Source organism: Williamsia sp. CHRR-6 (assembly GCF_018474015.1).
Classification (GTDB): Bacteria; Actinomycetota; Actinomycetes; order Mycobacteriales; family Mycobacteriaceae; genus Williamsia_A.
Map to the genome: position 1 here is coordinate 115,343 of NZ_JAHCSG010000006.1, position 57,671 is coordinate 173,013.

At 67.3% G+C, this 57,671-nt stretch carries 57 protein-coding genes (2 of these 57 running past the window's edge); 47 read left to right on the forward strand and 10 right to left on the reverse strand.

What is annotated here, in order from left to right:
- Window positions 1–45 carry the final stretch of a GTPase ObgE gene (gene obgE / locus KIK15_RS16270; protein WP_214245773.1) on the forward strand. 1,512 nt of this gene lie to the left of the window's left edge, so 45 of the gene's 1,557 nt are visible here — the last part of the coding sequence; its start codon lies beyond the left edge, outside the window; its stop codon occupies window positions 43–45.
- 19 nt (window positions 46–64) lie between these two features.
- Entirely contained in the window at window positions 65–1,177 is a 1,113-nt protein-coding gene (gene proB, locus KIK15_RS16275; protein ID WP_214245863.1) for a glutamate 5-kinase, read from the forward strand.
- On the opposite strand, the gene KIK15_RS16280 is transcribed toward proB, so the two are convergent.
- From KIK15_RS16280 to KIK15_RS16295, 4 genes are all read right to left on the reverse strand, one after another.
- Entirely contained in the window at window positions 1,130–2,059 is a 930-nt protein-coding gene (locus tag KIK15_RS16280; protein ID WP_214245774.1) for a Sir2 family NAD-dependent protein deacetylase, read from the reverse strand. The genes proB and KIK15_RS16280 overlap by 48 nt on opposite strands.
- A gap of 14 nt (window positions 2,060–2,073) precedes the next feature.
- Window positions 2,074–3,207 carry a TDT family transporter gene (locus KIK15_RS16285; RefSeq protein WP_214245775.1) on the reverse strand — a complete coding sequence of 378 codons (1,134 nt, stop codon included), beginning with the start codon at window positions 3,205–3,207 and terminating at the stop codon, window positions 2,074–2,076.
- Between the two features lie 115 nt (window positions 3,208–3,322).
- Complete coding sequence (locus KIK15_RS16290; protein WP_214245776.1) at window positions 3,323–4,261, reverse strand: LysR family transcriptional regulator; 939 nt, start codon at window positions 4,259–4,261, stop codon at window positions 3,323–3,325.
- 114 nt (window positions 4,262–4,375) lie between these two features.
- On the reverse strand, window positions 4,376–4,570 hold the full coding sequence (locus KIK15_RS16295) for a DUF2892 domain-containing protein (protein WP_214245777.1): 195 nt from the start codon (window positions 4,568–4,570) through the stop codon (window positions 4,376–4,378).
- Window positions 4,571–4,753: 183 nt separating this feature from the next.
- Here KIK15_RS16295 and KIK15_RS16300 point away from each other — a divergent pair, with 183 nt between their 5' ends.
- From KIK15_RS16300 to mutM, 10 genes are all read left to right on the forward strand, one after another.
- The gene (locus KIK15_RS16300) at window positions 4,754–5,365 is read left to right on the forward strand and encodes a DsbA family protein (RefSeq protein ID WP_214245778.1); all 612 of its coding nucleotides are present in this window, start codon (window positions 4,754–4,756) and stop codon (window positions 5,363–5,365) included.
- Window positions 5,366–5,532: 167 nt separating this feature from the next.
- Window positions 5,533–7,695 (forward strand): MMPL family transporter, encoded by a 2,163-nt coding sequence (locus KIK15_RS16305; RefSeq protein ID WP_214245779.1) that lies wholly within the window; start codon window positions 5,533–5,535, stop codon window positions 7,693–7,695.
- A gap of 29 nt (window positions 7,696–7,724) precedes the next feature.
- Window positions 7,725–8,135 carry a DUF302 domain-containing protein gene (locus KIK15_RS16310; RefSeq protein ID WP_214245864.1) on the forward strand — a complete coding sequence of 137 codons (411 nt, stop codon included), beginning with the start codon at window positions 7,725–7,727 and terminating at the stop codon, window positions 8,133–8,135.
- 72 nt (window positions 8,136–8,207) lie between these two features.
- Window positions 8,208–8,474, forward strand: a complete 267-nt coding sequence (locus KIK15_RS16315; protein WP_214245780.1) for a metal-sensitive transcriptional regulator — start codon at window positions 8,208–8,210, stop codon at window positions 8,472–8,474.
- Window positions 8,475–8,592: 118 nt separating this feature from the next.
- Window positions 8,593–9,156 (forward strand): 16S rRNA (guanine(966)-N(2))-methyltransferase RsmD, encoded by a 564-nt coding sequence (gene rsmD, locus KIK15_RS16320; RefSeq protein WP_214245781.1) that lies wholly within the window; start codon window positions 8,593–8,595, stop codon window positions 9,154–9,156.
- Window positions 9,157–9,213: 57 nt separating this feature from the next.
- Entirely contained in the window at window positions 9,214–9,690 is a 477-nt protein-coding gene (coaD, locus tag KIK15_RS16325) for a pantetheine-phosphate adenylyltransferase (RefSeq protein ID WP_214245782.1), read from the forward strand.
- Window positions 9,691–9,826: 136 nt separating this feature from the next.
- Complete coding sequence (locus KIK15_RS16330) at window positions 9,827–10,600, forward strand: DivIVA domain-containing protein (protein WP_214245783.1); 774 nt, start codon at window positions 9,827–9,829, stop codon at window positions 10,598–10,600.
- Between the two features lie 76 nt (window positions 10,601–10,676).
- Complete coding sequence (locus KIK15_RS16335; protein WP_307851940.1) at window positions 10,677–11,261, forward strand: DUF177 domain-containing protein; 585 nt, start codon at window positions 10,677–10,679, stop codon at window positions 11,259–11,261.
- Window positions 11,261–12,052 carry a ribonuclease III gene (rnc, locus tag KIK15_RS16340; protein ID WP_214245784.1) on the forward strand — a complete coding sequence of 264 codons (792 nt, stop codon included), beginning with the start codon at window positions 11,261–11,263 and terminating at the stop codon, window positions 12,050–12,052. Before KIK15_RS16335 ends, rnc begins: the two co-directional genes overlap by 1 nt.
- 3 nt (window positions 12,053–12,055) lie before the next feature.
- Window positions 12,056–12,973, forward strand: coding sequence for a bifunctional DNA-formamidopyrimidine glycosylase/DNA-(apurinic or apyrimidinic site) lyase (gene mutM, locus KIK15_RS16345; RefSeq protein WP_214245785.1), 918 nt, complete (start codon window positions 12,056–12,058; stop codon window positions 12,971–12,973).
- On the opposite strand, the gene KIK15_RS16350 is transcribed toward mutM, so the two are convergent.
- Window positions 12,933–13,853 (reverse strand): LysR family transcriptional regulator, encoded by a 921-nt coding sequence (locus KIK15_RS16350; protein ID WP_214245786.1) that lies wholly within the window; start codon window positions 13,851–13,853, stop codon window positions 12,933–12,935. The genes mutM and KIK15_RS16350 overlap by 41 nt on opposite strands.
- Window positions 13,854–13,953: 100 nt before the next feature.
- Between KIK15_RS16350 and gabT the strand changes: the two genes are divergently transcribed.
- Window positions 13,954–15,279 carry a 4-aminobutyrate--2-oxoglutarate transaminase gene (gene gabT, locus KIK15_RS16355; protein ID WP_214245787.1) on the forward strand — a complete coding sequence of 442 codons (1,326 nt, stop codon included), beginning with the start codon at window positions 13,954–13,956 and terminating at the stop codon, window positions 15,277–15,279.
- 14 nt (window positions 15,280–15,293) lie between these two features.
- Here the strand turns inward: gabT and KIK15_RS16360 are convergent, their stop codons facing one another.
- From KIK15_RS16360 to KIK15_RS16375, 4 genes are all read right to left on the reverse strand, one after another.
- Window positions 15,294–16,094 (reverse strand): ABC transporter permease, encoded by an 801-nt coding sequence (locus KIK15_RS16360; RefSeq protein WP_214245788.1) that lies wholly within the window; start codon window positions 16,092–16,094, stop codon window positions 15,294–15,296.
- 145 nt (window positions 16,095–16,239) lie between these two features.
- Window positions 16,240–17,166, reverse strand: coding sequence for an ABC transporter permease (locus tag KIK15_RS16365; protein WP_214245789.1), 927 nt, complete (start codon window positions 17,164–17,166; stop codon window positions 16,240–16,242).
- Between the two features lie 7 nt (window positions 17,167–17,173).
- A complete protein-coding gene (locus KIK15_RS16370) occupies window positions 17,174–18,352 on the reverse strand; it encodes an ABC transporter substrate-binding protein (RefSeq protein ID WP_214245790.1) in 1,179 nt (392 codons plus the stop codon).
- Between the two features lie 100 nt (window positions 18,353–18,452).
- Window positions 18,453–19,520: an ABC transporter ATP-binding protein gene (locus tag KIK15_RS16375; protein WP_214245791.1), complete on the reverse strand. Its 1,068-nt coding sequence runs from the start codon at window positions 19,518–19,520 to the stop codon at window positions 18,453–18,455.
- Window positions 19,521–19,692: 172 nt separating this feature from the next.
- On the opposite strand from KIK15_RS16375, the gene KIK15_RS16380 reads away from it, so the two are divergent.
- From KIK15_RS16380 to KIK15_RS16535, 32 genes are all read left to right on the forward strand, one after another.
- Window positions 19,693–20,436: a FadR/GntR family transcriptional regulator gene (locus KIK15_RS16380; RefSeq protein WP_214245792.1), complete on the forward strand. Its 744-nt coding sequence runs from the start codon at window positions 19,693–19,695 to the stop codon at window positions 20,434–20,436.
- 40 nt (window positions 20,437–20,476) lie between these two features.
- Entirely contained in the window at window positions 20,477–21,187 is a 711-nt protein-coding gene (locus tag KIK15_RS16385; RefSeq protein ID WP_214245793.1) for a cache domain-containing protein, read from the forward strand.
- A gap of 209 nt (window positions 21,188–21,396) precedes the next feature.
- Window positions 21,397–21,495: a K(+)-transporting ATPase subunit F gene (gene kdpF / locus KIK15_RS16390; protein WP_214245794.1), complete on the forward strand. Its 99-nt coding sequence runs from the start codon at window positions 21,397–21,399 to the stop codon at window positions 21,493–21,495.
- 5 nt (window positions 21,496–21,500) lie between these two features.
- Window positions 21,501–23,186 (forward strand): potassium-transporting ATPase subunit KdpA, encoded by a 1,686-nt coding sequence (kdpA, locus tag KIK15_RS16395; protein WP_214245795.1) that lies wholly within the window; start codon window positions 21,501–21,503, stop codon window positions 23,184–23,186.
- Complete coding sequence (gene kdpB, locus KIK15_RS16400; RefSeq protein ID WP_214245796.1) at window positions 23,183–25,276, forward strand: potassium-transporting ATPase subunit KdpB; 2,094 nt, start codon at window positions 23,183–23,185, stop codon at window positions 25,274–25,276. Before kdpA ends, kdpB begins: the two co-directional genes overlap by 4 nt.
- A 6-nt stretch (window positions 25,277–25,282) precedes the next feature.
- Window positions 25,283–25,909 carry a potassium-transporting ATPase subunit C gene (locus KIK15_RS16405; RefSeq protein WP_214245797.1) on the forward strand — a complete coding sequence of 209 codons (627 nt, stop codon included), beginning with the start codon at window positions 25,283–25,285 and terminating at the stop codon, window positions 25,907–25,909.
- 169 nt (window positions 25,910–26,078) lie between these two features.
- Window positions 26,079–28,631 (forward strand): sensor histidine kinase KdpD, encoded by a 2,553-nt coding sequence (locus KIK15_RS16410; RefSeq protein ID WP_250324869.1) that lies wholly within the window; start codon window positions 26,079–26,081, stop codon window positions 28,629–28,631.
- Window positions 28,597–29,316, forward strand: a complete 720-nt coding sequence (locus tag KIK15_RS16415) for a response regulator (RefSeq protein ID WP_214245798.1) — start codon at window positions 28,597–28,599, stop codon at window positions 29,314–29,316. The genes KIK15_RS16410 and KIK15_RS16415 overlap by 35 nt, the downstream gene beginning before the upstream one ends.
- Window positions 29,317–29,369: 53 nt before the next feature.
- Window positions 29,370–29,876, forward strand: a complete 507-nt coding sequence (locus KIK15_RS16420; protein ID WP_214245799.1) for an OsmC family protein — start codon at window positions 29,370–29,372, stop codon at window positions 29,874–29,876.
- A 7-nt stretch (window positions 29,877–29,883) separates the two neighbouring features.
- Window positions 29,884–30,168: an acylphosphatase gene (locus KIK15_RS16425; protein WP_214245800.1), complete on the forward strand. Its 285-nt coding sequence runs from the start codon at window positions 29,884–29,886 to the stop codon at window positions 30,166–30,168.
- A gap of 171 nt (window positions 30,169–30,339) precedes the next feature.
- Window positions 30,340–33,936: a chromosome segregation protein SMC gene (gene smc, locus KIK15_RS16430; protein ID WP_214245801.1), complete on the forward strand. Its 3,597-nt coding sequence runs from the start codon at window positions 30,340–30,342 to the stop codon at window positions 33,934–33,936.
- 58 nt (window positions 33,937–33,994) lie between these two features.
- Window positions 33,995–35,395 carry a signal recognition particle-docking protein FtsY gene (gene ftsY, locus KIK15_RS16435; protein WP_214245802.1) on the forward strand — a complete coding sequence of 467 codons (1,401 nt, stop codon included), beginning with the start codon at window positions 33,995–33,997 and terminating at the stop codon, window positions 35,393–35,395.
- Between the two features lie 245 nt (window positions 35,396–35,640).
- Window positions 35,641–37,020, forward strand: a complete 1,380-nt coding sequence (locus KIK15_RS16440) for an ammonium transporter (protein WP_214245867.1) — start codon at window positions 35,641–35,643, stop codon at window positions 37,018–37,020.
- A 5-nt stretch (window positions 37,021–37,025) separates the two neighbouring features.
- Entirely contained in the window at window positions 37,026–37,364 is a 339-nt protein-coding gene (locus tag KIK15_RS16445) for a P-II family nitrogen regulator (protein WP_214245868.1), read from the forward strand.
- Window positions 37,365–37,380: 16 nt separating this feature from the next.
- Window positions 37,381–39,975 carry a [protein-PII] uridylyltransferase gene (locus KIK15_RS16450; RefSeq protein WP_214245803.1) on the forward strand — a complete coding sequence of 865 codons (2,595 nt, stop codon included), beginning with the start codon at window positions 37,381–37,383 and terminating at the stop codon, window positions 39,973–39,975.
- Window positions 39,976–40,021: 46 nt separating this feature from the next.
- Entirely contained in the window at window positions 40,022–41,572 is a 1,551-nt protein-coding gene (ffh, locus tag KIK15_RS16455; protein WP_214245804.1) for a signal recognition particle protein, read from the forward strand.
- A 135-nt stretch (window positions 41,573–41,707) separates the two neighbouring features.
- Window positions 41,708–42,730: an amidohydrolase family protein gene (locus KIK15_RS16460; protein ID WP_374222872.1), complete on the forward strand. Its 1,023-nt coding sequence runs from the start codon at window positions 41,708–41,710 to the stop codon at window positions 42,728–42,730.
- Window positions 42,731–42,916: 186 nt separating this feature from the next.
- Window positions 42,917–43,399 carry a 30S ribosomal protein S16 gene (gene rpsP / locus KIK15_RS16465; RefSeq protein ID WP_214245806.1) on the forward strand — a complete coding sequence of 161 codons (483 nt, stop codon included), beginning with the start codon at window positions 42,917–42,919 and terminating at the stop codon, window positions 43,397–43,399.
- Window positions 43,396–43,638 carry an RNA-binding protein gene (locus tag KIK15_RS16470; RefSeq protein WP_214245807.1) on the forward strand — a complete coding sequence of 81 codons (243 nt, stop codon included), beginning with the start codon at window positions 43,396–43,398 and terminating at the stop codon, window positions 43,636–43,638. The genes rpsP and KIK15_RS16470 overlap by 4 nt, the downstream gene beginning before the upstream one ends.
- A 13-nt stretch (window positions 43,639–43,651) precedes the next feature.
- Window positions 43,652–44,167 carry a ribosome maturation factor RimM gene (rimM, locus tag KIK15_RS16475; protein ID WP_214245808.1) on the forward strand — a complete coding sequence of 172 codons (516 nt, stop codon included), beginning with the start codon at window positions 43,652–43,654 and terminating at the stop codon, window positions 44,165–44,167.
- A 14-nt stretch (window positions 44,168–44,181) separates the two neighbouring features.
- Window positions 44,182–44,886: a tRNA (guanosine(37)-N1)-methyltransferase TrmD gene (trmD, locus tag KIK15_RS16480; RefSeq protein ID WP_214245869.1), complete on the forward strand. Its 705-nt coding sequence runs from the start codon at window positions 44,182–44,184 to the stop codon at window positions 44,884–44,886.
- A 71-nt stretch (window positions 44,887–44,957) separates the two neighbouring features.
- A complete protein-coding gene (locus tag KIK15_RS16485) occupies window positions 44,958–45,959 on the forward strand; it encodes a hypothetical protein (RefSeq protein WP_214245809.1) in 1,002 nt (333 codons plus the stop codon).
- Between the two features lie 203 nt (window positions 45,960–46,162).
- Window positions 46,163–46,504 carry a 50S ribosomal protein L19 gene (rplS, locus tag KIK15_RS16490; RefSeq protein WP_214245810.1) on the forward strand — a complete coding sequence of 114 codons (342 nt, stop codon included), beginning with the start codon at window positions 46,163–46,165 and terminating at the stop codon, window positions 46,502–46,504.
- Window positions 46,505–46,572: 68 nt separating this feature from the next.
- Window positions 46,573–47,445 carry a signal peptidase I gene (lepB, locus tag KIK15_RS16495; RefSeq protein ID WP_214245811.1) on the forward strand — a complete coding sequence of 291 codons (873 nt, stop codon included), beginning with the start codon at window positions 46,573–46,575 and terminating at the stop codon, window positions 47,443–47,445.
- Between the two features lie 7 nt (window positions 47,446–47,452).
- The gene (locus tag KIK15_RS16500) at window positions 47,453–48,127 is read left to right on the forward strand and encodes a ribonuclease HII (protein WP_214245812.1); all 675 of its coding nucleotides are present in this window, start codon (window positions 47,453–47,455) and stop codon (window positions 48,125–48,127) included.
- A gap of 63 nt (window positions 48,128–48,190) precedes the next feature.
- Entirely contained in the window at window positions 48,191–48,514 is a 324-nt protein-coding gene (locus KIK15_RS16505) for a DUF2469 domain-containing protein (protein WP_214245813.1), read from the forward strand.
- Window positions 48,515–48,636: 122 nt separating this feature from the next.
- The gene (locus tag KIK15_RS16510) at window positions 48,637–49,017 is read left to right on the forward strand and encodes a YraN family protein (protein WP_214245814.1); all 381 of its coding nucleotides are present in this window, start codon (window positions 48,637–48,639) and stop codon (window positions 49,015–49,017) included.
- Window positions 49,017–50,528, forward strand: coding sequence for a YifB family Mg chelatase-like AAA ATPase (locus tag KIK15_RS16515; RefSeq protein ID WP_214245815.1), 1,512 nt, complete (start codon window positions 49,017–49,019; stop codon window positions 50,526–50,528). The genes KIK15_RS16510 and KIK15_RS16515 overlap by 1 nt, the downstream gene beginning before the upstream one ends.
- Before the next feature lie 47 nt (window positions 50,529–50,575).
- Complete coding sequence (gene dprA, locus KIK15_RS16520; RefSeq protein WP_214245816.1) at window positions 50,576–51,742, forward strand: DNA-processing protein DprA; 1,167 nt, start codon at window positions 50,576–50,578, stop codon at window positions 51,740–51,742.
- Window positions 51,743–51,755: 13 nt separating this feature from the next.
- Complete coding sequence (locus KIK15_RS16525) at window positions 51,756–53,042, forward strand: saccharopine dehydrogenase family protein (RefSeq protein ID WP_214245817.1); 1,287 nt, start codon at window positions 51,756–51,758, stop codon at window positions 53,040–53,042.
- Between the two features lie 59 nt (window positions 53,043–53,101).
- Window positions 53,102–53,950, forward strand: coding sequence for a siderophore-interacting protein (locus KIK15_RS16530; RefSeq protein WP_214245818.1), 849 nt, complete (start codon window positions 53,102–53,104; stop codon window positions 53,948–53,950).
- Window positions 53,951–54,062: 112 nt separating this feature from the next.
- On the forward strand, window positions 54,063–54,965 hold the full coding sequence (locus KIK15_RS16535; protein WP_214245819.1) for a tyrosine recombinase XerC: 903 nt from the start codon (window positions 54,063–54,065) through the stop codon (window positions 54,963–54,965).
- Here KIK15_RS16535 and KIK15_RS16540 read toward each other — a convergent pair whose 3' ends face one another.
- Window positions 54,966–55,556, reverse strand: a complete 591-nt coding sequence (locus tag KIK15_RS16540; RefSeq protein WP_250324842.1) for a M23 family metallopeptidase — start codon at window positions 55,554–55,556, stop codon at window positions 54,966–54,968.
- A gap of 317 nt (window positions 55,557–55,873) precedes the next feature.
- Between KIK15_RS16540 and rpsB the strand changes: the two genes are divergently transcribed.
- Entirely contained in the window at window positions 55,874–56,716 is an 843-nt protein-coding gene (rpsB, locus tag KIK15_RS16545) for a 30S ribosomal protein S2 (protein WP_214245820.1), read from the forward strand.
- 197 nt (window positions 56,717–56,913) lie between these two features.
- Window positions 56,914–57,671: the 5' portion of a translation elongation factor Ts gene (gene tsf / locus KIK15_RS16550; RefSeq protein ID WP_214245821.1), read on the forward strand. 67 nt of this gene lie beyond the right edge of the window; the window shows 758 of its 825 coding nt (coding positions 1–758); it begins with the start codon at window positions 56,914–56,916; its stop codon lies beyond the right edge, outside the window.

Below are 57,671 nucleotides of genomic sequence, written 5' to 3' on the forward strand. Positions count from 1 at the left end.
TCGGCGTCGGCGGGGGAGTTCGACGACGAGGACGACCAGGCGTGAGCACGTGGTCGGCGCGGTGATGGTCGACGAGCAACTCGATGTGCGCCGCCAGATCGCTGATGCACGCAGCATCGTGGTCAAGATCGGCTCGTCGGCCCTGACCGACCTCTCCGACGGACTGTCCCTGCCACGACTCGACGCGCTGGCTGATGCGTTGGAGGCGCGGATGGCAGCGGGCACCGACGTCATCGTGGTGTCCAGTGGTGCCATCGGTGCAGGTCTGGCGCCGTTGGGACTAAAACGGCGGCCCACCGACCTGGCCACCAAGCAGGCCGCGGCCAGTGTCGGGCAGCTGGCGCTGGCCCACGCCTGGGGGACCTCGTTCGCGCGACACGGTCGCACCGTCGGACAGGTCCTGTTGACCGCACACGACATTTCCCGCCGCGAACACCACGCCAACGCCCAACGCACCCTCGACCGGTTGCGTGCACTGGGTGCGGTGGCGGTGGTCAACGAGAACGACACCGTGGCCACCGACGAGATCCGCTTCGGGGACAACGATCGACTTGCCGCGCTGGTGGCCCACCTGGCCGGCGCGCAGGCGTTGGTGTTGCTCTCTGATGTCGACGGCCTCTACGACGGCGATCCGCGCAAAGGCGCTGCGCGGATGATCCGAGAGGTGGCTGGTCCTGCCGACCTCGACGGGGTGATCGCCGGCTCCGGTGGTGCGTTGGGCACCGGCGGGATGGCGTCGAAGTTGTCGGCGGCGCGGTTGGCCGCCGATGCAGGGGTGCCGGTGTTGTTGGCCGCAGCATCGCAGGCCGACGCGGCGCTGCGTGACGCTGCGGTGGGTACCGCGTTTGCGGCGCGACCCACGCGGCTGTCAGCCCGTAGGTTCTGGGTGCGTCACGCCGCCGAGACCCGAGGGTCCATCACCGTCGATGCCGGTGCCGCCCAAGCGATCTCGCATCGCAAATCGCTGCTGCCGGCAGGAGTGACCGGCGTGTCGGGTACGTTCTCGGCCGGCGACGTCATCGACATCGTCACCGACGACGGCGCGCCGCAGGCCCGGGGCGTGATCGCCTATGACGCCACCGAGGTGGCCGAGATGGTGGGGCGCTCGACGGCCGACCTTCCCTCAGGCCTACGACGCCCGGTGGTGCACGCCGACGACCTGGTCCCGGTGGCCTGAGGCGTAGCGCTGCACGAGTCCGTCGAGGACCTCCCCGCACCGCCGGTCGACCTTCACCTCGGCGATGTCGTCGGCGCGAGTCGCGCCGCGGTTGATCACGACGAGCGACTTGCCGTGGCGGTGTGCGTGTTTGGCGAATCGCAGACCGGACATGACCGTCAGCGAAGACCCCAGCACCACCAGTGCGTCAGCGGAGTCGACCATCGCATAGGCGCGGTCCACCACGTCACGGGGCACGCTCTCCCCGAAGTAGACGATGGCGGGTTTGAGTGGGCCTGCGCAGGCCGGACAGTCGATCATCACGAAGTCCTCGGTGTCGCTGACCGCCACATCTGCATCCGGCGCCACCTCGATGGCACCCCGGTTGCGGATACGCGTGGTGAACCCCTCGTTGAGGGGTTCGAGGATCTCGGCCAGCCGATGCCGTGAGATCTGCCAGTCGCAACGCAGACAGCAGGCACGTCCGTAGCAGCCGTGCAATTCCAGCACCGGTGCGTTGCCGGCCTTGGTGTGCAGCATGTCCACGTTCTGGGTGATGACACCAGTGACGATCCCCAGACGCTGCAGGTCGGTGATGGCTCGGTGGCCCCGGTTCGGCAGCGCAGCATCCATGTGGCGCCACCCCAGATGGTTTCGCGCCCAATAGTGCCGCCGGTACTCAGGTGAGGCGAGGAACATGTCGATGGTCATCGGGGCGCGAGGTTGCGAGTCCGGACTGCGGTAGTCGGGGATGCCTGACTCGGTGGACATGCCCGCCCCACTGAGAACCACCACTCGGGCGCCGCGCAGCGTGTCGGCGACCCGGTCTACGCATCCGGTGAGATCGGGATCAGGCTCGGTGGGCTCGCCGGGTGCCCATGCGACGTGACTTCGGATTCGCACCCACTCGACGATACTCAGGCGGGGAGAAACACGTTCCGGGAAATCATGCCGCGGACAGTGTGGACGGCCACGGTAGCCCAGGCCGTCACGAGCAGGGCGTAGAGGCCGATGGCTAACGTGTGGATGATCGTTATGCCAGCTGCAGTACCCAGCGCAGTTGCACCGGTTACGCATGTACCAACGGGAAAGGTGAAGCTCCACCAGGTCAGTGAGAAGCTCAGCCCGTGTCGCGCGGCGTGCACGGTCAGCATCACCGCGAGGCCGAACACCATGACACCGAACCCTCCCATCGCGAAGCCATAAACGATGCCGAAGATGTGGAGACCAGTTGCGGTGGCTGCTTGCGCGCCGACGAATACCGTCGCGGCGCGGGTACCGAGCAGGTTCGTTGCGGTGATGGACTGCCCGATCATGCCGAGCATGATCCACACGGTGGGCGCGGCCTGAACGGCGGGCATGCCGCTGTGGACCAGGCGCGAGTAGATCATCGTCATCGTGATCAGCCCGAGGAACAACGTGAGGCCGAACAGCGCGTAGCAGGCGGCGATGAGCGTCAGCCGCGGCTGACCGGCCGCGACGTGATCGAGCAACAGCGCCCCGGTGGATGCCGACACCATCGGAGGCACGACCGGCATCAACCACGCGGGCAACGCCTTCGACATGTCGTGGTCGTGAGCGGTGATCATCCGGTACGGGATCCAAAGACTGGTGGCCAGACCGGTTAGTGTTCCACTGATCCAGAAGACCACGCCGACCCACAGTGCCGCGTTCGGGCCAAGCGTAGCCGGCCCCAGGGTGATCGCTCCGGCACCCACGGTCAGCATTGCCATCGGCGGGGCGCCGTAGAACTGCGACACCACCGGGTGTGTGGCATAGGCGCGAGCGTGGCCGCGGTGCATCACCCAGTGCGCGGCGAATGCGACCGCCAACGCGCTCAGCGCCACCGAAGCGATGAGCCAGACGACCGTTGCAAAAACCCGCAACCCGGTGAGCTGTAGGGGCAGGGTGGCGGTGGCGTTGGCGACAATTCCCGTTCCCATGACCGAAGCAAACCAGTTCGGGGTGATGTGCTCGAGAATGCGTACTTCCGCCTCCGGATGCCCAACCCGAGTGCGTCGCTGCGGTACGAGATCGACTGTGCTTGCCATGCCTCGAGTCTCCGGGCCGTAGATGTGCAGGACCAGAGCGTGAGCGTTTGTGAGGTCACAAATCGGGTTTGTATTCTGCTGCAGACGTCTCACCGGGTGTTGCAGTTCGTCGCTCTCAGTTTCGCAGCGCGGCGACGTGTCCGACGAGATCCCGGATCGCTCCGGCCGGGGGAATCCGTCCACCCATCCACACGGCTCTCAAGTCGCGACGGAGAACGATTCCGTCATGGGGGACGGCCACGAGCCGACCGAGTGTGAGGTCATCAACCACCGAGAGGCGACTCAGAACTGCCGGGCCCGCGTTTGCCAGAACGGCAGAGCGCACGCCCGATGTAGTGGGCATCTCCATCGCGGGCGCCGCCTGCGGGTGGCTGGGACCAAGCGCTGAACGTATTGCGTCGGAAAGGAACTCGCGAGTGCCCGAACCTGATTCGCGCGTGACCAAGGACGTAGCGCTCAACTCCTCGGCTGTCACCGGAACCGTGCGTTTCGCCCAGGGGTGCGCTCGCGCGACCACCACCACGAGTTCGTCGTGGTCGACGATGCGACTGCGTACCGCCTTGGGTGTTCCCGGGCTCTCGACGAAGCCGAGATCTGCATCGCCGTCGCGCACGGCGGCGATCGCCTGTGCACTGTTGGATGCCACCACTGTCACCTTTGGGGGCTCAACCTGGTGCCGGTGCGCCTGCGCTCGGTGTGACATCAACCAGTGGGGTAGCAGCTGTTCGGCGATCGTGAGGCTCGCCGCGATGCGAAGATGCGCGCGGGCGTCCGTGCGGAGCGAGGCCAGCCCCGAGTCGATGCGGTGAGCGGTGTCGAGAAGTCCGTCGGCCCATCCTGCGACGACATGCCCAGCGGGGGTGAGTGTGGAACCGTGGCTCGTTCGGATGACCATCTGGACCCCGGTCAGCGCCTCCATCGACCGGATTCGAGCCGAAACGGCCTGCTGTGTCAGGTTCAGATGACGCGCGGCCGCAGTGAGACTGCCGTGAGCAGCGACGGCGAGGAGAACTTCCAGCGCGTTCAGATCCGGCATGCGCGAACTCAAGACCACGGGGTGCACCCTAGCCGCTGGACCATGACCGCAAGCGGCGGTTAGTCAGGCGCGGCGAAGCCCCGCGCACATCATGTTTGTCGCTCGGCATATTTGTCGCTCGGCGGTCCCGCGTCACGGTGAGGACCGCAATCCTGCCTTCCGCATGAGCAGGCTGGCCGGACACCACCCAACGGCGCTGTAGAAGAGCAGATTGGCGGCGACGAAGAATGTCACGATCGTCCACCACGGCGATACCGTCAGCGCCAGTGCGGCACTGAGGGCCACCATCACGCCTGCCAACGCGGGTACCGCTCGTTCGACAGTCATTCTTGAGCGAACATCTGCGGTGCTGATCACGTGGATTCCTCCCTCAACTCGTCGGCTCGTTGGTCCGGCCGAACGCTGGACAATTTATACCCCCATGGGTATTTTTGCGAAAGTCGATCACTGCTTGCGGAGGATCGGCTCCGTCTGCAAATATACCCATGGGGGTATTTGAGAGGAGGCTGGATGAACGTCGAGTGTTACGTCGATCCGGCGTGTCCGTTCGCGTGGGCCACGTCGCGTTGGCTCACTGGTGTCGCGGGCCGTGACGACGTGACGCTGCGTCTGCGGCAGATGAGCCTGGTGGTTCTGAACGCTGAAGCGATCGCCGCCGGCGACATGAATCCCGTTATGGCGCACCACATGGCGGTCTCACGCGCGGGAGGCCGACTGTTGGCCGCCGCCCCTGCGGACTCCTTCGCCGATCTCTATGCGGCACTGGGGCGTCGGATCCATCGTGATCACGCCGATGTGACCCTAGACGTCGCGCGAGCCGCGCTCGCCGAGTGCGGGCTCGACCCGCCGTTGGCCGATGCCATCGACGACCCTGCGCTCGATGAGGCGGTCGCGGGCGCCCATGCCGTCGCCGTGGCCGCGTACGGCGAGCCGTCGGGCACGCCGCTCGTCGCGATCGACGGCCGCACCTTCTTTGGGCCGGTGATCACCGAGATCCCAACAGGCGACGCTGCCGACGACCTTCTCGACGCAGTGGCAGTGCTGGCCAGGACGCCAGCGTTTGCCCAACTGCAGCGGCCTCGTTCGGGGCCGCCCACTCTCACGACAGGGCAGGAGGGCTGACCCGTGTGCCACGCGGTGAAGTGCAGGACATGCGGAAAGACGACGTGGGCCGGGTGTGGTCGTCACGTCGATTTCGTCAAGCGACGGATACCCGACTCGCAGTGGTGTGACGGCCACGCGAACACCCAGACCGAATCAATCTTCACTCGACTGACAGGACGAAAAAAGTGACAAGCACAGACACATCCGCGCCACCCGACCGGTCCAGCGCATCTGAGCACTCCACTCCGGGTGTTCTTGGTCGCATCGGTGGCTGGGGAACTGATCACCGTCGGATCGTCTTCGGCGTGTGGCTGGCGGCAATCGTGGTCCTCGGCGCGTTCGCGCCGTCGGTGTTCTCATCGCTCGCGGGCGCCGGATGGCAGGCCAACGGCTCGGAGTCCGTTGCTGTGCGTGATCTGGCGCAGAAGCACTTCGGTGGGAACGCCTCCTCGGCGGTCCAGGTCGTCGTCCACTCGAATTCGAAGACGGTCTCGGACCCGTCCATGCAGGCGGTGTTCACCCAGATCGGTCGTGAACTCGGGTCGGACTCGCGATTCGGTGAGATCGTCGCGCCGCAGCCCGGGATGACGATCAGTCGCGACGGCCGCACCGGCATCCTCATCGCCGGCGCCAATGCGTCAACCGACGAGATGGTGAAGGCCGTCGACGATCACAAGTCCAAGCTGACTGCGCTGTCGAAGAACGGCATCGAGGTCTACCCGACCGGGGCATCGGCGCTGTGGGCCGACTTCAACAAGGCCAATCACGATGCGATGATCAAGGCAGAACTGTTCTCGTGGCCGGTCACCCTCGCCATCATGGTTCTTGCGTTCGGTTCGCTGGTGGCCGCGGGTCTGCCGTTGCTGCTGACCATCGCCGGACTGGTCGCATCGGCCGGCGGCTTGGTGCTGCTCAACCAGATCACCCCGATCTCGGTGTGGGCGATGAACTTCGCGATGATGTTCGCCCTCGCACTCGGGATCGACTACGCGCTGTTCGTCGTCTCGCGGTTCCGCGATGCGCTCAAACAGCGTGGCGATCGGCGGCAGGCCGTCGTGGACACCATGGACACCGCAGGTAAGGCCGTCTTCCTCTCGGGCCTCACCGTCCTGGTGAGCCTGTCGGCGGTGTTGCTCGTCCCGGCGCCGGCCGTCCGCACCATGGCGGTCGGGATCATGCTTGCGGTCATCTTCGTGCTGCTTGCGACGCTGACCCTGCTGCCCACCGTGCTCGGCGCCCTCGGGTCAAAGGTGAACGCGGTGTCGCTGCCGTACGCCAAGAAGCAGGAGCACCGCTCGCCGATGTTCCACCGGTGGGGATCGCTGCTGCACAAGCATCCGTGGCCGTTCGCCATCGTCTCCCTGGGGATCCTGGTGCTCTTGGCCCTGCCGGTGTTCGGGCTCAAGGTCGCGATGCCGTCGATCTCGGTGGTCCCGGAGGACGCCCCGGTGCGGCTGGGCTACGCGCTGGTTCAAGAGCAGTTCGGCCCAGGCGCGCCTGGGGCTCTGCAGGTCATCGCGCCGGTCGCTGATGCGCAGGCGGCTGCAGCCGTGGCGTCCTCGAGCCCGGGTATCGCCATGGTCACCCCGCCCCAGCCTGCACGCGATGGCTCGGGTTACGCACTGATGCAGGCGATCCCGACGGTGGACCCGTCGGATGCGCAGATGGAGTCGATTCTCGACACCCTGCGTGATCGGCTCCCGGCCGACGCCCTCGTCGGGGGTGCGCCGGCGGAGAACCTCGATCTGCAGACCGCCCTGAACGACTACTTGCCGATCATCATCGGCGTCATCCTGGTCATGGGCTTCCTGCTATTGCTCGTTGCGTTGCAGGCACCTCTCATCGCGCTGCTGGGCACGGTCGTCAGCTTGCTCTCGACTGGCGCGGCATTCGGTGTCGCGAAGCTGATCTTCCAGGACGGCCATGGGGCGTCGCTACTGGGATTTACGCCGCAGGGATTCCTCAACGGGTGGGGCCCGGTGTTCTTCTTCGCGATGATCTTCGCCATCGCAATGGACTACACCGTGTTCCTGTTGGCCACTGCCAAGGAGCACTATGAAAAATCGGGCGACGCGCACGAGGCTCAGATCGACGGTATGGCTCACTCGGGTCGAGTGATCTTCGCCGCGGCTGCGGTGATGGTGGCGGTGTTCTTCAGCTTCGCTCTCGCCGATCCGCTCCCGCCTAAGGAGATGGGCATCATCCTGGGTGTGGCGGTGCTGCTCGACGCTGTGTTCATTCGGCTGATCTTGCTGCCGGTCCTGCTCCGGATCACCGGTCACGCAGGGTGGTGGTCACCCGCATGGCTGCGACGGGTTCTGCCGACCATCAGCTTTGCCCACAACTGACCCCAGGACACGAGATGAAGGAGACAACGATGGAACTCGGACTGCGCACGACGCTGACCGATATCGACTTCGCCACCGCGCGCGAGAAGGTGACCACCGCTCTGAAGGACCAGGGGTTCGGCGTGCTCACCGAGATCGACGTGCAGGCGACCTTGAAGCAGAAGCTCGGCGAGGACATGGAGCAATTCACGATCCTCGGCGCCTGCAACCCCACGCTGGCGCACAAGGCACTCGGAGTGCAGCCTCAGATCGGGATGCTACTGCCGTGCAATGTGGTGGTTCGCGCTGACACGACCGACGAGTCCGGGCGCACGATGATCGTCGAGGCGATGAACCCCGACCTCATGGTGTCAGTCACCAATGAGTCCGGACTGGTCCCAGTCGCCTCGCAGGCCGCCGAACTCCTCGGCAAGGCGATCGCTGCCCTCAGTGCCGCCTGACCTCACCACCGTCGACCCCGGGGGATCCATGCCCCCGGGGGTACGATTGGGTTGACCTACGGGAGGACTGCCATGACTGGAGATGACGAGACGATCGCCCTGGTGCTGAACCGACTGCGACGCGCGCACGGGCAGTTGGGCGGCGTGATCTCGATGATCGAGAACGGCCGCGACTGCAAGGACGTTGTCACCCAACTCGCTGCGGTGTCACGGGCCTTGGACAAGGCGGGCTTCAAGATCGTGGCGACCGGTCTGCGGGAGTGCATCACCGGTGACCCCGGGGCCAAGGAGCCGATGACCGAGTCCGAGCTCGAGAAGCTGTTCCTCGCACTGGCCTGAATCCTGGTGGTGACCGCCCACTCGCCCATGATGGGTGGGCGGTCGGATGAGGTCTGACTGTCTCGACATCGACCCCCGGGTGTGCCCGGCGGGTGTCGGGTCGCCGACAATGACGTTCATGCGGATCATCGCCGGTACGGCTCGGGGGCGTCCCATCTCGGCGCCGCCGTCGGGGACGCGACCCACCTCCGACCGGGTCCGCGAATCGTTGTTCGGGATACTCGAAGCCCGAATCGACCTCGAGGGTCTGTCCGTGCTCGACCTCTACGCCGGATCCGGTGCGCTCGGGCTCGAGGCGCTGTCGCGAGGTGCGGCCACGGTGGTGTCGGTGGAATCCGATGTCAAAGCTGCAGCGACGATCGCGAGCAACCGGGAAACGGCTGGGTTCGATGCCGCCCGTCTGCACATCCGACGCCGACCGGTGACTGCGGTGCTCTGCGGTCGTGCGTCTGGCGCATTCGATCTCGTCTTCTGCGATCCGCCCTACGACCTCGACGGTGCGGTCATCACCGACCACCTCGTAGCGTTGGCCGCCGGAGATTGGGTGCACTCGGAGACGATGATTGCCGTGGAACGCTCGGCACGGTCGGCGGCCACCGTGTGGCCCGACGCGTTCGCCGAGGTGCTGTCGCGCACCTACGGCGAGACCCGGATCGACATCGCCGTCGCGGTCGATCGGTGACCGGTCGCGACATTCACGCCGAGTCGGCTGGACGGTTCGGCTGCTAGCTTGGCCGGTATGACCGGTGCTGTGTGCCCAGGCTCATTCGACCCGCTGACCCGCGGCCACCTGTTCGTCATCGAACAGTGCGCGCAGCGCTTCTCCGAACTCGTGGTGACCGTGGTGGTCAACCCGGCCAAGCAGGGCATGTTCACCATCGATGAGCGCGTCGAGTTGATCGAGCAGTGCACCGCGCATCTGCCCGGTGTGCGGGTGGACCGGTGGGAGGGACTGCTCGTCGACTACCTCGCCCGCAACGACTACTCCACCATCGTCAAGGGGCTACGCAGTTCGGTGGACTTCGAGTACGAGGTGCCGATGGCCCAGATGAACCGCGACCTGGCCGGGATCGAGACGTTCTTCCTGCTGACCGAACCGCAGTGGGCGCACGTGTCGAGCTCGCTGGTCAAAGAGGTGGCGAAACTCGGCGGTGACGTGGCCCCGTTCTTGCCCGAGCCGGTCTACTCCGCTGTCGCAGCGAAGGTGGGTCGGTGATCCTCGAGCAGGCGTGTTCGACACGCCACGACCGGCTACCACGAAAACCGGGAACCACTGGGCACAATAACCACAGAAACAACACCAATCACTCTAGTTGCGTGCCCTCGGGCATCGGCGAGAAACAGAGGTAGCTGTGTACCGAGTATTCGAAGCTCTCGATGAACTGGTCGCCATCGTCGAGGAGGCGCGGGGAGTCCCGATGACCGCCGGATGTGTGGTGCCGCGCGGCGACGTGTTGGAGCTGCTCGACGACGTCAAGGACGCCATCCCCGGTGAGCTCGACGATGCCCAGGATGTACTCGACCAACGCGACAAGTTGGTCGGCGACGCCCGCGCGCACGCCGACAAGACGATCGGTGAAGCGACCTCGCAGGCCGACTCGATGGTGGCCCATGCGCGCGCTGAGGCCGATCGCATCCTCTCCGAAGCCAAGTCGCACGCCGACCGCATGGTCGCCGAGGCCCAGGCGCACGCCACCGACCTCGTCAACCAGGCGTCCGACGAAGCCCAGCGCACCACCGCCGGTGCCGCGCGCGAGTTCGAGGCCGTGACCGGACGGGCCCGCGCCGAGGCGGCCCGGATGATCGAATCCGGCAACGCCACCTACGAGAAGTCGGTGGCCGAGGGTATCGCCGAGCAACAGCGACTGGTGTCCGAGACCGAGGTCGTGGCGGCAGCCAAGTCCGAGGCCGACCGCATCATCGATGCGGCACATTCCGAATCGGATCGCCTGCGCGGTGAGTGCGATGTCTACGTCGACAACAAGCTCGCCGACTTCGAGGAACTGCTCACCGGCACCATGCGCTCGGTCAGCCGGGGGCGCCAACAGCTGCGCACGGGCGCCGGTCTGCACGACTACGGCGATCGGCCGCGTACCGCGGACTTTCCCACCGGTGTAGCTGTCTGACCGCAGTAGCGTCGTCGGCTCGGCCCGGTTGGTCGTGAACTGGGAAGCGACGATCCCATCACGTATCGTCGGGCGCGTGTCTGATCAGCGCGTTCGCCCCGGTTCGGCCGTGGGCCCCTTCGTACTCGACATCCGGTCGCTAGGCCGTCGTCCCGGAACCATGGCCCAGGTGCACCGCACCGTCACCTGCGTGACCGACATCGGGCTGGACCTGATCTCCATCCCCGCCGCAACCGAGGTCGACCTCGATCTGCGGCTGGAATCGGTCAACGAGGGTGTGTTGGTGACCGGCACCGCCGCGGGGGAGACCGTCGGCCGTTGCGCGCGATGCCTTGAGCCGGTGGCCGGCGCAGTCAACGTGTTCCTCACCGAGCTGTACGCCTACCCCGACAGCATCACCGACCAGACCTCAGACGCCGACGACATCCACCGCATCGACGACGATCTGATCGATCTCGAGCAGGCCGTGATCGATGCCGTGTGTCTGGATCTGCCGTCTGCGCCGCTGTGCCGTGTGGACTGCGCTGGACTGTGCGTGGAGTGCGGCGTTCGGCTCGACACCGCAGAACCCGATCACGGCCACGACGTCATCGATCCCCGGTGGGCCAAGCTGCAGGAACGGTTCGGGGCGGCCGGGCCCGAGGGCGTGGTTGCCGACTGATGGTTGAACGCAGCGACACTGCGAGCGAGGCCGAGGTCGCGTCTGCGATTCCGGAGCTGGTCGCCGATCCGGCCCCGCTGCTCGAGGCGATCGGGGTGCAGATCTCCCCGGAACTGTTGGCGCTGGCCTTGACCCATCGCTCCTACGCCTACGAGAACGGCGGGCTTCCCACCAACGAGCGGCTCGAGTTCTTGGGTGACTCCGTGCTGGGCGTGGTGGTGACCGAAGACCTCTACCGCACCTACCCCGAGCGGCCCGAGGGCGAACTGGCCAAGATCCGGGCCAGCGTGGTGAACATGTACGCCCTTGCCGACCTGGCCCGTGGTCTGGGTGAAGGTGGACTGGGCCGCCACATCCTGTTGGGCCGCGGTGAGGAGCTGACCGGCGGCCGGGACAAGGCGAGCATCCTGGCTGACGGCATGGAGTCGATCCTCGGCGCGGTGTATCTCGACCACGGTTTCGAGACCGCGCGGGAAGTGGTGTCACGCTTGTTCGCTCGCTCGGTTCGGCGCTCAGCGGTGATGGGGGCGGGCCTGGACTGGAAGACCTCGCTGCAGGAGCTGACCGCCGAACGCGGACTCGGGGTTCCCACCTACCAGATCACCTCGACCGGTCCCGATCATTCCAAGGAGTTCACCGCCACCGCCATGGTCGCAGGCGAACCCAAGGGTGTCGGTACGGGTCGGACCAAGAAAGAGGCCGAGCAGAAGGCGGCCGCCACGGCCTGGCAGCAGATCGCCGCCCGCGAGGACCCCGAGTCCGCGTCCGATCCCGACGCCGGGGCGAGCTGAGAGGTGCCCGAGCTCCCCGAGGTCGAGGTGGTGCGGCTCGGCCTGCACAACCACGCCGTCGGCCGCACCTTCGGTTCGGTGTCGGTGCGCCATCCCCGCGCGGTACGCCGACATCTGCCGGGTGCAGCCGATCTGGCGGGTGCGTTGGCGGGCAGTCGGATCGCCGCCGCGCGACGCCGAGGCAAGTACCTGTGGCTTGATCTGACCCGTACGCCAGGCGGTGAGTCTGCCTCTGCCCCTGAGGATGTCGCCTTGGTCATCCATCTGGGGATGAGTGGACAGATGCTGGTGTGCGATCCCGGCGCGCCCGACGAGGTTCATCTGCGGGTGCGAGCAGAACTCGACGATGGGCGCGAGTTACGGTTCGTCGACCAACGCACGTTCGGCGGCTGGTTCCTTGACGACTACGTTGTCGACCCCGCGCAGCAGGCAGCTGAACCTGGTGCAGCCCAGCTGATCCCGAGCACGATCAGCCACATCGGCCCCGATCCGTTCGACCCGCACTTCGACCCCGATCGGGTGGTCGCGGTGTGGCGCAGCCGCCACACCGAGATCAAGCGGGCGCTGCTCGATCAGAACGTGGTGAGCGGTGTCGGCAACATTTACGCCGATGAAGCCCTGTGGCGCAGCAAGATCCACGGCGCTCGGATGACCGACGAGCTGTCTCGGCCCAAGTTGCGTGGTCTCCTCGACGCTGCCAGCGAGGTGATGGCCCAGGCTCTTGAGCAGGGCGGGACCTCATTCGACCGTCTCTACGTGAACGTCAACGGGCAGTCGGGATACTTCGAGCGATCACTCAACGCCTACGGCCGCGAAGGACAGCCGTGCCGTCGGTGTGGGCGGATCATGCGTCGCGAACAGTTCATGAACCGCAGCTCGTTCAGCTGCCCGAAGTGTCAGGTGCGGCCTCGGGGAATCTGACGGCGTCGGCGCCGTAGCGTTCGCCGCAGAACGCACGCAGTCGACACGCCATGTGCCGCAATGCTTCCCCGGCGTGATGGGAGCGATCCCAGGCCGCCACCAGTTGGATCTGCAGTGGACCGTCCTCGGTGTCGATCATCACTGCGTGCAACCCGAACCGTGGGTCATCGGACAATACGGCTACACCTCGGTCGGCCGCGGCCAGCGCCTGGGCGATCTGAGGGTGAGCGCACTCGCGCATCGCACCGGGAGACACCCCGCTGCGCACCAGGGCGTCGTCGAGAATCTGACGTGGCGTGTTCCCCAGGGTGAGAGCCAACACCGTCTGCTCCGCCAGTTCGGTGATGTCGATGCGTCGGCGGCTCGACCAGGCGTGCCCCAGGGGCACGTATGCCCACAGCGGCAGGACCGCGATCGGCTCGCTGGCTGCGGTGTGTGGGGCGGTGTGGGGCAGGATCACCAGATCGGTGTCCTGATCCACCTCGCCACGGGTGGTCAGCGGGTCGGCTTCGGTCACCTGCGGGGTGGGATCGGTGGGGGACAGGGTCGCCACGAACGGTGCGATGACGTCGTTGATGGTGGTGGCGGGGGCGCGGATGGTGATGGTCTCCAGACGTCCAGACGCGGTGGCGTTGGCCGCGGCGCGCGCGATGCGGGCGCGATCGAGGACGTCGAGTGCGTGGGGAAGAAACGCCCGGCCCGCTGCGCTGAGCACCAATCGCCCCGACGTGCGCACGAACAGCTCCACGCCCAACTCGTGTTCGAGCTGGCGGATCTGGCGCGACAGTGCGGGTTGAGTCATGTGCAACTGAGAGGCCGCCATGCTGACGGTGCCCGCCTGTGCCACGGTCACGAAGTAGTGCAGGGTCCGCAGCTCCATGCACAAAAAGCATAGTCGCTTGTATCTCTCGGCATTGGACGGCATCGCCGCAGTTCGGGGATCATGAGTCGACACCGCAGCGATCCGAGGCAGGAGCCCCATGACCGTCATACTCGAACAAGCCCGCCGTCTGATCACCGAGATCCCCGGTCCCCGCTCACGAGAGTTGATGGCGCGTAAGCACTCCGCGGTGGCCGCCGGGGTCGGTACCACCATGCCGGTGTTCGTCGAAGCCGCATCCGGCGGCGTGGTGCGCGACGTGGACGGCAACATCCTCATCGACCTGGGCTCAGGAATCGCGGTCACCACCGTGGGCAACAGCGCCCCACGGGTGGTGGACGCAGTGTCCGAGCAGGTCGCCGCCTTCACCCACACCTGTTTCATGGTCACCCCATACGAGTCCTACGTGGCGGTATGCGAGGCGTTGGCGCGACTGACCCCCGGCGACCACGACAAGCGTTCAGCGCTGTTCAACTCCGGCGCCGAGGCGGTGGAGAACGCGGTCAAGATCGCCCGAGCTCACACCCGCCGCAGCGCGGTCGTCGCCTTCGACCACGCTTATCACGGGCGTACCAATCTCACGATGGCCATGACCGCGAAATCCATGCCCTACAAAAGCGGGTTCGGACCGTTCGCATCCGAGGTGTACCGCGCACCCATGTCGTATCCGTACCGTGACGGCGGCCTCGACGGGCCTGCAGCGGCGCAGCGCGCGTTGTCGGTGATCGACAAACAGGTCGGCGCAGCCAACCTCGCCGCAGTGGTGATCGAACCGATCCAAGGCGAAGGCGGATTCATCGTGCCCGCACCCGGATTCCTCGCCGCGATCGCAGACTGGTGCACCGACAACGGCGTCGTGTTCATCGCCGACGAGGTGCAAAGCGGATTCGCCCGCACCGCAACGATGTTCGCCTGCGAACACGAAGGTGTGGTGCCCGACCTGATCGTCACCGCAAAAGGCATCGCAGGCGGCCTACCGCTCTCCGCGGTGACCGGGCGAGCCGAGATGATGGACGCCCCCCACGTCGGCGGTCTCGGCGGAACCTACGGCGGCAACCCCATCGCGTGCGCCGCCGCACTGGCAACCATCGAGACGATCGAGTCCGACGGTCTCATCGACCGGGCGCGCGCCATCGAATCGGTGATACTCGCACGGCTGCACGCGCTGGCCGCCACCGACGACCGCATCGGGGACATCCGCGGACGCGGCGCCATGATCGCCGTGGAGATCGTCCACTCCGGCACCGACACCCCCGATCCAGAGCGGACCAAGGCCATCGCGATGACCGCGCACGCCGCCGGGGTCATCGTGCTGACCTGCGGAACCTACGGCAACGTGCTGCGGCTGCTGCCGCCGCTGTCGATCAGCGACGAGCTGCTCCACGAAGGCCTCGACGTCCTCGCCGAAGCCTTCGCCGCCTCCTGACCGGCCCCAGCGCCTCAGCGCACCGTCTCGGTGTCACCGGACAACCGTTGGGCAAACCAGATCGGGACCACCGAGACGATGATCAACACGACGGCGACCACGTTGGCGACCGGAGCCTGATTGGGTCGAAACAGGTTGTCCAGGATCCAGATCGGCAGCGTGGTCACCCCGCTACCGGCGGTGAACGACGTCACGATGATCTCGTCGAAACTCAGCGCAAACGCCAACAGGCCGCCGGCCAACAGCGCCGGCCGCAACTGAGGCAGCGTCACCAGACGAAACGTCGTCCAGATACCCGCTCCGAGGTCGGCCGACGCCTCCTCGAGGTTGTTGCCCATGCGCCGCAACCGGGCCTGCACGTTGTTGAACACCGTCACGATGCAGAACGTGCTGTGGGCGATCACCACGGTCACCAGGGTCAGTTGTAGCCCCAGGATCCCGCGAAACGCGTTGTTCAACGCGATACCGGTCACGATGCCGGGCAACGCGATCGGCAAGATCACCAGAAGATTGACCGACGACTTGCCGAAGAACGAATACCGTTGCAGCGCAAACGCCATCAGTGTGCCCAGCACCAACGCGATCACCGTGGACGCCAGCGCCACCTGCACGCTGGTGATCAGGGCATCACGGGCACCCTGGTTACCGAACGCGCGGGTCCACCACGTGAGGGTGAAACCCGGTGGAGGCCAACTCAACGTGTTGCTCGAGTTGAACGAGTTGATTCCCACGACGAGCAACGGCAGATAGATGAGCGCGAGGACGAGTGCCGTCGTCGCGGCGAATCCTCTGCGAACCCAGGGTCCGATGACCATGTTCGAAGTACTTTCTGTGCGTGGCCGGAGCAGGAACATCCCGAGCTAGAGAGTGTCGAGCACTCCCGCGCTAGAGCTTGTCGAGCGCTCCCGCGCTAGAGCTTGTCGAGCGCTCCCGCGCTAGAGCTTGTCGAGCGCTCCCGCGCTAGAGCTTGTCGAGCGCTCCCGCGCGGCGGGCCACAGCGAGATACCCGACCATGATCACGATCGGGATCAGCGCGATCGCCGCCGCCAACGGAAGGTTGTTCGCCGCACCGACATTCGTGTACACCAAGTTGCCCAGCATCTGGGTGGCACCGCCGACGATGTTGACGGTGATGTAGTCACCCAGGGTCAACGAGAAACTGAAGATCGAACCCGCGATGACCGCAGGAAGGATCAGCGGTGCGACCACCCTGCGCAAGGTCGCCGCCGTCGACGCCCCCAGGTCCGACGACGCGTCGAGCAACGAGTCAGGCACCCGCTCGAGCCCGGCGAAGATCGGCAAGATCACATACGGCAGCCAGATGTAAGCCTGCGTGATGATCACCGCAGTCAGCCCGTAACCGAGACGACCCAGACCCAGGTGATCGGTTGTCCACGAGACGATCCCATCCGACGACAGCATCGAGCGCCACGCGAAAGCCTTCACCAGATAGCTCGCCCACAACGGGGTGAGAACCGCGATCACCAACAGCCGCCGGGCCCGAGGCGAGGCGATCTTGGCCATGTAGAACGCGATCGGCAACGCGATCACCACATCGATGATCGTCACCAGCACCGCCACCCCCAGCGTCCGCAGGGTCACCGTCCGATACAGGGCCTCGGTGGTGATCGAGCGGAGGTTGTCGAAGGTGATCGTCTTGGAGATGTCGCCGGTGAAGCTGTCCACCGTCCACAGCGCGGTGACCAGCAGCGCCGCCAACGCCACCACGTACACCGCGACCAACCAGGTCAACGGCGCAGCCAGCAACAGCGACAGCCGCGTGCGCGGCCGCTTCGCCAGGTACGACGAGACTGCGCGCGCCGGTGACCGAGGCCGCGGCGGCACCGGCGCGCAGGTGTCGCCCGGCGCATCGAGGGTGGTGGTCATCGTCGCCTCAGCCCTTGATCTCGGTCCACGCCTTGGCCCACTTCGAGTAGTCGGCGCAGGTCACATCGGTACGTCCGTCGACACACTTGGCCACGGGAGTCCGCCAGTACCAGAGCTTCTCGGCGAACTCCTTGTCGCCGGCGCGGTAGGTGGAGCAGAAGTTGGGGTCGGAGGCGAACTGGCAGGCCTCCTGGCTCGACGGTGCCTCGCCAAAGTACTCGGTGGCCTGGGCGTTGACCTTCGGTGAGCTGATGTAGTCGAGCCATGCGTAGGCGCAGTTGATGTTCTTGGCGCGCGAGGAGACCATCCACGTATCCGACCAGCCCGTCGCGCCCTCGGTCGGGACGATCGCCTTGACCTTCGCCTTGGTGATCGAGTTGACGATGACCTGCCAGGTGGTGCCGATGACCGAATCGCCGGTCTCGAAGGCCGACACCTCCTTGAGATAGTCCGACCAGTACTCGCCGACGTTGCTTCGCTGACTCTTGAGCAGATCCACGGTGGCCGCGAACTGCTTGTCGTCCAACGCATACGGGTTCTTGATGCCCAGCTCCGGCTTCGTCTTCATCAGATAGAGTGCCGCGTCGGCGATATAGATCGGTGAATCGTAGGCGGTCACCTTGCCCTTGTACTTCGAGGCGCCGTCGAACACCGAGGACCACGACGTCGGCGCCGGTGACACCTTCTCCTCGTTGTACATCAGCAGATTCGCGCCGTAGCCGTGCGGAATCCCGTAGCTCTTGCCGTCGAAAGTATTCCACTCCCGATTCTTCAAGAAGTCGAAGATCTTGGCGTAGTTGGGCACCAGACCGGTGTTCACCGGCGCGGCCTGCTTGGAGGCGACCATCCGGGCGGTCAGGTCACCCGAGGCGACCACGACGTCGTAAGAACCCGACTTCGCGAGGTTGAACGCCTCGTCGGAGGTGCCGTAGGTCTTGGAGGTCACCTTGCACCCGGTCTGCTTCTCGAAACCGCTGACCCAGTTGACTTTCGGATCGTTGCTACCGTTCTCGACATAGCCAGGCCAGGCCAGGATCGATACGCGGCCCTCGGTCGTGCCGAGCTTGGTGGGTGCAGAGGTGGACGTGTCGGAGTCGCTGCTACACGCGGCGCTGACACTGATCAGCGCCGCGACCGCGACGAGGGTTCCCAGTCGTGTGGTTGCGCTGGAGTTGGACGTGCTCATGGTTGTCTCCGCCTGTCGTGAGGATGATGGATGATGGAAGAGCCTGTGGGGCAATGCGCCTGACCGTTGATCAGGACGTGGGCACCCAGGTGCCGAGGGGTCAAGACAATGCGACGAGGTCGCGTTCGTTCCAGCTGGCGATCACCGCAGCGCCTCGCTCGCCGTCGTCGGACTCGCCTGCTCCCTGCTCCAGGACGATCAGCCCCGTACCGTCGTCGAGCCGCACGTGCACCCGGTGGCCGCTGCCGAGGTAGATGCTCTCGACGATGACCCCGCGGCGGGCGATGGTGCCCGCCGTCGAAGTGGTGGGCCCACCGCCATCGGTGCGCAGGGTGATCCGCTCCGGGCGAAGTGCGAACGTGCCACTGCGGCCCAACAACCCGACGGAGGTGGCGTCGTCGAAGATGTTCGAGGTGCCGACGAACGACGCGACGTATCTCGATGTGGGTTTCTCGTAGATCTGCTGCGGAGTCCCCAATTGGACCACCGACCCGTTGTTGAACACTGCCACCCGGTCGCTGAGGGTGAGTGCCTCTTCCTGGTCGTGGGTGACGAAGACGAAGGTGATGCCGAGGTCGCGCTGCAATTGTTTGAGCTCCACCTGCATCTGCTCGCGCAGTTTCAGATCGAGTGCACCGAGCGGCTCGTCGAGAAGCAGCACCCGGGGGGTGACCACCATCGCGCGGGCGAGGGCCACACGTTGGCGCTGTCCGCCCGAAAGCTGGTGGGGTCGCCGATCGGCCAGGTGTGCCAGCTGCACGGTGCCCAGCGCCTCGAGCGCCTCGGTCCGGCGCCGAGACTTGCCCACCCCCCGCACGCGCAGCCCGTAGGCGACGTTGTCCAGGACCGTCATGTGTGGGAAGAGCGCGTAGTCCTGAAAGACGGTGTTCACGTCGCGGTCGAACGGGGCGACGCCGGTGACGTCGGTGCCCGCGAGTGTGATCGTTCCCGATGTCGGTTGCTCAAAGCCCGCGATCAGGCGCAGAACGGTGGTCTTGCCCGAGCCCGAGGGACCCAGCATCGAGAAGAACTCCCCGTCTGCGATGTCGAGATCAAGGTTGTCGACGGCCGCGACGTCCCCGAAGGTCTTGGTCACCCCGCGCATCGAGATCGCGGGCGTGACAGCCGCTTTCGATGATCGGGTGGTGGCAGCGGTACTCGTCGTCATCAGTCGCAGGTCCGTTCCATCGTCCCGGCTCGTGGAGGACAGCACGGCCGGATCGCTATAAGATATAGAACTAGATGTTAAAAGCCCAGTGTTTTTTGTTAGCACTCGGTAACGACGTGGAAGCCATCTGGCGCGCACCCGTGTCTTTCGCCCCGCCGACAGGAGGTCGCCGATGGAGGCCAGACGTCTGACCACGACCCGAGCACGCGCGGCCATCTTTGCGCCCATCGCTGCCGAGGGCAGGGCAGCGATGGTCGAACAACGCCTCGGCGAGGCGATCCGATCTGGCGTGCTCGACGACGGGGAGCGGCTGCCCAGTGAGCCTGAACTGGCCGCGATGCTCGGGGTCGCCACGGTCACCGCACGCGAGGCGTTGACCGGTTTGCGCAGTCAGGGTCTGGTGGTGACCACCCGCGGTCGCGGAGGCGGCAGCTTCGTGTGTCGGCCTCCGGTCACCACCGACGCTCACGACACGCGTCGCCTCGCCTCGATGAGTCGGGTGGAACTGCGCGACCGAGGGGTGATGTACCGACTGATCGCCACGGGCATCGCCGAGCTCGCGGCTGAGCGTGCCGACCCCTACGACGTGGAGTTCCTGCACTCGCTGCTGCCCGCCGAAGACGATGACGACGTAGGGCGGTGGCGGCGGGCCGATGCCGAACTGTCACTGTCGATCGCCGCTCTCACCCACTCAGCCAGGGTGACAAGGGAGTTCGTCACCCTTGAGGCCGACTTCGGGTCGCTGTTGCGTATCCCGCTGGCCGACCGCGATTGCCGGGTGCAGGTGGCGCACCACCATCGCGCCATCATCGCCGCGATCGCCGACCGCGATGGTGAGGCCGCGCGTCGACGGATGCGCGTGCATGTCACCGAGGCACTCGAACGCGTCGCCGAGATCCATGCGACAGTGCGATGATCAGCCGGCACGCGCGGCGTGCGCGAGAACAGGGGGCGATGTGAGGGCGACACGCGAGAGTGACCTGGCCGCCTGTGCGGCCACGGTCGAGCGCTATTTCGATGCCGTGGAATCCGAACTCGTCGCCGTTCGGCAGACGCTGGTGGCGCTGTTCAGCCACGGGCCGGTGACAGCCGCCGCGGCGAGCGCCGCCATCGAGGATCGTGTTCGCCGGCACCTTCGTACCTCGCCGATCATCGGCGCCGGTTATGTGGCCGCGCCCGGTGCGCTGGCCGATCGCTCGCTCTACCTGGCCTGGTGGCAGGGTCAGGACGAGACGTTGCTCGCCGATCACACTCCGTCGCACGGATCGGATTTCGATTACACCCGCAACGAGTGGTTCCGAACGCCCTCGATGAGCAGGCATCCGCATGTCACCGGCCCGTATGTGGATTTCGTGTGTTCCGACGAGTACGTCATGACCCACACCGTGCCGGTGATCGTCGACGGCGAGATGCTGGGGGTGGTAGGCGCCGACACCCTCGTGGAAACGCTGGAGGACCTCTTCCTCGACGAATTCCGTTCTGCTCGAGCGACGTTGGTCAACAGCCATGGGCGGGCGATCGTCTCGGCCGATCCTCATGTGGCCACCGGTGACCTGATCGAGGCCGATGCTGCGGTCGATCACCTCGCTTGCACTCGGCTGCCGCTGCGGTTGATCGGACTCGACGGCGCACGACAGGTCGCCGCCCCCGCGCAAACATCTCGTTAAGGCCGCAGGTGAGAGCGTCGAAAGGGCGTTAACACCGCGGACTGGCTGCACATCGCGGTCCACGATCGACTGCGCAGGTCGGGCCGACGAAGAGCCCGGCCGCCCAACGTAGGAGTTCGTGTGGCGGATCTGATGTTCGTGCTCACCATCCTGGGCCTCTTCGGTCTGTGTGTTCTGGTGTTGCGCTTCGTCTCGGCAAGGATGTCCCGATGACCGCGGCCGGCGTGATCAACGTCGTACTGCTGGTGGTGGTGGTCGCGGTCGCGGTGTATCTCGTCGCCGCTCTGCTCTACCCCGAGAGGTTCTGAACGGCGTGAACTCGACTCTTGCCGCCGCGCTGCAGTTCGCCTCGGTGATCGTGGTGCTCGGCCTTTTCTATGTGCCCCTAGGCGATTACATGGCGCGGGTGTTCACCTCCGGTCGCGACCTCGCTGTCGAGCGCTGGTTCTACCGGGCTGTTCGGGTGAATCCGACCGGACGTCAGACCTGGGTCGGGTACACCACTGCGCTGCTTGCCTTCTCGCTGGTGGGGGTGTTGTTCCTCTATGTGCTGCAGCGCATCCAGGGTCATCTACCGGGTTCGGGTGGGCGTCCTGGCGTGCCCAGTGCGATGGCGTTCAACACCGCGGTCTCCTTCGTCACCAACACCAACTGGCAGTCGTATACGCCCGAGGCGGTGATGGGCAACCTCACCACCGCAGGAGGGCTGGCGGTGCAGAACTTCCTGTCGGCCGCAGTCGGTCTCGCGGTCGCGGTCGCACTGATCCGCGGGATCATCTCGGCGTCGGGATCTGGTGAGCTGGGCAACTTCTGGGTGGATGTGGTCCGTGCCACTCTGCGAATCCTGTTGCCGCTCAGCCTGATCTTCGCTGTGTTGCTGGTGGCCCAGGGCGTGGTGCAGTCCTGGCACTCGGGGTTTGACTTCACCGGACTCGACGGCGCCAAGGGACAGGCGGTGGTCGGCCCGTTCGCCTCGCAGGAGGCGATCAAAGAGCTCGGTACCAACGGCGGTGGAACACTGGCCACCAACTCGGCGCACCCGTTCGAGAACCCCACCCCGCTGACCAACATCGCCCAGATCATCGCGTTGCTGCTGATCCCGGTGTGCCTGACGCGCACCTACTCGACGATGGTCGCCGACCGGCGTCAGGGCCTGACGATCCTTGCCGTGATGACCACCCTGTTCGGCATCATGTTGACCATCGCCTGGAGCTTCGAGGAACGCACCAGCGGCGTCGCGGGCACCGCGGCCGGGGCCATGATGGAAGGCAAGGAGCAGCGGTTCGGGATACCGGCCTCGGTTCTCTACGCCGTGGCCACCACCGGTACCTCGACCGGTGCCGTCAACTCCCAACACGACAGTTTTTCGGCCGCATCCGGCGGGGCGGTCCTGTGGAACATGTTGCTCGGTGAGGTGGCTCCCGGCGGTGTCGGCACCGGCCTGTACGGGATCCTCGTGCTGGCGATCATCGCGGTGTTCGTCGGTGGACTGTTGGTGGGCCGGACCCCAGAATTCCTCGGCAAGCGCATCGGTCAACGCGAGATCACCGTCGCCGCCCTGTCGATCCTGATCATGCCTGCGCTGGTGCTCGTCGGCAGCGCGATCACCGTGACCTTGTCCTCGACCACCGGATTCCAGGGCAACAGCGGCGATCCTGGGACACCGGGATCCATCCATGGGTTCACCGAGGTCCTCTACGCCTACGCCTCGGCATCGAACAACAACGGCAGCGCCTTCGGTGGCCTGACCGTCACCAGCGACTGGTTTCAGACCTCGCTGGGGGTGGCCATGCTTTTGGGTCGGTTCCTACCGATCGTGTTCACCCTCGCACTGGCTGGTCTGTTGGCCGTCCAGAAACCCAAACCGGCGTCCACAGCCACGCTACCCACCCACGGAGCGCTGTACACCGGCCTGTTGACGGCCACCATCGTGCTGGTTGCCGGACTCACCTTCTTCCCGGCTCTGGCGCTGGGGCCCATCGCGGAGGCACTCGCATGACAATCACCGACACCGAGAGCACCACGGCGGCAGGTGAACCCGCCGAACTGGTCACCACGGGCGCATTCTCTGCCGTGCAGTTGATCAAGGCCGTCCCGGACGCGGTGCGCAAGTTGACCCCGCGCGATCAAGCTCGCAACCCGGTCATGTTCGTCGTGTACCTCGGCGCGATCATCACCACCCTCCTGGCCATCGGCGACTCGTCGGTGTTCTCCTGGGCGATCGCTTTCTGGTTGTGGTTCACGGTGTTGTTCGCCAACCTCGCCGAGGCGGTCGCCGAGGGCCGCGGCAAAGCGCAGGCCGCCAGCCTGCGAAAGGTCAAGCGCGACACGGTAGCCCGCCGCATCGGGGCCGATGGCTCCATCACCGAGGTGCCCGGTGGCGAACTGGTCATCGGCGATCGCATCGTGGTGGAGGCCGGCGAGGTGATCGCCGGTGACGGCGACGTGGTCGAGGGCATCGCGACGGTCGACGAGTCGGCGATCACCGGTGAATCCGCCCCGGTCATCCGGGAATCCGGCGGCGATCGGTGTGCAGTGACCGGTGGCACGGTGGTGCTCTCGGACCGCATCGTCGTCCAGATCTCCACCGCACCCGGGGAGTCGTTCGTCGACCGGATGATCGCCCTGGTCGAAGGCGCGTCACGCACCAAGACGCCCAACGAGATCGCACTCGACATCCTGCTGGCCAGCCTGACCATCATCTTCCTGCTCGCCGTCGTGGCGGTGGGGCCGATGCAGCAGTACGCCGGTGAAACCCCCGATCCGATCCGACTGATCGCCCTGCTGGTCTGTCTGATCCCCACCACCATCGGTGCGCTGCTGTCGTCGATCGGTATCGCCGGCATGGACCGGCTGGTGCAGCGCAACGTGTTGGCCATGTCGGGTCGCGCGGTCGAGGCGGCCGGCGACATCGACACGCTGCTGATGGACAAGACCGGGACCATCACCTTCGGTAACCGGCGCGCGACCTCATTCGTCGCCGCCCCAGGTGTGTCGGTGGACGAGATCGCGCGTGCGGCATGCCTTTCGAGCCTGGGGGACGACACTCCCGAGGGCCGCAGCATCATCGATCTCGCACGCGACGACTACGGCGTCGACGTGGCCGCACTGACCCCCGATCCCGGGACCGCAGACATCGTGGCCTTCACCGCCGAGACCCGGATGAGTGGGCTGGATCTGGCCGCCACCGATCACGCCATCCGTAAGGGCGCCGCAGACGCGGTGATCCGGTGGGCGCGTGAGGGCGGGACAACAGCTCCCGTCGAGGTGACCGATGCGGTCGATCAGATTGCGGGCAGCGGCGGCACGCCGCTGGTGGTCGCCCAACGCACCGGCACCGATCCGGTGGCGGTGCTCGGTGTCATCGCACTGTCGGACGTGGTGAAACCCGGTATGGCGCAACGCTTCGAGCAGATGCGGGCGATGGGTATACGCACCGTGATGGTCACCGGCGACAACCCGCGGACCGCGGCCGCCATCGCTGCCACCGCAGGCGTGGACGACTTCGTGTCCGAAGCCACGCCGGAAGACAAGCTGGCGTTGATCCGCAAGGAACAGACCGGAGGTCGGCTGGTGGCCATGACCGGCGACGGCACCAATGATGCGCCGGCCCTGGCCCAAGCCGACGTGGGCCTGGCGATGAACACCGGGACCTCGGCGGCCAAAGAGGCCGGCAACATGGTCGACCTCGACTCCGACCCCACCAAGTTGATCGACGTGGTGGCCATCGGCAAACAGCTACTGATCACCCGCGGTGCGCTGACGACCTTCTCGTTGGCCAACGATCTGGCCAAGTACTTCGCCATCCTGCCCGCGCTGTTCTCGGGCATTTATCCCCAGCTCGACGACCTCAACGTCATGCGACTGCACTCGGCGGAGTCGGCGATCACCTCGGCGGTGATCTTCAACGCGCTGATCATCATCGCGCTGATCCCGCTGTCGCTGCGCGGCGTTCGATACCGGCCCAGCTCGGCCTCGGCGCTGCTCGGTCGCAACCTGCTCATCTACGGCGTCGGTGGCGTCGTCTCGCCGTTCGTCGGGATCTGGCTCATCGATCTCGTCGTCCGTTTCATCCCGGGAATGGGGTAGCCCACAATGCTCGTCTTCCGACTCTTCGGTCGTCAGTTCCTGGTCGGTCTGGCTGTTCTCATCGGCCTCACCGTGATCCTCGGTGCGGTGTATCCCGCTGCCGTCTGGGGAATCTCGCGAGTGGTCTCGGCGAAGGCCGAGGGCTCGAAGGTGACCGATCGCAACGGGTGCGTGGTCGGCTCGGGGCTGCTCGGCATTGATCCGAAGGCTCCCAAGGGTGCGCCGGATCCCTACCTACACGCGCGCGTCGTGGGTTCGGCCGACGACCCCTTCGCGACGGGCGATCCGTCGGCGTCTGCGGCCAGCCAACAGGGACCCAACAGCGAGAAACTGCTGGGCTGGATCAACGCTCGGCGTACCGCCATCGCCGCTCGCGAAGGCGTGTCGCCCGAGCGCGTGCCCGCCGATGCGGTGACCGGGCCGGGTTCTGGTCTCGACCCCGACATCAGCATCGCCTACGCCCGGCTGCAGGCGCCACGGATCGCCCGCGTCACCGGGATGTCACTGGAGCGGGTGCGCGCGATCATCGACGAGCACACCAGCGGACGGCAGTTGGGGTTCTTGGGGCAGCCGCGGGTCAACGTGCTGAAGGTGAACGTCGGGCTCGGGCTCGTTGCGGCCACGTGCCAGTAGGTACCCCGAGCTGGTGCGGCGGTGGCACGTCGAGGCATCGGTGGAGGAAGATCAGGCGATGACGTCGAGCTCGACCATGCCTGCCGACGATCGGGGGCGCGACGAGGTGGCCCACTCCTCGGCACGAGCCGATCGAGTCGCTCACCCCGGACCGGCCGCACGGACCGGGATGCTGCAGATCTTCCTCGGCTGCGCCCCCGGGGTGGGCAAGACGTATGAGATGTTGGCCCAGGCCAAGACGTTGGCCGCGGAAGGTGCCGACGTGGTGGCGGCGGTGGTGGAGACGCACGGGAGGGCGGCGACCGCGCAGATGCTCGAGGGCATCGAGATGATCCCCACGATGCCGGTGCGCTACCGCGGCACCGTGCTCGACGAGCTCGATCTGCACGCGGTGCTGCGCCGTCGCCCTGACGTGGTGCTGGTCGACGAACTGGCCCACACCAATGCCCCGGGGATGGCGAATGCGAAACGCTGGGAGGACATCCGCGACCTGCTCGCCGCCGGGATCACCGTGCTCTCGACAGTCAACATCCAGCATCTGGAGAGTCTCAACGACGTGGTCGCCCAGATCACCGGTGTGCTGCAACGTGAGACCGTGCCCGACGACGTGGTGCGGGCAGCCGATCAGATCGAGCTGGTCGACATCGCGCCGGAGGCGCTGCGGCGGCGGTTGGCCGCGGGCAAGGTCTATTCCGGTGAGCGGGCGCAGGGGGCGTTGGGCAATTACTTCCGGCAGGGCAACCTCACCGCGCTGCGGGAGCTGGCGTTGCTGTGGTTGGCCGATCGGGTGGACGACTCGCTGTCGGATTACCGGGCGCAGCATGGCATCACGGCCACCTGGGAGACGCGGGAACGGGTGGTGGTCGCCATCACCGGTGGACCCGAGTCGGCCACCCTGTTGCGTCGAGCCAGCCGGATCGCCTCGCGATCGAGTGCTGAGTTGATCGCGGTGCACGTGGTGCGCGGCGACGGGTTGATCGACCGGCTGACCGGGGAGATCCCCGGACTCGGGGAGCTGGCCGCGGGTTTCGGTACCCGGATCCACACGGTGGTCGGCGACTCGGTTCCTGACACCCTGCTGGACTTCGCCCGCGGGGTCAACGCCACCCAGCTTGTGATGGGTACCTCCCGCCGATCGCGGTGGGCGCGTCTGCTCGACGAGGGCACCGGCACCACCGTGGTCCGCAAATCCGGGTCGATCGACGTCCACATGGTCACCCATGACCAAGTGCGGCAACGCAACCCCTTCGACATCCGCGGGACCAGGTTCCAGCGTCCGCTGACCTGGGTGCTGGCGGTGGTGGTGCCGTTCGCCACCGCCGGGGTGCTGTTGTTCGCCGATCGCTGGCTGGGCTTCGCCAGCGAGACGGTGATCTTCTTCGTCGTGGTGTTGGCCGTGTCGATGTTGGGTGGTGTGCTGCCCGCGGCGTTGACCGCCATCACCTCGGGCCTGCTGCTCAACTTCCTGTTCACCGAACCCCGATACAGCCTGGCCATCGAGAGCCCGGAGAACTTGCTGACCATCGTGGTGATGCTCGCGATCGCGATCGCTGTTGCGGTGCTGGTGGATTCGGCCACCGTCCGGCGCCGAGAAGCGATCAAGGCGGCCCGGGAAGCCGAGCTGCTGGCCACGTTCGCCGGCGCAGTGCTCACCGGCCAAGACCTCGACTCGCTGCTGGAGTTGGTGCGCAGCACCTTCGATCAGCGATCGGCGGCACTGGTGCGACTGGGCAGCGGGACCGGGGTGAGTGTCGAGGGGGCGGTGGGTGACGATCCGCCGACGACCCCGGCCGAGGCCGACACGGTGTGCAGCGGCGGTGAACACTTCGCGTTGTTGCTGTGCGGTGGTTCGCCGGCCGGTCGTGATCGCCGGGTGTTGACCGCCGTGGCCCGGCAGGCGGCCGGGGTGGCCGAGCGCGCCCGGCTGGCCCGCGAGGCCTCACGCGCCGACACTCTCGCGCAGACCGACCAACTGCGGCGGGCGTTGCTGGCAGCGGTGAGCCATGATCTGCGGACGCCACTGGCGGCGGTCAAGGCGGCGGTGTCGAGCCTGCGCAGTACCGACGTGTCGTTCTCGCCCGAGGACACCGCCGAGTTGCTGGCGACCATCGAGGAATCCGCCGATCACCTGACCGCGCTGGTGGGTAATCTCCTCGACTCCTCACGTCTGGCGGCGGGTGTGGTGCGCCCGCAGGTTCGTACCGTCTACCTCGCCGAAGTGGTGGGGCGGGTGCTGCTGGGGATGTCGGCGTACGCCGATCGGCTGGTCAACCGGGTGCAGGTCGACGTGGGACCCACTGTGGTGCAGGCTGATTCGGTTCTCTTGGAACGTGTTCTGGCCAACCTCATCGACAACGCGCTGCGCCACGGCGGTTCTGGCCCCGTGGAGGTCGGTGCCGTGACCATCGGGGCCGGAGATGCTGGAGCACGGACACAGATCAGGGTGGCCGATCACGGTCTCGGAGTTCCGGTGCAGACGCGTAGCCACATCTTCGAGGCTTTCGGTCGCTTCGGCGATCAGAACGAGACCTCCGGGGTGGGGTTGGGATTGTCGGTGGCCCAAGGCTTCACCGAGGCGATGGGCGGGGTCATCGAGGCGAGTGAGACCCCGGGTGGGGGACTGACGCTGACCGTCGAGCTCGACACCCACGGGCCGTCCGACGCCCGCGATCAGGAAGGAGGTGGCGATGTCGCAGACACCGTCGCAGTCGATCACCGGTGATCATGTCCGGGTGCTCGTCGTCGACGACGAACCTCAGATCCTGCGGGCCTTGCGAATCAACCTGCGCGCCCGCGGATTCGACGTCACCACCGCTTCCAGTGGGGCCGGCGCACTCCGTGCGGCTGCACAGACCAAGCCGCAGGTGATCATTCTCGATCTGGGACTGCCTGATCTCGACGGGTTCGAGGTGCTCGACGGGTTGCGCGGCTGGACCGACGTGCCGGTGATCGTGCTCTCGGCCCGAACCGACGCCGCCGACAAGGTGCAGGCACTCGATGCCGGTGCCGACGACTACGTGACCAAGCCGTTCGGGATGGAAGAACTGCTCGCCCGGTTGCGGGCGGCGGTGCGTCGGGCCGGTGCGCCGGCGCCTGGGCTCACCGAGCCGATCGTCGACGCGGGGTCGTTCGTGGTGGACCTGCAAGCCAAGCTGGTGCGTCGCGATGGGGCCGACGTGCACCTGACCCCGACCGAGTGGGGTGTGCTGGAGATGCTGGTGCGCAACGAGGGGAAGTTGGTGGGGCAGCGGGAGATCCTGCGCGAGGTGTGGGGGCCGGGTTACGAGACGCAGACCCACTATCTGCGGGTGTACCTCGCGGGTCTGCGCCGCAAGCTCGAACCCGACCCCACGACGCCACGACATCTGCTGACCGAGGCCGGGATGGGATATCGCTTCGTGCGGTGAACGGTGTGGTGGGCGCGGGAATCGGGAACACGATCGGGGTGTTCAATCGATCCATGAACCCAGCACCCGATGCGACGACACCTGATCCGACCGGACCTGCTTCGGCGGGGTCTGCAGCCGCTGGGTCTGACCCGACCGGATCGGGCACCGACCTGTGGGTCGAGCGGACCGGGACCCGCCGATACACCGGGCGCAGCTCGCGTGGCGCCGAGGTGCTCATCGGTTCGCAGGACTGTCCCGGAGTGTTCACCCCGGGTGAGCTGATGAAGATCGCCTTGGGTGCGTGCACCGGCATGAGTTCTGATGTGCCGCTGGCCCGTCGGCTCGGTGAGGACTACCCGGCCACCATCCGGGTGAGCGGAGCGGCCGACCGCGACAACGAGGTCTACCCGGCCCTGCACGAGGTGCTCGAACTCGATCTGTCGGCCCTTGACGAGGCGACCGCGACGCGGTTGCTGACGGTGGTCGAACGTGCCGTCGACGCCGCCTGCACCGTCGGGCGGACGCTGAAGGCGGGGACTGCGGTCACCCTCGACATCACCGGCACCCGCGAGGTCTGATGCGGTCATGACCATCGACCCGCCGGTGCGGTTGACCGCCTACGTGCACGGCCGCGTGCAGGGCGTGGGATTCCGATGGTGGACGCGCGCGCAAGCGCTGGAACTCGGACTTCTCGGCCACGCCACCAACCTTGTCGATGGGCGCGTGTTGGTGATTGCGGAGGGTCGGCGTGCCGCCGTCGACGCCCTGCTGGCCCGGCTGCGCAGCGGTGACACCGCAGGCCGGGTGGACCTGGTGGTCGACGACGTGAGTGCGGCGCGCGGCGGGCTGACCGGGTTCACCGAGCGGTAGCTCGAATTGCTGGCCCGAGCGGTAGCTCGAATTGCTGGCCCGAGCGGTAGCTCGAATTGCTGGCCCGAGCGGTAGCTCGAATCACTCGCCCGAGGAGGTGACGCCGACCTTGCGGGTCGGTGAACCGCCGATGGCGATGCACGTCGGGTGCGGTGGGTAATCTCTTCACCCGTGCACCTCAAGAGCCTGACGCTGAAGGGATTCAAGTCCTTCGCGTCGGCCACCACCCTGAAGTTCGAACCCGGTATCACCTGCGTGGTCGGACCCAACGGGTCGGGGAAGTCGAACGTCGTCGATGCGTTGACCTGGGTGATGGGGGAGCAGGGGGCGAAGGCGCTGCGCGGCGGCAAGATGGAGGACGTCATCTTTGCCGGGACCTCTGGTCGCGCGCCGCTGGGTCGGGCCGAGGTCACGCTGACCATCGACAACTCCGACGGTGCGCTGCCGATCGACTACTCAGAGGTGTCGGTGACCCGGCGGATGTTCCGCGATGGCGCCGGTGAGTACGAGATCAACGGCACCTCGTGTCGGCTGATGGACGTGCAGGAACTGCTCAGCGATTCTGGTATCGGCCGCGAGATGCATGTGATCGTCGGTCAGGGTCGGTTGGCGGCGATCCTGGAGTCCCGTCCCGAGGATCGCCGTGCCTTCATCGAGGAGGCGGCCGGTGTTCTCAAGCATCGCAAGCGTAAAGAGAAGGCCGTCCGCAAGCTCGATGCGATGCAGGCCAACCTCGCTCGCCTCACCGACCTGACCGACGAGTTGCGTCGTCAACTCAAGCCTTTGGGTCGCCAGGCCGAGGTGGCCCGCCGAGCGCAGACGGTGCAGGCAGATCTGCGGGATGCGCGGCTTCGGCTGGCCGCCGACGATCTGGTGACGCTGCGGGCTTCGGCGGCTGATCGGGCCGAGATCGAACGCGAGCTGCGAGCCAAGGCCGATGCGGTGGCCCGACAGCTCGAGCAGGCGACGACGGCGATGAACCGATACGAGCGAGCGGTCGCCGCGATCGCACCCGCGGCGGCTGCGGCGGGTTCGTCGTGGTTCCGGCTGTCGGCGTTGGCCGAGCGGGTCGATGCGACGCGACGGGTGGCCGCCGAGCGGGCTCGGCATCTGGCCGAGCCGGTGATCGTCGAGACCGGGCGTGACCCCGATGCGTTGGAGGCGCAGGCCGCCGCGGCCGCCGAGGAGGAAGCTGCCCTGACCGCGGGCGTCGAGGTGGCGTTCGAGGAACTTCAGATCGCCCGAGAAACATTGGCCGCCACAGAGTCTGCGGCTGCGGCGGCGGAATCGGCACACATGGCTGCGGTGCGTGCGGTGGCCGACCGTCGCGAGGGCCTGGTACGTCTGGAAGGTCAGGTGACCAACCTGGCCACTCGTGCCGAGTCGACCGACGCCGAGGCTGCGCGTCTCACCGCGGCGATCGCTGATGCGGCTGCGCGTGCCGAGGCCGCGCAGGTCGAATTCGACGCGGTGCAGGCCACCATCGCCGACCTCGACGCCTCCGAGCAGGGACTCGACGAACACCATGAGCGCACCGTCGCCGCCCTCAACGCCGCCAACGCCCGGGTCGCTGAACTACAGGCGGCCGAGCGTGCCGCCGAACAGCGGGTGGCATCGTTGACCGCTCGGATCGACGCGTTGTCGATGGGCTTGACCCGCCGCGACGGCGGAGCGTGGTTGCTCGAGCATGCGCAGGCCGGTGTGGGCGGGGTGTTGTCGGATCAGCTGCGGACCGATCCCGGGTACGAGGCGGCGATCGCGGCGGCGTTGGGCCCGGCGGTCGATGCGCTGATCGCATCCGATGAGCCCAGTGCGCGCGCGGCCATCGCCGCCTTGAAGTCGGCCGACGCGGGTCGCGCGGCGCTGGTCATCTCGGGGGTGGCTCGTCCGGCATCGGACCCGCAGCCGCTGCCGCCGGGTGCACGCTGGGCTGCGAGCGTGGTCTCGGTGGCTGCATCCCTGCGTGGCGCAATAGATCTGGTGTTGGCGCGGGTGGTCATCGCCGATGACGACGCGGTGGCCGCGGCGGTGGTCGCCGCCGCCCGCGATCAGGGTCGCCGGCTCGACGTGGTGACCCTCGACGGGGACGTGATCGGACCAGGATGGATCAGCGGCGGCTCGGGCAAGGGGCCGTCGACCATCGAGGTGCAGGCCGACATCGACAGCGCCACAGCCGATCTCGCGGCATCGCGACGACAGGCCGCAGAGCTGGCCGCGGCGCTGGCCGGGGCCACCGCCGAACAGGAGCAGCGTCGGGAGTCGGCGGAGGAGGCGTTGGCCGCGCTGCACGAATCCGACGCCACCGTCGGAGCGGTCTACGAGCAACTGGCTCGCCTCGGCCAGAGTGTTCGGGCCGCGCGCGATGAACAGGAGCGCCTCACCGCGCAGCGAACCGTGGTGGAGTCGGGTCGTAGCCAGGCATTGGCGCAGCTGCAGGAGATGGAGGAGCGGTTGCGCGCGGCGCGCGCCCAACCGGCCGACACCGAGACCGACGGCGGGGCTGACGCCGAGCGTGTGGCTGCTGCAGCCGCCGTGTCGACCGCACGCGCAGAGGAGACCGAGGCTCGTCTGGCCCTGCGGACCGCGGAGGAGCGGCTGGCCTCGGTTCGGGGTCGGGCCGACTCGCTGCGTCGGTCGGCCGCGGCGGAACGTCAAGCGCGGGCTCGCGCTGAGCAACAGAACCGGGCCCGCGCGCATGCGGCGGCCGTCGCTGCCGCAGTGGTGCAGGGCGCGGACCAGATCGCGCAACGGCTACACGCTGCCGTGGCCACCGCGCAGTCCACCCGCGACGACCTCGAGGAGCGTCGGGTCGCCCAGGTGGCCGAGCGGGACGCCGCCCGCGCGGCGGTGACCGAGCTCGGCGCGACATTGTCGCGCCTGCGTGAGGACCTGCATCGCGACGAGCTTGCCGGCGCCCAGGTCACGCTGCGGGTGGAACAGCTCGAAGAGCAGATCCGCGACTCCCTCGCCATCGGACTCGACGAGTTGTTGGCCGAGTACGGACCTGATGTCGAGATGCCGCCGACCGAGCTGGAAATGGCCGAGTATCACCAGGCTCGCGAGCGCGGCGAGTCGGTGGTGGCGCCCACCGCGATGCGGTTCGATCGCGCCACTCAGGAGGCCCGCGCCAAGAAGGCGCAGAAGGACCTGACCACGCTGGGCAAGGTGAACCCGTTGGCGCTCGAGGAGTTCGCCGCACTGGAGGAGCGCTACACGTTCCTGTCCACCCAGCTCGAGGACGTCAAGAGTGCCCGCCGTGACCTGCTCGACGTGGTCGACGACGTGGACGCGAAGATCCTGCAGGTGTTCACCGAGGCCTACGCCGATGTCGAGCGCGAGTTCGCGGCCGTGTTCACCACGCTGTTCCCGGGTGGTGAGGGGCGGCTGCTGTTGACCGATCCCGGCGACATGCTGACCACCGGCATCGAAGTGGAGGCCCGTCCGCCGGGCAAGAAGGTCAAGCGACTGTCGTTGCTCTCCGGCGGCGAGAAGTCGCTGACCGCGGTCGCGATGCTGGTGGCCATCTTCCGGGCCCGACCGTCACCGTTCTATGTGATGGACGAGGTGGAGGCCGCGCTCGACGACACCAATCTTCGGCGGCTGATCATGTTGTTCGAACAGCTTCGGGAGCGGTCTCAGTTGATCGTCATCACCCATCAGAAGCCCACCATGGAGATCGCCGACGCGTTGTACGGCGTGAGCATGCAGGGCGATGGGATCACCACCGTCATCTCGCAGCGGTTGCGGGGCGTGGACATCGGGACCTGAACGCGGGCGCGGCGCCCGCAGCCCGAGCCTGCGACCCGGGTCCTGACACAATGGCCGGGTGAGCACCGAGATCATCATTGCCATCGTCGTCGCCGTCCTCGTGCTGCTGGCGATTGGCGTGGGCACCGGCCTGCTGTTGTCCCGGCGGCGCCAGATCCACCTCGACGACCAGACGCCGCCCGGTTCGAGCACCCGTGAGGTGGACCGCTCGGGCGGGTACACCGCCACCGGTGGGTTCAGCTTCTCGCAGGGCGGCACGGACACGGTGGAACCGCCGACGTTGCTGCCCGAGCGGACCGACACCGACGGTCAGCCCCGGGTCGGTGACGACGCCTCGGTGCCCCGGGATTCTCAGCGGCGGTCCATCCAGGAGGTCAACCTGCCCGACCTTCCGGCGGATTCGATCTCTGCTGGGCGGGCATCTGCAGATCCGACTGCGCCGGAAACCGGTGCGGTCGACACCGACGTCGAGCCGGCCGTCGAGCCGGGCACCGACACCGACGCGCTGCTCGACTCGGCGCCGCCACTCGACGAGATCGAACCGGTCAGCGGCCGTCTGCATCGTCTGCGGGGCCGGCTGGCGCGGTCACAGGGCGCCCTGGGCAAGGGGGTCCTCAAGTTGCTCGGTACCGGCAACCTCGACGAGGACTCGTGGGAGGCCGTCGAGGACACGTTGCTCGGTGCCGACCTGGGTACCGCCACCTCGATCGACATCGTCGCGAAGTTGCGTACCCGGTTGGCGTCCTCGACGGTCCGCACGCCCGCTGAGGTGAGGGAGCTGTTGCGATCGGTGCTCGTGGAGGCACTGCTGCCCGACCTCGACCGCTCCATCCGAGCACTCCCGCATGCCGACACCCCCGCAGTGCTGTTGGTCGTGGGTGTGAACGGCACCGGCAAGACCACCACGGTGGGCAAGTTGGCGCGGGTGCTGGTGGCCGACGGCCGTCGGGTGACCTTGGGCGCAGCCGACACCTTCCGGGCCGCCGCGGCCGATCAGCTGCAGACGTGGGCCGAGCGCGTGGGCGCTGAGGTGGTGCGCGGCAAGGAGGGAGCTGACCCGGCATCGGTGGCTTTCGATGCGGTGGCTGCCGGGGTGGCCGACGGCGCCGACGTGGTGGTGGTCGACACGGCCGGGCGCCTACACACCAAGACCGGGCTGATGGACGAGCTGGGCAAAGTCAAACGGGTGATCGAGAAGAAGGCGAAGGTCGACGAGGTGCTGTTGGTGCTCGACGCCACCACCGGTCAGAACGGCATGGCCCAGGCCAAGGTCTTCGCCGAGGTTGTCGACATCACCGGGGTGGTGTTGACCAAGCTGGACGGAACCGCCAAGGGCGGCATCGTCTTCCATGTGCAGCACGAGTTGGGCGTGCCGGTGAAGCTGGTCGGGCTGGGGGAGGGGGCCGATGACCTGGCCCCGTTCGAGCCGCGTGCGTTCGTCGACGCGCTGCTCGACTGAAGAGTGTCGGACACGCGGTATTTGCCCGTTGTGACCGAGTTTTGGAGTTAGTTCGCTGTAGAAACGTGATCGGCGAGCTGCGGCGATACATGGCGGAAATATTGATGGCCGTTCCGTTCACGTGGGAGAAACACGCTATCGCCATGGCTGAAACATCGGGATAGGAACCTTCTCGGCAGATCGACGCCGCGGCGTGAGCCCGCGGTCGCAGAAATCGAGGAGGAATTAGGGTGGCTTACCCCGTAATGGGTGTCCCGGATACCGGCGACACCGCCTGGATGCTCGCGAGCTCGGCGCTCGTGCTGCTGATGACCCCGGGATTGGCGTTCTTCTACGGCGGCATGGTGCGCGCGAAGAGCGTGCTGAACATGATCATGATGAGCGTCATCTCGATGGGCATCGTCACCGTGCTGTGGGTGCTCTACGGATTCTCGATGGCCTTCGGTGAGGACAAGGGCAACCTGATCGGTGACCCGGCGAAGTACTTCGGGCTCAAGGGTGTCATCAGTGGCAACGGTGCGGCTGCGGTCGCCGCGGATCAGGCCACCGGCACCGAGGCATCTGACGCGGTGAACATCCCGGTCTTCGGCAGCCTCCCGCTCACCGTGTTCGTGATGTTCCAGCTCATGTTCGCCATCATCACGGTGGCCTTGATCTCGGGTGCGGTCGCCGATCGCATGAAGTTCAGTGCCTGGGCCGCCTTCACCGCGCTCTGGTCGACGATCGTCTACTTCCCGGTCGCGCACTGGGTGTTCGCCTTTGACGGCTACACCGGCGACACGGGCGGCTGGATTGCCAACAAGCTCAAGGCGATCGACTTCGCCGGCGGTACCGCGGTGCACATCAACGCCGGTATCGCGGGCCTGGTGCTCGCGATCATCCTGGGCAAACGACGCGGGTGGCCGACCACGCCCATGCGTCCACACAACCTTCCGTTCGTGATGCTCGGCGCCGGTCTGCTGTGGTTCGGCTGGTACGGCTTCAATGCCGGTTCGGCCACCACGTCCAACGGTATCGCCGGCTCCACCTTCGTCACGACCACTGTTGCCACCGCCGCAGCGATGCTGGCGTGGTTGGTCGTGGAGGTCATCCGCGACGGTCACGCCACCTCGCTCGGTGGCGCCTCCGGCGTGGTGGCCGGACTGGTCGCCATCACCCCGTCGTGTTCGTCGGTGAACGTGGTGGGCGCGCTGGCCATCGGTGTCGTCGCCGGTGCGATCTGTGCGCTGGCCGTGGGTCTGAAGTTCAAGCTGGGCTTCGACGACTCCCTCGACGTGGTCGGCGTCCACCTCGTCGGAGGTCTGTTGGGTACGTTGATGGTGGGTCTGGTGGCCACCAAGGAGGCCCCGGCTGCCGTCGACGGGCTGTTCTACGGTGGCGGATTCGATCAGCTGGGCAAGCAGGCGGTCGGAGCCTTCGCGGTTCTCGGCTACTCTGCGGTCGCCACCGCTGTCATCGCGCTGGCGATCAAGTACACGATCGGCCTGCGGATCGACGCCGAGGGCGAGGACGAAGGAGCCGACGAGTCGCAGCACGCCGAGTCGGCGTATGACTACGCCACCCTTGGCGGTGGTACCGGAAGCGTTTTCAGCCAGAGCGGGACCGCTCTCGGCAAGGAGGGATGAAGTCAGTGAAGCTGATCACCGCAATCGTCAAGCCGTTCACGCTCGAGGACGTCAAGACCGGCCTGGAGCAGGCAGGTGTCTTGGGCATGACGGTCAGTGAGGTGCAGGGCTACGGTCGCCAGAAGGGCCACACCGAGGTGTACCGAGGAGCGGAGTACTCGGTCGACTTCGTGCCCAAGGTGCGCGTCGAGGTGGTCGTCGACGACAGTGCAGTGGACAAGGTCGTCGACGTGATCGTCGAGGCCGCACGGACCGGCAAGATCGGCGACGGAAAGGTGTGGGTGTCGCCGGTCGACTCGGTGGTGCGAGTGCGCACCGGCGAACGCGGCTCCGACGCGCTCTGACCCGGAACAGATCTGCGTGCCTTTCGTCAACGGCGGATCCACCTCGCACGGCGAACCACGTCAGGCAGGCCCCGCGTCCGACAAGACGTCGAACGCGGGGCCTTCCCCGTCTGGTGAGACATCTGGTGCCGCAACGGATCTGGTCGCTGCGCGCAAGCAACTGCTCACCACTGCAGCCGGCGCCAAACGCGTCGATGCGCCCGCGCTACGCGAGGTGTTCGTCGACCTCCACGACTTCTGGTTGACCACCAAGGGAGCCGAGATCGGGGTGCGCCCTGACAGCGGCTTCGCCATCGTTGCCGTGGGCGGCCTCGGTCGCCGAGAGTTGTTGCCGCACTCCGATCTCGATCTCATCCTGTTGCACGACGACATGGATCCCGAGCGCGTGGGTGAGGTGGCCGACGGACTCTGGTACCCGCTGTGGGACGCCAACATCAAGCTCGATCACAGCGTGCGGACCGTGCCGCAGGCGTTGCAGGTGGCGGCATCAGACATGACCGCTTCCCTCGGGTTGCTCGAGGCCCGTCACATCGCCGGCGACGAGCGGCTCACCGAGCTGCTGATCAGCGGGGTGCGCACCCAGTGGCGCACCGACATTCGCACCCGGTTCCCCGAGCTCGTCGAGCAGGCCGGCGATCGCTGGCGGCGTAGCGGCGACATCGCCCACCGCGCCGAGCCCGACCTGAAGAACGGTCGCGGTGGTCTGCGCGATGTGCAGATGCTCGGCGCGCTGGCCATCGCCCAGCTGACCGACGGGATGGGCCATCTGCGGCCGGACTCGCCCGGGCGTGGGCTGCACACCGCATACGGTCGGCTGCTCGACATGCGTACCGAACTGCACCGGATCGCCGGGCGACCACGCGAGCAGTTGCGCGCACAGGATGCCGACGAGATCGCTGCCGCGCTGCGCATCGGTGACCGGTTCGACCTCGCCCGCATCATCAGCGACAGTGCGCGGACCATCAGCTACGCCGTCGACGTGGGTCTGCGGACGGCAGGCAACGCCTTGCCGCGACGCGGTCTGTCGAAGCTGCGGCGCTCGCCGGTCCGCCGTCCCCTCGACGAAGGCGTGGTCGAGCACGCGGGGGAAGTGGTGCTGGCACGCAACGCCATCCCGTCGAAGGACCCCGGCCTGATCCTGCGGGTGGCCAGCGCCTCGGCACGCACGGGGTTGCCCATCAGCGCTTCCACTCTGAGTCGGCTGGCCGACTACGCCCCCGAGCTACGTGAGCCATGGCCATCGGAGGCACTGAGCGATCTGTTGGTGCTGCTGGGCACCGGCCGCCACATGGTGGCCCCGATCGAGGCGTTGGACCGGACCGGACTGTGGGGGCGGCTGCTCCCGGAGTGGGGTGCGGTGCGTGACCTGCCGCCGCGGGACCCGATCCACACCTGGACCGTCGATCGGCACCTCGTGGAGACGGCGGCCAACGCATCGCACATGACCACCCGGGTCTCTCGGCCCGATCTGCTGGTCCTCGGCGCTCTGCTGCACGATCTGGGCAAGGGCCGAGGATCCGATCACAGCATCGTCGGGGCCGAGCTGGCCACCCAGATCGGCAACCGCTTCGGGTTGTGGCCACAGGACGTGGCCACCCTTTCGGCGATGGTGCGTCACCACCTGTTGCTGCCGATCACCGCCACCCGGCGCGACCTCGACGACCCCGCCACCACCCGTGAGGTCATCGACACCCTCGGCGGCGACCGGCAACTGTTGGAACTGCTCGCCGCTCTGGCCGAGGCCGACTCGTTGGCGACCGGGCCGGGGGTGTGGGGTGACTGGAAGGCGTCGCTGATCGGTGATCTGGTGCGAAAGTGCCTGGCCGCCATGGATGGTGAGGAACAGCATCCCCCTGAACCCTTGACCGCCGAGCAACGCCGCCGAGCCGAGGCGGGCGGAGTGTTCGTCGGCATCGAGCCCGGTGACGGGCAACACACCCACGTGGTCACCATGATCACCCCGGATCAGCCGGGCGCGTTGTCACGGATGGCTGGGGTGCTCTCACTCAACGGTCTGCGGTGTCGCAGCGCCGACGTGCAGGCTCATGCGGGCAGCGTCGTCAACACCTTCCGGGTGATCCCGCTCTTCGGTGACCCGCCCGATGCTGGGCTGTTGCGCCAGCAGTTGTTGCAGGCGACTGCGGGAACCCTCGACGTGGTGGCGAGAATCGATGCGAGAGAACGAGAATCGCCCATCCCGGTGGCACCGCCGCCGATTGCCGACACCGAGGGCGCCTCGGTGGCGGTGCCTGCCCTGTTCGCCTTGGCCCCACCGCGGGTCCTGTGGTTCGACGTCCCCGACGATCCGCAGCGCCTGCACACGCGGGCGATCATGGAGGTGCGTGCTGCCGACCGGATCGGGCTGCTGTGTCGGATCGCGGCCGAGATCGAACGCCACGGCGCCACCATCGAATGGGCCAACGTGCAGACGATGGGCGGCACCGTGATCGACACCTTCTGCCTCGTCCTCGGCGAGGACAGTCCTGCGGTCCGGCAGGCGTTGGCGGCGGGGGTTCTCACGGTGGTCCCGCCACCGCAGCCGGTGTCTTCGTCTCCAGACGGGCCGACCGCATCGGGATCGAGTCGATCCGGAGTGCCCATCGGCGGGTGAGCCGCGGCGCCGGGGCCTGCGGATCCGGTGCGGATAGGGTGGGGGCATGTTCGATTCGCTGTCCAACCGGTTGACCGGGGCCCTCAAAGACCTGCGTGGCAAGGGAAAGCTCTCCGACGCCGACATCGACCGCACGTGTCGGGAGATCCGGCTCGCGCTGCTCGATGCCGACGTCTCCCTGGTCGTCGTGCGCGGGTTCATCGCCCGGATCAAGGAGCGTGCCAAGGGTGCGGAGGTCTCCGGTGCGCTGAACCCGGCGCAGCAGATCGTCAAGATCGTCAACGAGGAACTCGTCGGCATCCTTGGTGGAGAGACCCGGCGCATCAGTTTCGCCAAGACCCCGCCGACGGTCATCATGCTGGCCGGTCTGCAGGGTGCCGGAAAGACGACGCTGGCCGGAAAGCTGGCCGCATGGCTCAAGAAGCAGGGGCACACCCCGATTCTGGTGGCCTGTGACCTGCAGCGTCCGGGTGCGGTGGGGCAGCTGCAGATCGTCGGCGAACGCGCCGCGGTACCGGTGTACGCCCCGCATCCGGGAACGTCGGTCGGCGGCGAAGGCGAGCTGGGCATCAGCGCGGCCGATCCCATCGAGGTGGCTCGCTCAGGTATCGCCGAGGCCCGCTCACGTCAGCACGACGTCGTCATCGTCGACACCGCCGGCCGGTTGGGTCTCGACGACGAGCTGATGGCCCAGGCCGCGGGGATCCGCGACGCCATCTCACCCGACGAGATCTTCTTCGTGGTCGACGCGATGATCGGCCAGGACGCCGTCACCACCGCTGAGGCATTCGCTGCCGGAGTCGGGTTCACCGGTGTCGTGCTGACCAAGCTCGACGGTGACGCCCGCGGCGGCGCAGCGCTGTCGGTCCGCGAGATCACCGGGAAACCGATCATGTTCGCCTCCACGGGCGAGAAACTCGATGAGTTCGACACCTTCCATCCCGACCGGATGGCCAGTCGCATCCTGGGCATGGGCGACGTGCTGTCGCTCATCGAGCAGGCCGAGGAGCACTGGGACGCCCAGCAGGCCGAGGCGGCAGCCGCCAAGATCACCCAGGGCGAGCTGACGCTGGAGGACTTTCTCGAGCAGATGCAGATGATCCGAAAGATGGGGCCCATCGGCAACATCCTGGGGATGCTGCCCGGCGCGGGCCAGATGAAGGACGTGCTCAGCCAGGTCGACGACAAACAACTCGACCGGGTGCAGGCGATCATCCGCGGCATGACCCCAGCCGAACGCGACAACCCCAAGATCATCAACGCCTCGCGCCGTCTGCGCATCGCCAACGGATCCGGGGTGGCGGTCAGTGAGGTCAACCAGCTGGTGGACCGCTTCTTCGAGGCCCGCAAGATGATGTCGGCCATGTCGGGCCGGATGGGCATGCCCGGGGGCAACCGACGCAGCAAGAAGGGCAAGAAAGGCAAGAAGGGCGGGCGCGGGCCCACCCCGCCCAAGGTGCGTGGCGGGATGCCTGGGATGCCGGGCATGCCACCCGGATTCCCCGATCTGTCGAACATGCCGCCCGGACTCGATCAGCTCCCGCCGGGGCTCGAGGGCATCGACATCTCGCAGTTCCAGCCGAAGAAGCGCGGCTGAGATCTGCCGCGAATGCGGTTGCCGCAGAGGAGGTTCGGCGTGGATCAACTGCACATCCGGGGTCGAGTTCCCGGGCTGGGGAAGGTGGTCCCGGACTCCGAACTGCGTGGCCTCGATTCCGTCGAGGATCGTGACGTGGAGCTGTGGATCGCCGACGGCGTCGTCGTCGAGGGGCCGCTGCCGGATGCGGTGACCGTGGCCGACGGCGGGTGGATCGTGCCAGGTCTGGTCGACGCCCACAACCACGTCGGAATCGCCCCGGGGATGGGGGTGACCATCGAGCAGGCGCGCGCGTTCGCAGCCGCCGATGCACGCGCGGGTGCCCTGCTGATCCGCGAGGTCGGCTCACCGGTGGACACTCATCCCCTCGACGGCGACCCCGGTGGGCCGGTGCTCGTGCGGGCAGGCAGACACATCGCCCGTCGCAAGCGGTACCTGCGCGACTACGGCGTCGAACTCGAGCACCCGGATGCGCTGGCGGCCGAGGTCCGAACCCAAGCTCGGGCCGGTGACGGATGGGTGAAGCTGGTGGGGGACTGGATCGATCGTGACATCGGCGATCTCGCTCCGCTGTGGACCGACGATCAGCTGGTCGCGGCCGTGGCGGCCGCGCACGACGAGGGTGCTCGGATCACCGCCCACATCTTCGGCACCGACGCCTTGCACGGGGCCATCGCGGCAGGCGTCGACTGCATCGAACACGGCACCGGCCTGACCGATGATCTCATCGAGCAGCTGGCCACCAAACGAATCGCACTGGTGCCGACCATGATCCAGGTGGAGAACTTTCCCTCGATCGCCGAGGGCGCCGATCGGTTCCCGACCTACGCCGCGCACATGCGCGCGCTGCACGCCGGGGCTCCAGCCGTGTTCGCCGCTGCGGTCGAGGCGGGGGTGCAGGTGTTCGCCGGCACCGACGCGGGCGGTTTCGTCGAGCACGGTCGCATCGTCGACGAGGTGGCGGCGTTGGCTGGACTGGGCTGGGGCGCCACCGGTGCGCTGGCCGCGGCGACCGTCGCCGCTCGGCGATGGTTGTCGGCGGGACGGTGCGAGGTGGGGGATCGGGCCGACCTGCTGGTGCTCGCCGCCGACCCTCGCATCGACATCGCGGCTCTGCGGGCACCGGTCGCCGTGGTGTGTGGAGGCGTCGTCCTCTGACGCCGATGGTCCACTGCGCCGCCGTCGCGATTTCACGGTGCTCGGGCGGCTCTGGCACAATCAGACCCTGGTTCGTCGGCACCGGTTCCGTACCGCCCGACGGTCACACCACCTCAAGCAGCAAAACCGGGCCCACCACACCGGGTGGGCCGCTGAATTGCGCAGTGACCACTGAGAGAAGAAGTCATGGCCGTCAAGATCAAGCTCACCCGCCTCGGCAAGATTCGCACCCCGCAGTACCGGATCGTCGTCGCCGACGCCCGCACCCGTCGTGATGGCCGCGCCATCGAGACCATCGGCAAGTACCACCCCAAGGAAGAGCCGTCGCTCATCGAGATCGATTCCGAGCGCGCCCAGTACTGGTTGAGCGTAGGTGCCCAGCCCACCGAGCCCGTTGCTGCGCTGCTCAAGGTGACCGGTGACTGGCAGAAGTTCAAGGGCCTCCCCGGCGCCGAGGGCACCCTGAAGGTCAAGGAGCCCAAGCCCAGCAAGCTCGACCTGTTCAATGCCGCGCTCGCCGCCGCCGACAACGAGCCGGTCGCCGAGGCCACCACCCCCAAGAAGAAGGCCGCCAAGAAGGCCGACGGTCCTGCCGCTGACGCCACCGACGCTCCCGCCGAGACCGCCGCCGAGGCGCCCGCAGCTGCGGAGACCGAGGCCGGCGCGTGAGTGCTGTGGTCGCCGACGCCGTCGAGCACCTCGTGCGCGGCATCGTCGCCAACCCCGACGACGTGTCGGTCGAGATGATCACCGGTCGCCGCGGGCGGCTGGTCGAGGTGCACGTGCACCCCGACGACCTGGGCAAGGTGATCGGGCGTGGCGGTCGCACGGCGACCGCGCTGCGCACCTTGGTCGCCGGTATCGGTGGTCGTGGTCTTCGCCTCGACATCGTCGACACCGATCGCTGACCTGATCGCCCCGATGGACCTTGTCGTCGGACGAGTGGTCAAATCCCATGGCGTCCGAGGCGAGGTGGTCGTCGACGTGCGTACCGACGACCCTGACACCCGTTTCGCGGTGGGTTCACGCTTGCGAGGCCGCCTCCCCAAAGGCCGCGGTGAGAGCGAATACGTGGTCGAGTCGGCCCGCGACCACAGCGGTCGGCTGTTGCTGGCGTTGGCCGGGATCGATGATCGCGCCCGCGCCGACGACCTGCGGGGGCTGCTGTTCCTCATCGACAGCGCCGCCGTGGATTCCGGCGACGATCCCGACGAGTTCTACGACCACGAACTCGAGGGCGTCGCCGTCACCACCCGAGTCGGCGACGCGGTGGGTGTGGTCGCTGAGATTCTGCACCTGCCCGGTGGCGACACGCTGGTGGTGAAGACCGACGCCGGGGCCGAGATCCTCGTCCCCTTCGTCACCGAGATCGTCCCGATCGTGTCGACGAGCGGCATCGTCATCGATCCACCCGACGGACTACTCGAGCTGCAGTGACAGCCGGCCCGGTCATGCGGATCGACGTGGTCAGCATCTTCACCGACTACCTCGCGCCGCTGCGGATGGCGTTGCTCGGTCGGGCCATAGACCGCGGGATCATCACCCTCGACATCCATGACCTACGCGATTGGACCCACGATGTGCATCGTGCGGTCGACGATTCGCCCTACGGCGGTGGGCCCGGCATGGTCATGCGTCCCCAGGTGTGGGGCGAGTGCCTCGACGAGGTGTGCCCCGACGACGCGCTGCTGGTGGTGCCCACGCCCGCAGGCGAACCGTTCACCCAGCGGGTTGCCGAGGAGTTCAGCACCGAGTCGCACCTGGTGTTCGCCTGCGGCCGCTACGAGGGCATCGACCAGCGTGTCATCGACGACACCGCGACCCGGGCGCGCGTTCGGGAGGTCTCGATCGGCGACTATGTGTTGATCGGCGGCGAGGTGGCGTGTGTGGCGATGATCGAGGCCTCGGTCCGACTCATCGACGGCGTGCTGGGCAACAAGGCGTCACACCAACAGGATTCGTTCTCCGACGGTCTGCTCGAGGGGCCGTGCTACACCCGTCCCGAGGTGTGGCGCGGTCACGCCGTGCCCCCGGTCCTGCTCAGCGGCGATCACGCCGCCATCGACAGCTGGCGGCGTGAGCAGGCGCGTGCGCGCACCGCGCTGCGACGCCCCGATCTGATCGAACGCCTGCAGGCGGAGTCGGGCGAATCCTGATCGGTCCATCGACCGTGCGGCCCGGTACCAACCTGACCTCGCACGATGGGTCGGCGGTTTAACCTGGACACATGCATCACTGGTACACCAACGACATCGTCGGTGCCGGTCGTCTGCCCCTGCTGTTCTTCTTTGTGGGCTTCATCGGCGGATTCCTCGTGACGCGAGTGAGCGTGCGGCTGATCCGCGCCGAGGTGCGTTGGTGGTTCGGCAACGTCAGCGCCGGACAAACCCATATCCATCACATGGTCTTCGGAGTGGTGCTCTCGTTGGTCTCGGGGGTGTCGTTGATCGCGGTGTCGATCACCGGTTCCCAGGCCACGCTGTCGGTGCTCAGTTGTGCCTTTGGGATCGGTGCCGCGCTGGTGCTCGACGAGTTCGCGCTCATCTTCTATCTGCGTGATGTCTACTGGGCCGAGGAGGGTCGCGCGTCGGTGGATGCGGTCTTCGCCGCGCTCGGGGCAACGGGCATGGTGCTCTTGGGTTTTCGTCCGATGGAGCTGTTCGAGCTGTCGGCGTTCGGGCCCGATGCTCCGCTGGTGGAGGTGGTCGTTGGGCTGGTCTTCGCCGCGGTCGGGATCGGGTTGGCGGCCGTGGTACTCGTCAAGGGCAAGATCTGGACAGGTCTGATCGGGATCTTCTTCTGGCCGCTGCTGGTCGTGGGTGCCCTGCGCATGGCACGCCCAGGCTCACCCTGGGCCCGATGGCGCTACACCAACCGGCCCAGGCGAATGCAGCGCGCGCTGCGGCGCGAGCGCCGAATCCGACGTCCGGTGATCCGGGCGAAGATCTACCTGCAGGACCTGATGGCCGGACGACCCGATGTTCCGCACGTCAAGGCCGCAGCCGAGGCAATGCTCGACGAGGTGGTGCACGCAGCACCGCCGCCCCCGCACGATCTGCCGCGAGTGTTCGGCCCGTCGCGGGCCTGGGCCCGCCCCGCCGATGCCGCACGCGTGGAGGCCTCCCCCGACCCAGTGGGGTCGGCCACGGGTGTCGTCGACCCGCGCGGGGACTCGCCGACGGCCGAGCAGTCCATCGATCGACACCGGGATCCGGCCTCGCGCCGCTGACGGCCGCGGTTCGACGATTTCGTCTGGTGTGGCTGATCTGGCACAATCGTGGGGTTGCCGCTCGCCCTTGTCGATTGCAGATCCGTTCAAGGCGCCGCGACCGACCCACGACCTGAGCACGAACCGGTCGAACCGTGCCGCCCTTCCAGGCGCCGGCCGCCAGGTTCCTCTGTTCCCAGTGAGAATCAGATAGGACTCCGAAGATGAACACCCTGGACTTCCTCGACCAGCAGTCGTTGCGTGACGACATTCCCGACTTCCGCCCCGGCGACACCCTCGACGTCCACGTCAAGGTCATCGAGGGTTCCAAGGAGCGCGTCCAGGTGTTCAAGGGCGTCGTCATCCGACGTCAGGGCGGCGGCCTGCGCGAGACCTTCACCGTGCGCAAGGTGTCCTTCGGTGTCGGCGTGGAGCGCACCTTCCCAGTGCACAGCCCCACCCTGGCCAAGGTCGATGTCGTCACCCGCGGTGATGTGCGCCGCGCCAAGCTGTACTACTTGCGTGATCTGCGTGGTAAAGCCGCAAAGATCAAGGAAAAGCGCTGATTCGGACCTGTTCGGTCGGCTCGAGTCCGGCCGGTCGGTCGTCCTCGATCGTCCTCTAGGCTGGTCGAGTGCCACAGACTCCGCGCCCCAATCCCGCCGACGACGAATCCCGTGGCCTCGGTGATCGGTCCTCCTCCACCGAGCCGGAAGCGCCGGATGCAGCGGGTGCCACACCCTGGCGGACCAAGGCAGACGTATCCGCCAGCGGCGGGTCTTCGTCGTCGGCGCGGTCGTTCCTGCGGGAGACGGCGATCATCATCATCAGCGTCCTGGTGCTCACCTGGGTGTTGCAGACCTTCGTCGGTCGGCAGTACGTGATCCCGTCGGAATCGATGGAGAACACCCTGCGCGGCTGCGCCGGATGCACCAACGATCGCATCGTGATCGACAAGCTGACCTACCGGTTCAGCGACCCCGAGCCGGGCGACGTCGTGGTGTTCAAGGCCCCGACCCGGTCCTGGGATTCACAGTGGACCTCACCACGATCGAAGAACACGGTCATTCGTGGCCTACAGGATGTGTTGTCCTGGTTCGGGTTTGCGCCGCCCGACGAGAACGACCTCGTCAAACGCGTCATCGCGACCGGCGGGCAGACCGTCGAGTGCGACAACGCGGACAGCAAAGGCGTCACGGTCAACGGCAAACCCCTCGACGAGCCCTACATCGACCGTGCGCTGCAACAAAAGGACTCCTTCGCCACCGACCCCGCGTCGAATCGGACGACCAGTTGCCTCGGACCGAATTTCGGGCCGATCACAGTCCCCAAGGGTCATGTCTGGGTGATGGGCGACAACCGCGGCAACTCGGCCGACTCCCGCTTCCACATCTCCGACGAGCTGATGGGCACCGTGCCGATCGGCAACATCCGCGGCAAGGTGCGCTTCATCATCTACCCGTTCTCACGGCTCGGTGGGGTGGGCTCGCACAACCCCCAGCGGTAGGCCTCTGGTGTACGCGAGCAGTCGGTGGCCACCACGCGCGCCGGTTCGGCGCGCGGGCGGCCTGAGAACCTTCGAGTTCGCGCTGAGCAACTCCGGGCTCGGTCCGGTGGCCGGTGTGGATGAGGCCGGACGCGGCGCGTGCGCCGGGCCGCTGGTGGTGGCCGCATGCGTCCTCAAACCCGCGCAGCTGCGGTCGCTGGCCGATCTCGACGACTCCAAGCGACTCGGTGAGGCGACCCGAGAGCGGCTGTACACCTCGGTGATCCGGCACGCCGTGGCCACCAGCGTGGTGGTCATCGAGGCCGACGAGGTCGACCGGATCGGCGTCCACGTGGCCAACATCGAAGGCATGCGCCGGGCGGTCGCGACGCTCGCGGTGGCGCCGGGGTATGTGCTGTCCGACGGATTCGCTGTGCCCGGACTGACCGCGCCGTCGCTGCCGGTCATCGGCGGCGACGGCGCGGCTGCCTGCATCGCAGCCGCCAGCATCCTGGCCAAGGTGACACGAGATCGGATCATGGTCGCCATGGACGACGAGCTTCCGGGCTATCACTTCGCGGTGCACAAGGGGTACAGCACCGCGCTGCACATGTCGGCCCTCGACGAACTCGGCCCATCGGTTCAGCATCGGATGTCGTATCGGAACGTGGCGCAGCGTGCGCAACCGCAACGCGCGCGATGAGACGCGGTCCGAGGTTGCCTCACCCGGTGAGTGTGCGGTCCGACGGGTGACTAGGCTTGCCACATGAGTGCTGAGGATCTCGAGAAGTACGAGACCGAGATGGAACTCTCCCTGTACCGCGAGTACAAGGACGTGGTCGGTCAGTTCACCTACGTGGTGGAGACCGAACGGCGCTTCTACCTGGCCAACTCGGTGGAGCTGATGCCCCGCAACGCCGACGGTGAGGTCTACTTCGAGCTGCGCCTGGCTGACGCCTGGGTGTGGGACATGTACCGCCCGGCACGTTTCGTCAAACAGGTGCGCGTGATCACGTTCAAGGACGTCAACATCGAAGAGCTCGAGAAGTCCGAGCTACGGCTGCCCGAAGACGGTGCGCTGCCGGACTGATAGCGACGCGATCTGATCGTCGCAGGACGGCGTTCTACACAGCTTCGGCACTGTCCACAGAATTGGTCCCCACAGCCCGCTGAGCGGGTGGGTCGGTGGTCGACGAGGTCCACGCTGGGCCCATGGCAACGAGCAGACGAGAACCCGACCGACGCCGCCAGATCATCGGCCGCCGCGGCGAAGACGCCGCCGCCGACCACCTGGAGAAGTCGGGTTGGCAAGTCCTGGAACGAAATTGGCGTTGTCGCTACGGTGAGTTGGATCTGATCGCGCTCGACGGCGACGTGTTGGTCGCCGTCGAGGTCAAGACCAGGACCGGCACCACCTTCGGCGACCCCGCGGCCGCGGTCACTGCTGACAAGTACCGGCGCCTGCGGCGGTTGATCCAGCTGTGGCTGGCCCAACAACAACGACGCTGGCCGGCAGTGCGATTCGATGTCATCGCGGTGTCGATCGACTCGACCGGGCGAGCTCACCTGCGGCATCTGCGGGGGGTGTTCTGATGTCGCTGGGCCGGGTACGCACAGTCGCCATCAGTGGAGTCGACGGTGTGGTGGTGGAGATCGAGGCGTTCATCGGACAGGGACTGCCGGGTGTCTCCCTGGTCGGGATGGCCGACGCCTCGCTCAAGGAGTCGCGCGATCGGGTGCGGGCCGCCATCACCAACTCGGAGAAGCCGTGGCCCGATGGCCGTGTCACATTGAACCTGTCACCGGCCAGCCTGCCCAAGAGTGGATCGAATTACGATCTGGCCCTTGCCATCGCGGTGTTGGCGGCGAACGGGGAGGTGGCGACCCACCGTCTGGACTCCACGGTGTTCCTCGGAGAGCTGGGTCTCGACGGCCGCATCCGTGGCGTGCGTGGAGTGTTGCCGTCGGTGGTTGCCGCTCGCCGCGCCGGGTTCACCCACGTGGTGGTGCCACTGGCGAATGTGGCTGAGGCCGCGCTGGTCTCAGGCCTCGACGTCGGGGGAGCGACGCACCTGACCGAGGTGATGGCCTGGTTGGCCGGCGATCGCGCGCTCGACACCGTCGATCCGTCGGCGTCTCCACCCCCGCCGATCGGGGTGCCCGATCTGGCGGACGTGGTGGGACAGACCGAGGCCCGCTACGCGCTCGAGATCGCCGCCGCCGGCGCCCATCACGTGCTGATGACCGGCCCGCCTGGGATCGGCAAGACGATGCTGGCCCGGCGCCTGCCCGGCATCCTGCCGTCGCTGACCGAGATGGAATCGTTGGAGGTGACCGCCATCCACTCGATCGCGGGCAGCCTGCCCGCCGATCACCCGCTGGTGACCGAGCCGCCGTTCATCGCACCTCACCACTCCACGTCGTCGACTGCGCTGGTCGGTGGGGGAACCGGGATGGCCAAGCCCGGTGCGGTCTCCCGTGCCCATCGGGGGGTGCTGTTTCTCGACGAATGTGCCGAGATGGGGGTCAAGGCGTTGGACTCGTTGCGAACTCCGTTGGAGGAAGGGGAGACCCGCATCATGCGACGCGACGGTGTCGCGGTGCTGCCGGCCCGCTTCCAACTGATCCTCTCGGCCAATCCGTGTCCGTGTGCGCCTGCGCGTGATGTGGACTGCGTGTGTTCAGCACAGGTGCGCCGAAAGTATCTGGGCAAGTTGTCCGGGCCCCTGATGGACCGTGTCGACATCCGGGTGCGCATGGATCCACCCGGTAACGCCGCCCTGATGGACACCGTCGGTGAATCCAGTGCCGTGGTACGGGCCCGGGTCGGCGCGGCGCGGCAGATCGCTCGGCAGCGGTGGGCTGAACACGGCTGGCAGACCAACAGTGAGGTGCCGGGATCGGTTCTGCGCCAGGAGTTCCGATTGCCGTCGGCCGCCCTCAGGCCCATCGAGTTGTTCCTCCGCGATGGTCGGATCTCGGCGCGTGGTGCCGATCGTGCACTGCGCCTGGCGTGGACGCTGGCCGATCTCGGTGGCTTGTCGGCTCCGACAGAGGCGCAGGTGGCCCAGGCGTTGCTGTTCCGCGATCGGGGCTACGCGTGAGCACACCGGGCGATCAGGTGCGCGGTGACGACTCAGGAGGTGCGGTGATGGATGATGCCGAACGGCGTGCGTGGGCCTATCTCTCGGCGGTGGCCGAGCCGCCGTGCGGGCCGCTGGTCGCGTTGGTCGAACACCTCGGTGCGCTCGAGGCGGCGCGTGCGGTCGCTGATCGTCGGGTCCCCGCCGGCTTCGAAAAGGTGCTCGCTGCCACCGCGGCTCGATTCGAGAAGAACACCGCCGCAGCAGATCTGGACGTGGTCGATCGACTCGGCGGACGTTTGGTCACCCCGCATGACCCGGAGTGGCCGGGATGGCCACTGCTGGGACTGACCCGCACCCCTGAGGCGGCGACTTCGGGTCCGCCGCTGGCGCTGTGGGTTCGTGGTCGTCGTCGACTCGACCATCTGGTCGAGGGCGCGGTGGCGATGGTCGGTTCACGGGCGTGCACCGCCTACGGTCGGCACTGCACAGGGCTGCTGGTCGACGATCTGATCGGTGGTGGTCGCCCCATCGTCTCCGGTGGTGCCTACGGGATCGACGCCGCAGCGCATCGCAGCGCCCTCGGTGGCGGCGGGACCACGGTGGCGGTGCTGGCCTGCGGGATCGACGTTGACTATCCGGCCCCCCACGGGCAACTGTTCGCCGAGATCGCCGCGACTGGCGGACTGGTGACCGAGTACGCGCCCGGTACCTCTGGGATGAAGCACCGATTCCTCACCCGCAATCGACTGGTGGCGGCGCTGTCGAGCGCGGTGGTGGTGGTCGAGGCCGGGCGCCGCAGCGGCACCGCCAACACCGCGAAATGGGCTCGCTGGCTGGGACTTCCGCTCGGGGCGGTGCCCGGCCCGATCTCGTCGGCGATGTCGGTGGGCTGCCACAAGCTGATCAGCGAAGAGCAGGCTCAGGTGATCGTCGACGGGGCCGGGATCGAGCGCATGATCTGCCCGGACGGACTGAGCATCGGGGCGGTGCCCGTCGGCGATCGAGGGCACGGCACCGACGGTGTCTCACCGGCCATCGACCTCGACGACACCGCGGCGCGGGTGCGGGATGCGTTGCCGCGCAGCGGGTCGGCGACTGTCGCCGAGATCGCTTTCGCGGTCGGGGTGGACGTGCCCTCGACCCGTTCGGCGCTGGCGGTGCTCGACATCCACGGACTTGCCGAGGCCATCGACGGTGGTTGGCGTTCACCGGTGGTGCAGGGCGCCCGGTGACTACCCTGAGGCGATGAGGATCTTGGTGGTGGGTGCCGGTGGCGTGGGCGATGCGTTGGCCAAGATCGCTGCGCGTCGAACGTTCTTCGAGGCGATGGTGGTCTCCGACTACGACCTGGCCCGCGCGCAACGCACCGTGGCGGCGGTGACAGATCGGGTGGACGCACCGTCGGCGGCTCGGTTCAGTGCTGCTCACATCGATGCCTCCGATGCCGATGCGGTGGCTGCTTTGGCGACCGAGCATCAGATCACCCACGTGATGAATGCGGTCGAGCCCGCATTCGTCCCGACGGTGTTCGCCGGAGCTCTCGCCGCTGGTGCCGACTACCTCGACATGGCGATGAGCCTGAGTTCGCCGCATCCCGAGCGGCCCTACGCCCAGACCGGGGTGATGTTGGGGGAGGCGCAGTTCGCGGCGGACTCGATCTGGCGCGACCAGGGTCGGCTTGCGCTGGTCGGGATGGGTGTGGAACCCGGACTGTCCGACATTTTCGCCCGGTACGCCTGCGACGAGCTCTTCGACAGTGTCGAGGAGTTGGGCACCCGCGACGGGGCCAACCTGGTGGTGCGTGACGACGACGGCAACGAGATCTTCGCCCCGTCGTTTTCCATCTGGACCACCATCGAGGAATGCCTCAACCCGCCGGTGATCTGGGAGAAGGACCGCGGCTGGTTCACCACCCCGCCGTTCTCCGAACCGGAGGTCTTCGAGTTCCCGGACGGGATCGGTCCGGTCGAATGCGTCAACGTGGAGCACGAAGAGGTGCTGTTGATGCCGCGATGGCTCGATGCGCGGCGGGTCACCTTCAAGTACGGGCTGGGTGCGGAGTTCATCGGTGTGCTGCGCACCCTGCATACCCTGGGCCTCGACTCCACCGCTGCGATCACCGTCCGATCGCCTGCCGGGCCGGTCGAGGTGGCGCCGCGTGACGTGGTTGCTGCGGCCCTGCCCGATCCGGCCACCATCGGCCCTCGAATGACCGGCAAGACCTGTGCGGGGACCTGGGTGACCGGCACCCGCGACGGGCGCCCGCGTGAGGTCTACCTCTACCACGTCAGCGACAACGAATGGACCATGCGTGAGTACGGCACGCAATGCGTGGTGTGGCAGACGGCGCTGGGACCTGTTGTGGCACTGGAACTCTTGGCCGCCGGAACGTGGAGCGGGGCGGGTGTGTTGGGACCGGAGGCGTTCGGTGCGCAGCCGTTCCTGGAGTTGATGGCGCGGTCGGAGTCCGATGGCGGATACGGGCAGGCGTGGGGCCTGCGCGACAGCTGGGCTGCACCCACCGACGCCTGACTTAGGCTGTCCTAATAAACCTCGGGTAGCGTGGTCGGGCGACAGCAAGGAGCCCTGCCATGGCCAAGCGCCTCACCAGCATGACCGTCCTCGAGACCCGCCGCCTGAGTCCCCACATGATCCGCGTGTACCTGGGTGGTGACGGCTTTGCCGACTTCGAGGCGTCGGAGGACACCGACTCCTACATCAAGTTCCTGTTCCCTGCGGCGGGTGTCGAGTACCCGGAACCGTTCGACCTGGAAAGGATCCGCTCGGAATTCGCCCCGGAGGATCAGCCGACCGTGCGCACCTACACGGTGCGCTCGGTCGACGCGCAGCGCCGTCGCATCGCGGTCGACTTCGTGGTCCACGGGGAGGCCGGTGTGGCCGGACCGTGGGCCTTGCGAGCGCAGCCCGGGGAGACGATCCGCTTCCTCGGGCCGGGAAGTGGCTACCGACCCTCGGCGGAGGTGGACTGGCATCTGATGGCCGCCGACGAGGCCGGACTGCCCGCGGTGGCCGCCGCTGTGGAGGCGCTGCCGACCGATGCCGTGGCGCAGGTGTTCATCGAGGTCGCTGGACCCGAGGACGAGATCGAGTTGTCCGCACCGCCGGGCGCGAGCATCACCTGGGTGCATCGCGGCGCGCCGTCGGACTCGGCCGATCCCGCCGTCACCGGCGACAACGCCCCGCTCATCGCCGCCGTCCGCGCCGCACCGTGGCTACCGGGACGCGTACAGGTCTTCATCCATGGTGAGGCGCAGACGGTGATGTCGAACCTGCGCCGCTACATCCGTCGCGAACGCGCAGTCCCTGCGGGCGATGCATCCATCTCGGGGTACTGGCGGCGCGGACGCACCGAGGAAGGGTTCCGGCAGTGGAAGGCCGAGCTGCGAGCCCGCGAAGCGGCCGCCGGTATCGCACCGTGAGCGTGAACCCGCGGTCGCGCGACCGGCGAGAGGCCGTCGGATACACCACGTTCAGCTGCGTATGCCGCGTGGCTGCTTGCGCGGAGCTACCTGTTGACGTGTGCTTTCGACCATGACGGCATCGGCACGGCTCACCGACTTCGAGGCGTATCTGCGCTTCGAGAAGGGCAGCAGTCCCGCCACCGTCCGCGCCTACCTGGCCGACGTGCGGGCACTGGTCAGCTTCGCCGGGGCCCGAGGACAGTCCATCGCCGAGATCGACCTGGCGGTGCTGCGCGCGTGGTTGGCCGAGACCACCCGCCGCGGGGCGGCCCGCACCACGGTGGCCCGCCACGTGTCGTCGGCGAAGACCTTCTGCGCCTGGGCTGCTCGTGAAGGGCTGCTGGCCGACGACGTGTCCACCCGGCTGCAGGCACCCAGGGCTCATCGCACGCTGCCCGCGGTGCTCAGCACCGAGCAGGCGCGCACCCTCACCGATGCCGCCACCCGCCGCGCCGACCCGGCCGACCCGGTCAGTGTGCGCGATCGGCTGATCCTGGAGTTGTTGTACGCCACCGGGATCCGCGTCGGTGAGTTGTGCGGCCTCGACGTCGGCGACATCGATGACGGTCGGCGGGTGCTGCGGGTGATCGGCAAGGGCGACAAGCAGAGGTCGGTGCCGTTCGGGGTACCCGCAGCGGCCGCCCTCACCGAATGGCAGCAGCGGGGGCGCCCAGCGTTGGTCGGACCCACCTCGGGGGCGGCGCTGCTACTCGGAGCGCGCGGTGGGCGACTCGACCCGCGCACCGCGCGACGGGTGGTGCACGCGGCGACCGCCGCAGTCGACGGTGCCCCCGACATCGGGCCGCACGGACTGCGGCATTCGGCAGCCACCCACCTGTTGGAGGGCGGCGCAGATCTGCGCGTGGTGCAAGAACTGCTCGGACACTCCTCGCTGGCCACCACGCAGCTCTACACCCATGTGGGGGTCGAACGGCTGCGTGCGGTGCATCGGCAGGCGCACCCGCGCGCCTGATCAGCCGGCATCGTCCTCGTTCAGTGGTTTGAGGCGGACCCGCACCACTCCCAGCAGTGCCAGCGGGTCGAGATAGGTTGCGGCCGAGCCGGTCCCACGACGCGCGCCCCAGTGCAGACACGTGCCGACGCAGCCCAGGTGCCCGCCCAGCACGGTGCCCAGCACTGTTCCCCGCGTGACCGGGGTGCCGGTGACCACCGCGGGGCGTACCGGCTCGTAGGTGGTCAGCAGGCCGTCGGGGTGCAACACCGACACGACCGACTTGCCACCCACCGATCCGGCAAAGTGCACCACGCCGACACCCGCCGCCAGCACTGCCGATCCCGTCCCCAGACCCCCGGTCGGCGCCAGATCGACTCCGCGATGCCCGGCCAGCCAGCGCTGCGCGGGTGGATCGAAGCCTCGCACCACCGTCGGTCGCGGGGACAACGGCCAGCCGTAGCCGCCCGGGATGGGGGGTGCGCCGACCGCCCAGGGTGGGGTGACGGTGAGACCGATCGCCGCAAGGAGGATCGGTATGCCGAGGATCCGGCCCATGGACAGGCCGATGGACCGACGGGTGGAAAGACCGATGGACCGCAGTGCTCGCATGGTCCTACGACGCACATCGCAGCCCGCCGGTTCCCGGCCCAGCGGGGCGTGTCGTGGCGGCCCCGGCGATTTCGTCACCACGCCCGACCTGCGTACACTTGCTCCTGCACTCCGTCGTTCGTGACTGATCTCGCATGGCCACGAACGATCGGGTGACTTCGCACGTCTGTGATCAGGCGCCCGCCTCGCGGGATACACGCCCGACGACCTCCGAGCAGGCGGTCCCGGAATCGCTCCGGGTCTGACTCGGTGACAGACGTCAGGGTCGGCCACACCGTGACCGACGACCAACTGCACACGAGAAGAGAACAATCGACATGGCTGTCGTGACCATGAAGCAGCTGCTGGACAGCGGCGCTCATTTCGGGCATCAGACCCGACGTTGGAATCCGAAGATGAAGCGATTCATCTTCACCGATCGCAACGGCATCTACATCATCGACCTGCAGCAGACCCTGACCTTCATCGACAAGGCCTACGAGTTCGTCAAGGAGACCGTCGCCCACGGTGGCACCATCCTCTTCGTCGGCACCAAGAAGCAGGCACAGGAATCCATCGCCTCCGAGGCCACCCGCGTCGGCATGCCCTACGTGAACCAGCGGTGGCTCGGCGGAATGCTGACCAACTTCTCCACCGTCCACAAGCGCCTGCAGCGCCTGAAGGAACTCGAGACCATGGAGCAGACCGGCGGTTTCGAGGGTCGCACCAAGAAGGAAATCCTCATGCTCACGCGTGAGATGACCAAGCTCGACCGCACTCTCGGTGGCATCCGGGACATGGCCAAGGTGCCGTCTGCGGTGTGGATCGTGGACACCAACAAAGAACACATCGCCGTCGGCGAGGCCCGCAAGCTGAACATCCCGGTCATCGCGATCCTCGACACCAACTGCGACCCCGACCTCGTCGACTACCCGATCCCGGGTAACGACGACGCCATCCGCAGTGCCGCCCTGCTGACCCGCGTGGTGGCCTCAGCGGTCGCCGAGGGTGTGCAGTCGCGTGCCAGCCGTGGTGCCGACGGCGACAGCAAGCCCGAGGTGGGAGCCGGTGAACCCCTCGCCGAGTGGGAGCAGGAGCTGCTGGATCAGGCGACCGCACCCGTGGGCGACGCCCCGGTCGCCGAGGCTGCGGCAGCTCCGGCGGCCGACGCCGGCGCCTGACGCCCCGCCGAGGACCCCCTCGGCGTGAGATCTCGTTGCAGCCGACGGTGTCGGGCCACCCGGCCCGGCACCGTCGCTGTGATCGGACCCGACACTCTCGCGGCGTCGCCCGACGACGCGTGACATCACCAATGTGGTGTGCGACAGGCGCTTTGGGCGCCCGCCGCCCGCCCGAGATCGAAGGAGGCTCGCCACTGATGGCGAACTACACCGCCGCCGACGTCAAGCGGCTCCGCGAACTGACCGGTTCCGGCATGCTCGACTGCAAGAACGCACTGGCCAACAATGATGGCGACTTCGACAAGGCTGTCGAGGAGCTGCGCATCAAGGGCGCCAAGGACGTGGGCAAGCGCGCTGAGCGCTCCACCGCTGAGGGCCTCGTCGCCACCCGCGACGGCGTGATGATCGAGATCAACTGCGAGACCGACTTTGTCGCCAAGAACGACGAGTTCCAGCAGCTGGCCGACAAGATCGTCACCGCCGCCGTGGCGAGCCGGGCCGGCGACCTCGAGGCGCTGTCGGCAGCACCGCTCGACGGTGGCACCGTCGGCGAGGCCGTGGCCGCGCTCTCGGCCAAGATCGGCGAGAAACTGGAGCTGCGGCGCGTCGTGGCCTACGACGGACCCGTCGCCAGCTACCTGCACAAGCGGGCCTCCGACCTGCCTCCCGCGGTCGGTGTGCTGGTGTCCTACACCGGCGACGGCCCCGACGCTGCTGAGGCTGCTCGGGCGGCCGCCATGCAGGTGGCCGCGCTCAAGGCGAAGTACGCCACCCGCGACGAGGTTCCTGCCGACATCGTCGAGAACGAGCGGCGCATCGCCGAGCAGACCGCACGCGAGGAGGGCAAGCCCGAGCAGGCGCTGCCCAAGATCGTCGAGGGTCGTGTCACCGGGTTCTACAAGGACGTCGTGCTGATCGACCAGTCCTCGGTGCAGGACTCGAAGAAGACGGTGAA

Bases quoted from the DNA above. Each gene is read 5' to 3' on its own strand.
- KIK15_RS16510 (WP_214245814.1), top strand. From the start codon at position 48,637: ATGGCAACGAGCAGACGAGAACCCGACCGACGCCGCCAGATCATCGGC.
- KIK15_RS16505 (WP_214245813.1), top strand. From the start codon at position 48,191: ATGAGTGCTGAGGATCTCGAGAAGTACGAGACCGAGATGGAACTCTCC.
- KIK15_RS16285 (WP_214245775.1), bottom strand. From the start codon at position 3,207: ATGGCAAGCACAGTCGATCTCGTACCGCAGCGACGCACTCGGGTTGGG.
- KIK15_RS16380 (WP_214245792.1), top strand. From the start codon at position 19,693: ATGGAGGCCAGACGTCTGACCACGACCCGAGCACGCGCGGCCATCTTT.
- rnc (WP_214245784.1), top strand. From the start codon at position 11,261: ATGGTTGAACGCAGCGACACTGCGAGCGAGGCCGAGGTCGCGTCTGCG.
- KIK15_RS16310 (WP_214245864.1), top strand. From the start codon at position 7,725: ATGGAACTCGGACTGCGCACGACGCTGACCGATATCGACTTCGCCACC.
- KIK15_RS16415 (WP_214245798.1), top strand. From the start codon at position 28,597: ATGTCGCAGACACCGTCGCAGTCGATCACCGGTGATCATGTCCGGGTG.
- KIK15_RS16365 (WP_214245789.1), bottom strand. From the start codon at position 17,166: ATGACCACCACCCTCGATGCGCCGGGCGACACCTGCGCGCCGGTGCCG.
- KIK15_RS16530 (WP_214245818.1), top strand. From the start codon at position 53,102: ATGGCCAAGCGCCTCACCAGCATGACCGTCCTCGAGACCCGCCGCCTG.
- KIK15_RS16405 (WP_214245797.1), top strand. From the start codon at position 25,283: ATGCTCGTCTTCCGACTCTTCGGTCGTCAGTTCCTGGTCGGTCTGGCT.
- KIK15_RS16515 (WP_214245815.1), top strand. From the start codon at position 49,017: ATGTCGCTGGGCCGGGTACGCACAGTCGCCATCAGTGGAGTCGACGGT.
- coaD (WP_214245782.1), top strand. From the start codon at position 9,214: ATGACCGGTGCTGTGTGCCCAGGCTCATTCGACCCGCTGACCCGCGGC.
- proB (WP_214245863.1), top strand. From the start codon at position 65: ATGGTCGACGAGCAACTCGATGTGCGCCGCCAGATCGCTGATGCACGC.
- KIK15_RS16295 (WP_214245777.1), bottom strand. From the start codon at position 4,570: ATGACTGTCGAACGAGCGGTACCCGCGTTGGCAGGCGTGATGGTGGCC.
- KIK15_RS16540 (WP_250324842.1), bottom strand. From the start codon at position 55,556: ATGCGAGCACTGCGGTCCATCGGTCTTTCCACCCGTCGGTCCATCGGC.
- KIK15_RS16375 (WP_214245791.1), bottom strand. From the start codon at position 19,520: ATGACGACGAGTACCGCTGCCACCACCCGATCATCGAAAGCGGCTGTC.
- rimM (WP_214245808.1), top strand. From the start codon at position 43,652: ATGGACCTTGTCGTCGGACGAGTGGTCAAATCCCATGGCGTCCGAGGC.
- KIK15_RS16300 (WP_214245778.1), top strand. From the start codon at position 4,754: ATGAACGTCGAGTGTTACGTCGATCCGGCGTGTCCGTTCGCGTGGGCC.
- ffh (WP_214245804.1), top strand. From the start codon at position 40,022: ATGTTCGATTCGCTGTCCAACCGGTTGACCGGGGCCCTCAAAGACCTG.
- KIK15_RS16485 (WP_214245809.1), top strand. From the start codon at position 44,958: ATGCATCACTGGTACACCAACGACATCGTCGGTGCCGGTCGTCTGCCC.
- KIK15_RS16315 (WP_214245780.1), top strand. From the start codon at position 8,208: ATGACTGGAGATGACGAGACGATCGCCCTGGTGCTGAACCGACTGCGA.
- rsmD (WP_214245781.1), top strand. From the start codon at position 8,593: ATGCGGATCATCGCCGGTACGGCTCGGGGGCGTCCCATCTCGGCGCCG.
- KIK15_RS16425 (WP_214245800.1), top strand. From the start codon at position 29,884: ATGACCATCGACCCGCCGGTGCGGTTGACCGCCTACGTGCACGGCCGC.
- kdpB (WP_214245796.1), top strand. From the start codon at position 23,183: ATGACAATCACCGACACCGAGAGCACCACGGCGGCAGGTGAACCCGCC.
- trmD (WP_214245869.1), top strand. From the start codon at position 44,182: ATGCGGATCGACGTGGTCAGCATCTTCACCGACTACCTCGCGCCGCTG.
- KIK15_RS16370 (WP_214245790.1), bottom strand. From the start codon at position 18,352: ATGAGCACGTCCAACTCCAGCGCAACCACACGACTGGGAACCCTCGTC.
- KIK15_RS16420 (WP_214245799.1), top strand. From the start codon at position 29,370: ATGAACCCAGCACCCGATGCGACGACACCTGATCCGACCGGACCTGCT.
- gabT (WP_214245787.1), top strand. From the start codon at position 13,954: ATGACCGTCATACTCGAACAAGCCCGCCGTCTGATCACCGAGATCCCC.
- rpsP (WP_214245806.1), top strand. From the start codon at position 42,917: ATGGCCGTCAAGATCAAGCTCACCCGCCTCGGCAAGATTCGCACCCCG.
- rplS (WP_214245810.1), top strand. From the start codon at position 46,163: ATGAACACCCTGGACTTCCTCGACCAGCAGTCGTTGCGTGACGACATT.
- KIK15_RS16350 (WP_214245786.1), bottom strand. From the start codon at position 13,853: ATGGAGCTGCGGACCCTGCACTACTTCGTGACCGTGGCACAGGCGGGC.
- KIK15_RS16410 (WP_250324869.1), top strand. From the start codon at position 26,079: ATGCTGCAGATCTTCCTCGGCTGCGCCCCCGGGGTGGGCAAGACGTAT.
- KIK15_RS16535 (WP_214245819.1), top strand. From the start codon at position 54,063: ATGACGGCATCGGCACGGCTCACCGACTTCGAGGCGTATCTGCGCTTC.
- rpsB (WP_214245820.1), top strand. From the start codon at position 55,874: ATGGCTGTCGTGACCATGAAGCAGCTGCTGGACAGCGGCGCTCATTTC.
- KIK15_RS16440 (WP_214245867.1), top strand. From the start codon at position 35,641: ATGGGTGTCCCGGATACCGGCGACACCGCCTGGATGCTCGCGAGCTCG.
- kdpF (WP_214245794.1), top strand. From the start codon at position 21,397: ATGACCGCGGCCGGCGTGATCAACGTCGTACTGCTGGTGGTGGTGGTC.
- KIK15_RS16360 (WP_214245788.1), bottom strand. From the start codon at position 16,094: ATGGTCATCGGACCCTGGGTTCGCAGAGGATTCGCCGCGACGACGGCA.
- KIK15_RS16525 (WP_214245817.1), top strand. From the start codon at position 51,756: ATGAGGATCTTGGTGGTGGGTGCCGGTGGCGTGGGCGATGCGTTGGCC.
- dprA (WP_214245816.1), top strand. From the start codon at position 50,576: ATGGATGATGCCGAACGGCGTGCGTGGGCCTATCTCTCGGCGGTGGCC.